A 57671-nucleotide genomic window follows, 5' to 3' on the forward strand; every position below is an offset into this window, starting at 1 on the left:
TTGCCAAAGGATATCTGAATCGGCCTGATTTAACCGACGAGAAGTTTGTCACACATCCGTTTAAAGAACAGGAGAGAATGTATAAAACTGGTGATTTGGTAAGGTGGCTTCCTGATGGAGCTATTGAATTTATGGGGCGAATTGATCGTCAGGTGAAAATCCGAGGTTTCCGTATTGAACCAGAAGAAGTAGCGGCCGAATTATTACTCGTCCCCAACATAAAAAAATCGTATGTTATGGAAAGAAAAAGCGAGCGAGATGAAACATATTTATGTGCTTATTATGTGTCTGATACCAAGAAAGAATCAAAGGAGATAAGGGACGCTTTGGCTAAACGGCTACCTGATTACATGCTGCCTTCCTTTTTCATTCCATTAAACGACCTTCCAATCACGCCGAACGGAAAAACTAATGAAAAAGAACTGCCAGCTCCTGAACTTATGTTAGATCAAGAGGAGGAATATATTGCACCTAGAACAACCGTAGAAAAAAAACTAGCAGAATTGTGGGAGCAGATTCTAGGGGTAACTCCTGTTAGTATTAGTACCCATTTCTTTGAAGTGGGAGGTCATTCACTCAAAGCGGTTTCTCTGATAGCGGCCATTGAGAGAGAGTTATCGGTTAAATTGTCGATTAAAAAGATTTTTGAACATCCTTATTTAGAGGAAATGGCAATAATGATTGAACAGGAAAAAAATAGAGAAGTGCTTGGTATTCTCCCAGCTCCACCTCAGGACCATTATCCAGCTTCTGCCAATCAACAACGGATATATGCAGTCAGTCACTTACCGGGCGGGGAGCAGAGCTATAATATGCCATTCCTTTTAAAGGCTCCTCATACTTTACACATTGAGCGTGTTCAGAACACACTTAATATGCTTGTTGAGCGCCACGAAAGTCTAAGAACTTCCTTTGATATGGTTGGGGATGAGCTGGTACAGCGAATCCACTCTTCTGCCAATGTAGAAGTGATGAGAGAAAAAGTATGTGAAGGCGGGCTAGACAAACTTATGTCTAAATTGGTAAAACCATTCGACCTTCATCAGGCTCCACTGTTAAGAGCGGGAGTTTTTGAGTATCAAGGAGATTATCTGCTGTTTATTGATATGCATCACATCATATCAGATGGTCAATCAATTGAGATTTTTATACGGGAATTTATTGAATTGTATAAACACAATCAGCCACTGCCTCCTCTTGCGCTCCAATATAAGGATTATGCTGTTTGGGAAAAGCAGCATGAGATGGATGCGGATGTTTCCTATTGGGAGCAGCAGTTTAAGGATGATATTCCAGTTTTGACATTGCCTTTTGATGAGAAGCAGGCGAGTGGAACACAGCCAGAGGGTGGCTTTTATATCAGAACGCTTAATCAGGAAATAACAAATCAATTGAAAAAGTATGCTCTGCAACAGAATCAAACTCTCTTTTCACTATTATTGGGAATGTATCAGCTTTTGCTCTCTAAATATACAGGGCAGAAAGATTTAGTAGTCGGTACTCCTTCTGCTGGGAGAAATCATGCGATTTTTGATAAAACTGTTGGAATGTTTGTCAAAACATTACCTATTAGGACTCATTTACAGTCTGCACAGCCAGTAAATGAATTTTTCTCGAAAGTACAGGAGCATTGTTTTGCAGCCTTCGAATGTGATATGGATCCTGTAGAATGGATTATGAATCGAACTAGTATGACACGGAAGACAAATGGTACTCCTCTTATTCAAACCATGTTTTCGTTTCATCATGAGCAGGAAGAAATTGCTGCACAATGGGAGATACAAAACGTTTTCAATCCCAATGTACAATTTGATCTATCATTGGATGTGTTTGAACACAGTTCCCATTTAGACATCTATTTTGAATATAGTACAAGTTTATTCAGAAAAGAGACTATTGAACAGATGGCCCAAAATTTTGAATATCTTATCCAGACGGTGTTGGCCGATCCACATCAATTGATTGGCGAAATCGGGTTGCTTTCCCAGGAGGAACAAGCGCTATTGGCCAGCATGAATGATACTTTTGTACCGATGCCTTCCTACCAATCTATCTCGGCTCAATTTGAAAAGCAGGCTGAGGTGCGTCCTGAGGAAACAGCGGCTGTTTTTAGAGGAAGATCCCTCTCCTACGGAGAATTGAACAGCCGTGCCAATCAGCTAGCACATGCCCTCATACAACAAGGTGTTGGAACGGATATGTTGGTAGGCATCATGGTTCGCCCATCATTTGATCTACTCATCGGGATGCTGGGAATTTTAAAGGCGGGGGGAGCTTATGTGCCAATTGACCCTCAATATCCAGATAGCCGTATTGAGTACATGCTGAAAGACAGCGCTGTCTCTCTTTTGCTTACACAGTCGGTGCTGAAAGAAAGAACAGATTCATACTCAGGCAAAGTGATTTATTTGGATGAGGGGATGGAAGGAGAGCGTACAACGAATCCACCTTCAGTGGCAGAAGGGCATCATCTAGCCTATATGATTTATACCTCTGGATCAACTGGGGAGCCAAAAGGCGTCTTAATTGAACAGCACAGTGTACTGAATTTATGGCAATGGTTTGAAAGGACGTATCATGTGGCCCCTGGAGATGCCATTCTCCATATGACCAATTCTGCCTTTGATGTTAGTGTGGAGGAAACGTTGATTCCGCTCATGTCGGGAGCTGTTATCGTTATTGCGGAAGAACAAGTAGTGTTCCAAAAGGAAACGCTAATCGATTTCTTGAATGAGCACAAAGTCCGCATTGCACAATTCGTTCCGGCAACCTTACGTGCACTTTTAGCTGGACAAACGAAAAAAGCTAAGAATTTAGAAGTGGTCATCTGTGGTGGAGAAAAGTTGGATCCTCAATTGGCTAACCAAATTACATCGCAAGGGTACCATTTATACAATCATTATGGTCCAACCGAAGCTACGGTAGATACACTTGTATGGTCCTGTCCACCGGACAGAGGGGTAATTAAATTGGGAGCGCCCATTGACAATACAAAAGTCTATGTTCTTGATGAAGATGGAAATCCCGTACCATCAGGCATTCCTGGTGAACTGTATATTGGTGGTGCAGGTATTGCAAGGGGCTATTTGAACCGGCCAGATCAGACGGATCGTGCTTTTGTACCCGATCCGTTCGAACAAAACGAGCGCCTCTATAAAACAGGTGACCTTGTCAAATGGCACTGCGATCAGACAATCGAATATCTTGGCAGACTGGACAAACAGGTCAAAATCCGGGGTATGAGGATTGAGCCGGGTGAAATTACAGCGAAGTTGGTGGAGTTGGATGAGATCGAGAATGGCTATGTGATGGCTCATCATGATGAGGAAGGACAAGTAAATCTATGTGCGTATATCGTGTGGAAGAAAGAGAGTGAACCGGAGAAAATAAGACGAAAGCTGGCCCAAACTCTACCAGAATATATGATTCCTATGCATTTCATGACAATAGATAAGTTGCCTTTAACGCCAAACGGAAAAGTAAATGAACAGCTGCTTCCAATACCTGAAAAAGAAACAGAGGAAGCATATGTACCGCCTTGCACAGAGACTGAAAAGACGCTCGTTTCCATTTGGCAGGAGGTACTGGATACAAGTCTAATTAGGAGAAATAGCCACTTCATTAAAGCTGGTGGACATTCCTTAAAAGCTATAGATTTGATGAACAAAATCAGAAAGCAACTATTTACAACAATTTCTTTACAGGATATTTTTGAATATCCCCTCTTAAAAGAGCTTGCTAATAAAATTGACAAAACGGGCCAAGCAAAAAGAGAAATCATATCAGTGGCTAAAGAGGCCGAAGAGTACCCGATGACCTCTGCACAAAAACGCATTTATGCAGTTAGTCATTTAATAGGTGCTGAAACAACCTATAATATGCCTATTGTTCTAACAGTGCCATTTAAGCTGGAAAAACAAAAGACAGAAAAAGTGATTAAAAGAATAATAGAACGTCATGAAAGTTTACGAACCTCTTTCCAGGTGAAAAATGGCGAAGCAGTACAGGTAGTTCATGCTAACTCTGATTTAGATATAGAAGAAGAAGTACTGAAAGCAGATGAGTTGCCTTCACGGATTTCTGCGTGGACTAAGCCTTTTAATTTGAAAAAAGCACCTCTCATGAGAGTAAAAATAGCGAAGGTAGACAATGGAGAGCATTTGCTGTTTTTAGATATGCATCACATAATTTGCGATGGTGTATCAATAGATATATTACTAAATGAATTCTCCTCACTGTATGCTGATGAAAAAGCTGAACTTCCTGTTGTACAGGTGCAGTATAAGGACTATGCAGTATGGAAGCAAAAACAAGATTACAGCCATTCGAATAATTATTGGGAATCTATTCTGGATGGTCAGCTACCTGTGTTGAATCTACCGACTGATTTTAGCAGGCCAAAGGTTCAACAGTTTGAAGGAGATTATATATCGATTTCAGTTGATCGAGAAGTGGGACGTGGTCTTCTAGAGAAGCTGCAAGAGCAGGAAATGACACCTTATGTTTTGTTCCTGGGATTGTATCAGATACTTCTTCATCGATATTCAGGTCAGAATGACATTCTAACAGGAACCCCGGTTTCAGGGAGAGGTCAAATGGGCCTAGAAAATACAATAGGTCTATTAATGAATACACTGCCCATTAGAACAGTTACAACACCACAGATGTCGATAGCTAGCTTTTTGGAGCAGGTGAAAAATCAGGTATATAGCATGATGAAATATGCTGATTATCCGCTCGATGAATTCATTGAACGTAAACAGATTAAAAGAAATCTAAATCGGAATTTATTATTTGACACAGTCTTTTCGTTTCATACAGAAGAGGAAGTTTCTTTATGGACACCACTTCAAACAGATCAAAAGACAGCGAAATTTGATTTGACATTTGAGGTCACTCAGTTAAACGACGAATTTCAAATCAGTATTGAATACAGTACAAACCTATTCCGTGTAGAGAATATTGATAGGATGGCTAGACACTACGTGGAGCTCGTTAAGCAATATCTGACGGGAACGGAGCAGTACTTATATGAAATTGATTTTCGTTTAGATGAAGAAAAACAATTAATTGAGCGTGTAAATGATACTGCTTATCCATTGTCGGTTGATCAGACGGTGTGCACCATGATGAAATTATGGACTGAACATCACCCTGATAGCGTAGCAGCGGTGCATCAAGATAAAATTTTAACCTATAAGGAATTAAACGAAAAGGCTAATGCAATTGCTGATTGGCTTGTGCAGCAAGGGATCAAAAAAGGTGAGATGATTGGAATTATGACAAATCCATCATTCAATATGCTTGCAGGAATTTTCGGTATTTTACAGGCTGGAGCAGTTTATGTACCTATAGACCCAGCATATCCTAAAAAACGGATTGACTATATCTTGAAAGACAGTGAAGTCACCTTCTTGCTGACTGAATCTGAGTATAAGAGGTTGCTAACAGGGTTTGAACAGGAAGTGGTCTTTTTGGATGTCCATCATTTTGAGAAAAATGGATTGTCCAATTCTATAACAGTACAAGGGCATGATGTAGCTTATATGATTTACACTTCCGGCTCTACAGGAAATCCAAAAGGTGTCATGATTGAGCATCGTTCATTAATGAATTTGGTTCAGTGGCATCAAAGGAGATTCCAATTAACAGAGGCCGATCGTTGTTTGAAATTTGCTGGTTTTGGATTTGATGCCTCTGTATGGGAGATATTCCCTAGTTTGTCTTATGGGGCATCTCTATACATCGTCGATGCTCATGTACGGCAGGACATATATCAGCTAAATGATTTTATTGAACGTCACCAAGTTACGATTGCATTTATGCCTACGGCCTATTACGAACAATTTTCTCATTTGACAAACAGCTCACTTCGCATCCTCTTAACTGGCGGTGAAGCGTTGAAAACCTGTAAATCCCATTCTTATAAACTTGTCAATAATTATGGACCAACAGAAAATACAGTCGTTTCCACAAGTAGTGTAATTGAAAGCGATTCTAACATAACTATTGGAATGCCAATTGATAATTGCCGGGTATACATTGTCAATGATCAATTTCAAGAGCAACCAATAGGAGTAACGGGAGAAATTTGCCTTGCAGGAGCTGGCCTAGCAAGAGGATACTGGAATCGTCTTGAAGAGACGAAAGAACGTTTTATACATCATCCGGTTTCAAAAGAACGTTTATATAGAACAGGAGATTATGGGCGATGGACATCAAATGGAACAATTGAATACATTGGAAGAGCGGATGAGCAAATCAACATACGCGGATATCGAGTCGAATTGCAGGAAATTATCCATGCTATAAAAATGTTGCCCGGCATAAAGGACGTCTATCTTTTACAAAATAATATGGGTACTACAGCTGCAAGATTAATTGCTTACATTATATGTGATCAGCCATTTTTCGTTGACGAAATAAAAAGCCAGCTTTCAGAAAGGCTTCCAGATTATATGGTTCCTTCACAATTTATAAAGCTTGATCACTTCCCTTTAACTGAAAACGGAAAGATAGATAAAATAGCACTGCCAAAACCGATACAAGCAAAAAATGATGTAGAGCAGCAAATAGAGCCTAGAACGAAACTTGAAACCGAAATGAGAGAGATCTGGGGGGAAGTCCTAAATATACCTTCTACTTCTATAGGGATTCATGATGATTTCTTTGAACTTGGCGGAAATTCTATCAATATTTTAAAGATTCTTGCCTTAACGATGGATAAGGACTGGGATATATCGATTCAAGACTTTTTTGACGGAAAAACGATAGCTGCTATCTGTGATCAAACGGAAAGAGAAGAAAACCAAATCGATGATAGTGTATATATCCGTCCAGCAGAGCTTTGTTTGATTGATGATAAAAGGTTGCATAGCAAAAGTGGCGTATTTTTGACCGGGGCAACAGGATTTTTAGGCATTCATTTGCTGGAAAGGTTACTACGTACAACACAGGGTCATATTTTCTGCTTAGTAAGGGGAAACAAGCAATATACAGCAGAAGAGTGGCTCAAACAAGTATTTTTACAATATTTTCCGAATGGTGTTGACTTAATAGAACAAGCATCAGACAGATTAAGTATTGTTGCCGGAGATTTAACAAAAGAACGATTCGGCTTAACCTATGATATATACGAAGATATTAAAAAACGGACAGAGCATATTTTTCATGCCGCGGCTAAAACGGACCACTTTGGACAGTTTAACGAATTCAAAGAGTTCAATATAAATGGCACAAAAAGAATATTGGAATTTGCAGGCGACAATAAAAAACTTCATTATATTTCGACTATGAGTGTAGCAGGTCATGTCGCAAAAGGTGAAGAGGAAAGAGTTTTTACTGAAGAAGACTTTTTCATTAAGCAGGAGATAGATGACAATGTTTATGTGAAAAGTAAATTTTTAGCTGAACATGAAGTCATACAGGCCGTTGCTCGTAAAGAGGTGAATGCAACTATTTATCGCATAGGGTTGATTACAGGGCGACATGTGGATGGATGCGTACAATTGAACTTGAGGAAGAATGCATTCGCAAATACACTTGAAACTATCTATCATCTAGGCGCTGTTTCAGAGGAAATTGTTGGTCAGTCATTAGATGTTTCACCAGTGGATTTATGTAGTGAAGCGATTTTAAAACTTGCCTCCTCCTATAGCAATAAACCTGTTTTTCACATTTATAATCCGTATAAAATTAATATACAGAAAATGTTTGATTTAGGAGGCATTGAAATAAATCAGGTGCCAGATCATGAGTATGAATTGCTAGTAGAATCCTATGCTAATGAAAAAAACTATCAAAAGATTTTAGGCTTTACTTATTATATTGTGAAGGAGAATGAGGCGTATCGTGCCGTAGTAAAAAGCAAATGTGATGTAACAGTTCACTATTTAAAACAATGCGGTTTTGAATGGCCAGAGCCTTCAGTTGGTTATATAAAGAAACTATTTTCAATGATGAGAGAAAAAGGATATTTTTTAGAAATGCATATAAAAAACATTTAATAGAATAGGTATTACCCTCACTTTTCTTATGAAAGGTGGGGGGATTGTTTTAAGGGGGAACGATAAAATGCTTATGTTAAAAGCAGAAGGGTGTAAAGCTACTAGAAATGAAAAAGTGATTTTTGAAAACGTTCATTTAGATATAGAAGAAAAGCAGAGAGTAGCCATTATTGGCAGTAATGGTGTTGGTAAAACGACATTGCTTAAAGCACTATTTGGTAAGGTGCAATTAGAAAAGGGAAAAATTATGAGAAGGTATCCTGCAGACGCTTGGGGATGGGTTGAACAGATGGAGGAACTAGCGGATGTGACTCTTTATGAATATGTTAGTTTGGTTCGTCCTGAGCTGGCAACTTATCAAAAGAAGATTGATGAGCTTCAAAAAAAGATGTCAATTGTAACAAAAGAAGAGCTGGAAGGCTTGATGGAGGAATATAATACATTTTATGAGCGTTTTATGGCAATGGATGGTTTTCAATTTCAAACGGAAATTGAAAAGCACCTTAGTCAATTACAGTTGCCTCCAGCAAGCTGGTACATGCCTTATAGTCAATTAAGTGGTGGAGAAAAAACTAGGGCGCAATTAGCTAGGACGATGCTCAAAAATCCAAAATTTTTAATTTTAGATGAACCAACCAATCATTTGGACAAAGATGCAATTGAATGGCTTACGAATTGGATTAAAGCCAGTGATACAACCGTATTGTTCGTTTCTCATGACAGACATTTTATTGATCAGGTGGCTGATGTAACGTATGAGTTGACAGCAGAAGGAACAAAAAAGTATAAAGGCGGTTATTCAGCATATAAAAAACAGAAGGATCACGAAATATTAACTCATCAGAAACTTTACGCCAAACAGGAACAAAAAAAGAAAGAGTTATTAGAGTCAATTAGCCGTTATAAGCAATGGTTCCAGCAAGCCCAAAAATCATCTGGAAAAGATGATTCTGCTGCGCAAAAAAACAATTTCTCATCGAGGGCAACGAAAAGCGCCTCACGATTTAAGGCGCTTGAAAAAGCATTAGATCGCCTTGAGAAAAATAAAATAGAAAAGTACAAAGAAGCAGATCGAGTGAAGCTTGATTTTCATGAAACAGCTTTTGGAGCCTCACGTCTTTTGCAAATACGTCAAATGACATTTGGATATGATGGTATTACTCTTTTTAAGGATTTTAACTTAGATGTGAAACGCTCCGAGAGATTGGCTGTAATTGGGCCAAATGGTTCCGGGAAAACTACTCTACTTCAGCTTATTTTAGGACGGAAGCAGCCGGAAGAAGGAATGGTACAGCTTCATCCTAGATGTAAGGTTGGTTATTTTTCACAAGAGCTTAGTGATCTGGACGGAAGTGATACAATATTGGATCATATTATGAAAATCCCTAATTTAACTCAGACAGAGGCAAGGACTATTCTCGGCTGTTTTCTTTTTAAAAGAGATAATGTGCTCAAAAAAATATCTCATTTAAGCATGGGTGAAAAATGTAGGGTCGCCTTTGTAAAATTATATTTCTCCGGCGCCGACTTACTCATTCTCGATGAACCGAATAATTATTTAGATATTGAGACGAGAGAGACGATTGAAGAGGCGCTTCAAGAATTTCCAGGTACGATAATTGCTGTTTCACATGACAAATATTTTTTGAGAAAAATTGCAGATAGAATACTAGATTTAGGAAGCACAAACAAAAGAGTATTTGAAGGCTCTTATTCTGATTATGAGCAGGAGAAAAAAAATAGAGAATTAAAATTAACAGTAGAAATGCAGAATGAACTTTTCTATTTGGAAATCAAGAGGCAGAATTACTTGGCAGATAGTCCTGTAAATGAAGAAGAGCAAGAGGAGCTTTTAGCAAAAATTTATGAAATTAACCAAAAAATCGATAAAATTAAAAAGCGGGCTTATAAGCAATTTTAAGTTATGTACATGCCTATTTCAGGTATAAAATTTTCAAATGAATTAATGTTGATAAATCTAATATATTTAAAGATAAATGATAATAGGAGAATGACATATGGTTTCAAAAATTAAGCTTTTTTGTTTTCATCATGCAGGTGGATCTTCGTCAGCTTACTACAATTGGAAGGATTATTTAAACAAGGGTATCGAGATTATCCCTATTGAATTAGCTGGAAGAGGGAAACGTTTAAAGGAGCCCGTATATACAAGTATGGAAGAAGTAGTATTAGATATTTACGATTTGATGAAACCTAATTTAGATGGTTCTCCATTTGCGATGTTTGGCCATAGTTTGGGAGCTTTATTAGTATATGAAATGATTCAGAAAATCCATGATGTCAAAGGAATAAGTCCAATACATGCATTTTTCTCAGGGCGACTACCTGTTCATACTATAGATCAGCAAAAGCGTTACACTTTACCAGATCAAGAACTAAAGAAATACATAGTAGACTTAGGGGGAATTCCATTAGAATTACAATCATATGATGAAATATTAGATATGTTTCTCCCAATCATTAGAGCAGACTTTAAACTAGTTGAAACTTATGAGCTTAAAGGAAAAATAAGTCCTTTTACATTTAATATTTCTATTCTATACGGTTACGATGATAAGCTAGTAGATAATCAAAGATTGATAGAGTGGGCTGATTATACTAGTAAACAATGCCACTTTTATGGATATCAGGGAGGGCACTTTTTTATTAATGATTTTACAGAAGAAGTTGTTAAAATAATAAATAAAACATTAAGTTCATCCGATTTTCAAAGTAAAATATTATAAATGAGACTTTAATATTTCTATGTTTTTTAACATTTTAGCCAAGAAGACTCCTTCCTCAAGGAGCGTGAAGGGTCAGTAGGTGGGAGAGAATTGGCTTCAAACAAGGGATGGCAGGAAGCCATCTTAATTGTTCGACATACAGAAAATGTTACTTCATTATATATCGAATGTACGTTTGGTGTATAATAGTTATATGCCGAAATGGAGGTGAATGAAATGATAATTAATAAAGCCTTTAAGTTTCGTATTTATCCAAATCAAACACAAGCAATTCTAATTAATAAAACGATAGGTTGTTCTCGCTTTGTATTCAATCATTTCCTATCCCTATGGGATCACGCATATAAAGAAACTGGAAAAGGTTTAACATATAGTACATGCTCTGCCAAACTTCCTGCCATGAAGAAAGAGTTTGTTTGGCTCAAAGAAGTGGATAGTATTGCGATTCAGTCGACCGTTCGCAACCTTGCGGATGCGTATACACGATTTTTCAAAAAACAAAATAGTGCCCCGCGTTTCAAATCCAAGAAGAATAACGTACAATCTTATATCACAAAACAAACAAATGAAAACATTGCCGTTGTAGGAAACAAAATAAAATTGTCAAAACTAGGTCTTGTTCGATTTGCCAAAAGTCGTGAAATAACGGGACGTATTATAAATGCTACAGTTAGACGGAACCCTTCTGGTAGATATTTTGTGTCACTATTAGTTGAAACAGAAGTACAAGAACTTCCGAAAACACATTCTTACATTGGGGTAGATGTAGGGCTAAAAGATTTCGCCATTTTGTCAGATGAAACATCCTATGAAAATCCGAATTTTTTCTAATCATTAGAAGATAAGTTGGCGAAAGCACAGCGTGTCCTTTCTAGAAGAATGAAAGGATCTTCTCGTTGGAATAAACAACGAGTCAAAGTAGCTAGAATTCATGAATACATATCAAATGCTAGAAAAGATTACTTGGACAAAATCTCAACTGAAATCATCAAAAACCACGATGTTATCGGTATAGAGGATTTGCAAGTATCGAATATGTTAAAAAATCGTAAGTTAGCAAAAGCAATTAGTGAAGTATCTTGGTCACAGTTTCGAACCATGTTGGAATATAAAGCAAGATGGTATGGCAAACAAGTCATTATCGTATCGAAAACATTTGCTTCCAGCCAATTATGTTCTTGTTGTGGATATCAAAACAAAGACGTTAAAAATCTAAACCTACGTAAATGGGACTGTCCTTCTTGTCGTACACACCATGATAGGGATATTAACGCAAGTATCAATATAAAGAATGAAGCAATAAAGCTTCTAACCGCAAGGACTGCGGGGTTAGCCTAATCAATTAGAGTTCGATAGAACTCTTTACTTAGGAATCCCCCACTTCTAAACGAAGTGAAAGTAGGGGGAGTTCAAAGGGGAATTATCAGAAAAACACCAAAAAGGGAATGACTTCTCTTGTTTCTTCTCCAATTTTTTTCGTAGTTTTACACGTTGGTACCCGCACATCTATTAAAGAAACTTAAAAGGTTTATAAAGGTGGTGGAATTTAAATGATAGAAGTATATATTGTAAGAATTCCTAATAAAATAGAAACTAGATTATTTAAACAATTACTAGGTTATGTTTCTAATGAAAAGCGAAAAAAGATTGAAAACTTTCACAGGAAAGAAGATAGTTATAGGGGGCTTATCGCGGACCTTCTTGTTAGAAGTTTGATTATACGAAAATATAGTATTTCAAATGAAGAAATTGAATTCAAAAATAATCTTTACGGAAAGCCGTATTTACATAATTTTTCTAATTTCGAATTTAATGTTTCTCATTCGGGTGATTGGGTTGTTTGTGCTGTAGATAAATTTTCAATTGGTATAGATGTTGAATTGATAAAGCCAATTGAATTCGATATAGCAAAAAGCTTCTTTGCAGAAGTAGAATATAATGATTTGCTTTCTATAGATCCACTAAGACAACTAGATTATTTTTATGATCTTTGGACTATAAAGGAAAGTTATGTAAAAGCTTTAGGAGAAGGATTAACAATTCCTCTGAATTCCTTTTTAGTTAAAAAACAGGATTTTAAACAAATTGAAATAATAAAATATAATAAAAAAACCCCATATTTTGTTAAACAATATGATATTGATGATCGGTATAAGTTATCAGTATGCGCTATGCATAATAGCTTTTCTGCTAATCCTCAACATGTTAATTTTTTTAGCATAGTGAAAGAAATACTGGGTAAAAAGGTATTATTTTAGTAGCAGGTGATCAATTGGATTATATGAATGTAAGTATCAAACCATCCTCACCTACAACTGTTTTATAATTATTAATTTTGTATATAAAATTAATAAGATTTATGATATGATGAAAGTATCAAAATACTTCTAAATCTATCTTGCAAAAGGACACACCTACGCATACATATGCCATCGGTGTGTCCTTTTTTGTTTTATATAAGTTTCTGAAAAAAGAGCGGGAACGGGAATTGTTTATAAGTAACATATCAACAATCAATGTATCTTTTGGGAATGTGGAGAAGCAGAATAAGGGATGTGAGATACCAACATGCGCCAAATGTAAAAAGCAATCATTTAGGGTTACGTTTAAAGAACATCTAAAAAAGTGGGTTCCATTTTGTCTATGGTGTGCTTATAAGGAAATGAATCCAGCAAATATCCCTATAAAGATAAGCTTTTAAAGGAGTAATTAATGAAAACATCAACAACTTATATTATTTATAATTTATTTAGCTGTATTTTTCGAAACAGGTTCGTAGTTCTTTATCCCTATATTTATCTATTGGCTTTATGGCGCATTTCATCATGGGGAAAATCACTTCACGCTAAAGTGCAATTATGTGTTTTTCTGGGTCTATCATTCTTACATTTTGTCTTATGGTTATTATGGTATTTAGGGTGATAGTGTGCTTTACAAGCTAGAATTAGTAGGATAATACATTAAGAAGTCTTGGAATAAGGTTATCTGGATTACACCTTACTTTTTGACATGACTGTATGCAGCAGTTCGACACAAATAAATGATTCAAAGTCGGACGGAATCCTACACAAAGGAATACAAAAGCACGCAGAAGGGAAAGGTATTGTTGACATTTCAGAAACTTAAAGGGTATGTGGATGAAGAGAAACATCATTATAACCGTAATGATACGGCCTAGCACCCTAATCTATTGCAATATAAATATTCGTACAAAATGGAGGTTTTTTGAATGAATGAAAACAAAAGAAACATGCTCTTATCCTTTATCATTTCAATTTTATTTATTTTCGCGAGTTTATTACCTTTTAGTAGTAATGAATGTGTGTATGTTATCTTCAAAATTGGTGCTGCAGCTGGTGTAATAAATATTGTAATGATGAGCGTCTTCTTTTATTTTCAAATCAAAAAAACGGGACATTTATTAAATTAGTAAAGTGAGATTTAATAGTTTCCATACCTTTTTCTTTTTAATAAGGGTATGGAAAACCGAAAAGGAGCGCAAAAGGTGAGTCAAGTACCTGGATTTTTGAAGTTTGTTTTAGCGAAAGAAAGACGGTATGTATATTTAGCGGTAGCAAAAAAGAAAAACAAAAGAGTACATACACATATTGTATATAGATTTGGTCCGTTAGAAAAAGCACTAGAAACCATGTATGTAATGCGTGATGATTTTGAGAATCTTTTCCCTTTAGAATTAAAAGAGAAGGGTTATGATTGGGAAGATATCAACGATTGGATAATTTCTATTGAAACAGGGTACTCCAAATACGGAAATAAACTAGTCATATATTAACAAACGTTTTACATTCTAAATAAGACAGGTGAGGGGAATATAGGATGTCAATCATTCGAAAGTATCAAATTGAAATTGCTTGGATGATAGCTACTAGTGCAACGGTCATAAGTTTGGTTTTTAGTGAATGGATGAAGCTGCCTCCATGTGATTTGTGCTGGTATCAAAGGATGGCCATGTATCCATTAGTATTAATATTAGGTATAGGTATCTATAGAAAAGATCCATACGTAAGTACATATGCATTTCCATTTGCATGTATTGGCCTATTAGTAGCCGTTTATCAAATCACGATTCAGGCTTTTCCTACAAGTGAATTGAAGATGTGTTCAGTAGGCGTTTCTTGTACGGAAGATTACTTGAATTTGTTTGGCTTCATCTCGATTCCTATGCTATCTTTTGTTGGATTTTTAGCCATAATAATCCTTCTATGTATTAAACCTGATAGAGAGACAAAAGAGCGAGCAACAAAGTAATTGTGAAATATATACTTAGACAAACTAAAAATATTCATAAATTGATTATAAAAACAAAAAAGAAATGAAAAAGGAGAAATAAAAAATGACAACAATACAAGTAAGTAATGAAATATGCAAAATTCCAGAAGCGGATGTAGAATTATTAAAGATTATGGCTCATCCAGTTAGATTACAAATCGTGAAAGAACTAGAACATGGCAAAGTTTGTAATGTAACACAGTTAACAGAGCTATTAGAGGTACCTCAATCTACTGTTTCACAGCATCTATCTAAAATGCGTGGGAAGATCCTGCGTTCAGAAAGAAGGGGATTAGAGATGTACTATCATATTGAGAATTTAAAGGCATGCCAGATTGTCAGTGTACTAGGTTTATAAAAATTTAAGCTAAATAGAAGATTATGTTAATAAAAATGAAAGAAGGGCAGATAAGCCAGGCTGCCCTTCTTTCATTTGTGATTTTGCATATATTTGTGCGCATTTAGTATAGCAAACATTTTTCTTTTCTATCAAATAAAAAGAGCCTGTATGCACAGGCTAAAATTACGTATGAAAAAGAGATCATGATACTCGATTTCTTTTTCATACAAGGGTTAGAGATTAGTTGCTATTCGACTCATACTCATTTTACGCTTAATACTTAGAATATTCAATCTAATTATTTGTTTCTCAATATGTTTTGTTTGTTTTTATATTATAATATACTTAATTCTTTTTAATTATGTAGCTCTCTATATTTTCCTGGGGTGAATCCTTTTAATAAGGATTCCTTTTTTATTGTTTCATACAATAATATAATTCAAATTTAATTTTAAAGTGGAGTATATTAATGATGAAACATCAAAACTTACGGTAGTTTATACGGCAACTGTTGAAATCGCTTGTTTATATAGGAATTGTTGTTTTCCATTGCTGGAGATCAGCACTGAAAATTTATCCACACCAATAATGATTCCAGGTATTCTAACTCCGTTGATTAGGATAATATTTACTATTCTTTGTTCCTCAATTAATTTCTTATAAAAATCGTCTTGTGTATACATTAATAGTTTCCTCCTCTCTTTAAATATTCTAATCTTTTTAAATTCTTCTTATCAATATAAAAGGAATGGAGTAATTATAACATTTCTAGGATAGGTTTTTATAAAAAATAAAAGCCCTTACAATGAAGTAATGAACTGTACCCCGAATCATGGACAATAAAAAAAGCCCTGTGATTTGGGGTTTTTGTGTATTTTTATCAAAAAACCTCGTTAAAGAAGAGAATTGTTAGAATAAAAGTAAACATATTCTTTATACTCAGCAACGTTCATTTAATTTAATTCAATTAAGTGGAAAACACCGACAACGTGTAGTAATTACTAGGGCGCTATCTTGCTATGTTGTTTTATTTATTGCTGATGGACCACAGCAAATAAAATTATTGAGTGTTCCAGGAACCCGCGCATAAAGAAGTTAATTGTGTAATTGTTGTTACGCATTCTCAAGAAGTTTTAAAAAATCAAACTGAGTAGTTTATTTAAGTGAATAGAAGTTAGAATAGTTAAGGAAAAGGATACTTTCGTTCTTAATTAACATAATTTTCAAAAATAAAATCTACGGATGTTAATATTTGTTATATATTATAGTTGTCAAAGTACTACCTCTGTAGTTTCTATGATGAATCGGTAAGATAGTTTGTTTGTCCCATATATTCACCTGATACAAAAAAACTTGTAGAGATTCCTGCAAGTTCTTTTTTTAAGGATTAAATGTGAATCTGGAATAAAGTAACGATTTTTTGAGGGGAGAAAAGTAAATGTTTATAAGAGCAGAAAGATTATTAATACGAAATTTTGAGTTTAAAGATTGGCAAGCTGTCCATGAGTATACATCAGATTGCAATGTTATGAAATACATACCTGAAGGGGTTTTTACTGAAGAAGATACAAGAAACTTTGTAAATAAAAATATGGGTGAAAATGCTAAGAACTTTCCTGTGATACTGATAGATGAAAATATTCTGATTGGTCATATTGTTTTTCATAAATATTTTGGTGAGCATACTTATGAGATTGGGTGGGTATTCAATCCTAAATATTTCAATAAAGGATATGCTTCTGAAGCAGCACAAGCTACATTGAAATATGGGTTTAAGGAAATGAAATTACATAGAATTATAGCGACATGTCAGCCACAAAATACCCCATCATATCGATTGATGGAGAGAATTGGAATGAGAAGAGAAGGCTATTTCAGGAAGTGTATCCCCCATGGAAATGAATGGTGGGATGAATATTATTACGCTATTTTAGAAGAAGAGTAGTGTTTCAGAGCGCATTATTTAAATCAAAATCACAATTTAAATTGTGATTTTGATTTTTGAGAATCGCTTGGTGTATAAAATCGTTAAAATGTGAGCGATGTGTCTGAAAAGTAAAGTTTATACAATGAGGAAAGTGAAATTGATAAAAAAACTCCCATATCTGTTTAATGATACGGGAGTTTTTATTTGAATAATCATTGGCTAGATACACAGTATTCCATATGCTGATTGCATTGATAATTAAATTTAATGCACTGGCACGCTGTAATTGGTCTTGTAGTGCTCATTCTCGAAAATCCCCGTATTTTCCAAAAAAATTACGTGTGCTAAGGCATTCGTAATTTCTCATAAATTCAATCTTTGTAGAATCTATCGGCATAAGGTTTTGAAAAAAATATAGTCTAGGTTAAACAGTGTTTTTCAATACGTCCCTTAGTGTTGGTATAAGACTGTTTTGCCGGGAGTAAGAGTCCATTTTGCTCATGACAATGGAATCTGATGCTGTTTCTTTGCTTTTTGTTTCTTATTTAATATTTTAAGATTTATATTGAAAATTCAAAGTCCTGGAAGTATCATATACATATTCAAACATTTGAAGATGTATATGATACTTTTGTGTTTTTAATCAAAAATAAGTAGGTGTTTTTATGGGAAATGAAATGCAACAATTTAAAGCTGATTTTTTTAAAGCCTTATCACATCCATTACGAATAGGTATTCTAGAACTATTGTCAGAGGGTGAAAGAAGTGTAAATGAAATTCAAACTATCCTTAACAAGGAAGGTTCAGCTGTTTCTCAACAATTAAGTGTGCTACGTTCAAAAAACATTGTTGTTGGTACTAAAGATGGAAAACGAGTTTTATATTCTCTACGAGACCCTATGATTGTGGATTTACTGGTAGTTGCACGTAAAATTTTTAACAACCATTTAATCGATACAATTTCAATGTTAGAAGAGCTAGATGAAACAGAAAGTGAAACCATGGTAACGGAGGGATAGGTTGAGCATTGACGTTAAAAAAGAAGATATCATTCAGCATGGGATTGAAGTATTTAGCTCAATAGGAGCTCATCATGTTTGTAATGTTTGTATTAAAAGTGGGCATTCTTGCTGTTTTTCATGCCAGCATCTACAGGATGGAGTTGGATGTCAAAAGAGAAATACAGCTTGTACAGCTTGGTTATGTGGGATTCAAAGCTTTTTATTTGATCAAATAGGGTTACTGAACGAATGGAATCGTTTCTGGAATGGAATTCCGGGGCAAATGTTTCGTAGAGATTGCACCCCAGATAATGTGAAAATTAAATCGTTCATTGAAATGAAAAATTTAGATAGTCGAGGTAGTTTACTTTTAGTAGAAAGGTTAAATTCCTATATACAAGAAGGAGGAGATATTGGTAAATTAGAACGTCATTTAAGTAAAACATATAACCAATATTAGGATGGTTTTCTTGTGTAAAGAGTTAAAAATTGTCTGTATAAGGGTATGAGAAACGCACTTGTAACTCAATTTTATCAAAAAAATATTCTTTCAAAAGAAGTAAGATTTATTAAAAATAGAAAAGAAGGGTTTGTAATGAGAGGATTATTTACGGGAAGGTTTGAAGGATACTCATTGGGACATTTTCAAAAGGATCTTCTTTCTGGAATGATTGTCGGAGTTGTAGCGATTCCACTTGCTATGTCCTTTGCTATAGCTTCTGGCGTTAAGCCGGAGTATGGGATTTATACAACATGTATTGCTGGGATACTCATTTCACTATTTGGTGGTTCGAAGTATCAAATTGGAGGGCCTACAGGTGCTTTTGTTCCGATTCTTTTAGGAATTGTAATTACCTATGGGTATGAAAATTTACTGCTTGCTGGTTTATTAGCCGGAATCATCTTATGCCTTATGGGAATTTTTAAACTAGGATCTTTGATTAAGTTTATTCCACGTCCTGTAACAATTGGCTTTACGTCAGGTATTGCTGTTATTATCTTTACGGGACAAATTGCTAGTTTCTTAGGTCTAACAGGTATAAAAAAGTATGAGGAATTTTCAGCGAATCTGAAGGAAATCTTTACGCATATCAATACTACCAATTTTTATTGTGTTATAACTGCTTTGATTTGCTTTTTTGTTATACTCATCACACCAAAGATTTTGCCAAAAGTACCAGGTTCATTAGTGGGTGTTGTTATTTCAACCGTAATTGCAACTGTATTTTTCTCAGGTCAGGTACCAACTATTGGTACAGCATATGGTACGATTCCAAATACACTTCCTCAGTTTGATATACCAGAAATCACATTAGAACGTATAAAACAGTTAATTGGTCCTGCATTTGTTATTGCGATGCTCGGTGGAATTGAATCTCTTTTATCCGCTGTCGTGGCAGATGGGATGACAAATAGTAAACATAACAGCAACAAAGAGCTTATCGGTCAGGGAGTTGCTAATATTGTAACCCCGTTATTTGGTGGAATTCCTGCAACTGGAGCAATTGCCCGTACAGCAACTAATATTAAGAGTGGAGCTGTATCTCCGCTGTCGGGTGTTATTCATGGGGGATTTGTGTTATTTACACTTTTACTGTTAGCTCCATATGCTTCACATATTCCTCTTGCTAGTATGGCTCCCATTTTAATGGTGGTAGCTTGGAATATGAGCGAACAAAAACATTTTTATCACATACTTAAAATGAAGACAGGAGACTCTCTTGTATTATTGATAACATTTTTACTTACTGTATTTACTAGTTTAACGACAGCTGTGGAAATTGGTCTTATTTTAGCTATTATTTTGTTTACAAAACGTATGAGTAATATGCTTGTCATAACAAAAGTGCTTCCTGATCATACAAAAAGGAATGAAAAATTGTTACCACATGTGGTAAATAAAGCTCATGACTGCCCACAAATTAGTATTTACACAATAGAAGGGCCATTATTCTTTGGGGCTGCTCAAACATTTGAACATAATATTTTAACGAACATTAATTATAAACCAAAGGTTCTAATTTTGCGTATGGGAAAAGTTCCTTTTATTGATACCACAGGAGAGTCTTACTTTAGGAATATCGTTCAGCATTTTAAAAAACAAGGTGGCATACTTCTTATTTCAGGAATTCAATCAGAACTAAAAGTAACATTAGATAAGAGTGGATTGTATGCTGAGATTGGGAAAGAAAACTTTTTTGATCATACTGGGGAAGCTATTAATTGTGCTTTAGGACATTTGAATACAAAAAAATGTATAGGATGTAAGCATTTCGCATTTCATGAGTGTACCGGGCTTTCTCAGCAATCGCAGGAAGTGAATACAATAAAGAATAAGACAAATGCATTAGATTTTTAAAAAATTCACTTCACATACAAAGTTTGTTTGATTCACTCTTTTAATCCTTTTATAAAAATAGAGAAGGAGAAAGTTTACTTTGGCAAATGCGGAGAATATTTTCCTTACGTTTAAACGCAAAATGAATTATATAAACGGTATCGATCATATATATTCCTTTTCCATAATAAACAAATACGAGATTTGTAATCACATATGTTCCGGGGAACAACTATCTGTTATGCCTTAATAACTATTATACAAAGACCAGGCATAATTTTGTAATGATGATGGGATAGGTTTTTAAAAAAATGTGTTAAAAAATAGAAGTCTATGAAGAAGTTTATTATAAATTATAGTTATAGAGGAGAAAAAATAATGTCTGAATTTAAAGATCAAGTGTTAAATGTGTTAGAAGAAGTATGTGAAAATGATATCGTAAAAGAGAACCCAGATGTGCAATTATTTGAAGAAGGAATTCTAGATTCTTTTGCTACAGTATCTTTATTAGTCGAATTTCAAGACCGTTTAAATATCGAAGTGTCTATTTCTGACTTTGACCGTGACGAATGGGCGACACCGAACATGATTATTAAGAAATTGAAAGCTATGGGATGAAAATAGGTGTTTGAGATACAGATAAGAACCACTTTTCAAAATTAAAGTTCATAATTGCTATTCTTATGAAGTTGTAAACAGAAATTTTAAAAAATACTTATTAGAATGATAAAGTGTGGAGGAAATAAAAATATGTCTAATTTACCAAATTGCCCAAAATGTAATTCAGAATACACTTATGAAGATGGAAATCTTTTTGTTTGCCCAGAATGTGCTCATGAGTGGACTTTAGAATCAGAAACTGAAAATAATGAAGATACAAAGGTTATTAAAGATGCTAATGGAAATGTCTTAAACGATGGTGATTCTGTAACAGTAATCAAAGACCTTAAAGTAAAAGGAACTTCATCGGTTGTGAAAATCGGTACAAAAGTAAAAAGTATACGTTTAGTAGATGGTGACCATGATATTGACTGTAAAATTGATGGTTTTGGAGCTATGAAATTAAAATCTAAATTTGTTAAAAAGATATAAATGCAATTTTAATGCAACAGAACTAGTTGAACTTAATTGTTTAAAATCAATTAATATACAACATTTTCAAGGTGGAAATTAAATATCTTTTATAAGAGAAAGATTTCATTCATGATAAGTATTCTTGAATGAAGTCTTTCTATTTTTTTGAACGCATCTCAACTGTATTTTTAAAAAATGATGCTTGAATATGCTAGAAACATAAGAAGGGAAATTCCTTAACGTGTGAAAATCAGCTTTTAAATCTGAAATGTTTCTTAGCGTATAATATCCACGTTTTGGTGGCGAGACTCTATGTAGCCACATATTGAGATGGCTCTTAGACTCTCCCTCAATAGCACAGAGCAAGTCTTTTTATTTACTTCTGGCTCGTATATTACATGATTATTAAGAAAAATCCTAGGGTCTTAATTCTGAGAAATAAAGAAAAACATTCTAATGTATGTTTCAGTTTAAAGAAAAGGAAGCATCTTTAATGTATACATATGGGGAAAACGTAGTTATATATTTATTTAAAAAAAGAGTAAGAAAATATTAAAAGAGAAGCTGGAAAAAATTAAAAACTTCGGTAATAGAATAACCTTCTTTACAGATTAAGTGACCTGTTTTATTAAAAGGGATTGAGTAATGATATATCTATAGAATATACAAATAATTTAGTGTTGGGTTAAATAAAGAATATCATCATTAAAATACATATTGATTGGTGCTGTTATTCATTCATTCTAATCTTAGTAATACCCTGATATAGACGTTAGTCCAAAAAGTTCACAATCTATTATTAGTAATTCAAGAAGATAATATAATGAAAAATATATTTTTTAATTTTAATATTTAAAACTTATGCATACATGTTACAATGAAGTCCTCCAATTTATTTTATTCTCCTATTTAGAATTTATGGTTTGGTATCCAATAATACAAAAATGGCTGTAGTAAATGAATGAAGTGAAGCGGCTAGAGTGGTTAAAAGGCTGTTAAGTATAATTATCCAAAGAATAAATTCACTTAGTTAAGTTTTAGTAAATTTATTATGGTAAGGATTTCATCCAATTTGAATCGTTCTAAATTAAACTTTTGATTCAATCAAAGTCAAAAATTATCTTTTAATTGAAGTCTATGTTTCATGCAGGTAATTTATAGTCTTAACATTGCTTAATATAGAAAAATAACATATTCGAAAGGTGGATAGATAAAACTCCGCTTGTAAAAATTAAATTGTTATATAAGAAGATATATGTAAAAGGATATAACGGTAATTTCATTTCGAATGATACCATAAATGAAAGTAGAAAAAATAAAGGAGCAAACGATTAAATAAACTATATAAGTTGAATGAAAGGAAGAAGTGGAAAGTGTTTAAAATAAAAGAAGGATTGGAACAAATGAAGCTTAAAACGAAGTTGTCCATGGCATTTATTGCAATATTAATTATACCTAGTCTTGTCGTAGGAGTATCATCTTATGATAAAGCAAAAACAGATCTTAATGAAACAATTCTACAAACTGCGAAAGATAATGTAAGTATTTTAAATAAGATAGTTGATGATGAATTAGAAAATAAACATGTAGATGTAACTCATTTTGCAAAGATACTTACACAAGGTGATTATAATGCTGACCAATTGCAAAATGTACAAAGTAAATTTGATCAATATATACAGTTACATCCAGAGATAGAAACAATTTATACTACATCCAGTAATAATCAATTTATTCATGCACCTGTTGGAAAAATACCAGAAGGATTTAATCCGTTAGAAAGTAGTTGGTATAAGGATGCAGTAAAAGCTAATGGAGAGATTATTGTTTCGTCTCCTTATAAATCAAAGGCTACAGGAAATATGGTAATAGCAATTGCAAAGCAAAATGCTGATAAAAGTGGTGTCATTGGTGTGGATTTGAATATTGATGATATCGTAAAAACTTCTAAAATGATAAAAATAGGAAAACAAGGCTTTGTATCTATAGTAAGTCAAGATAAGACTATAGTTGTTCATCCTACGCTTAAGCCAGGTGAGAAATTAGAAAAATCATTAGCAGATGAACTATACAAGAAAGAAGATGGAGTAATTACTTATAGCCTTAATGGTGAGGATCGAAACATAAGCTTTAAGACAAACAAAAAAACAGGTTGGAAAATAGCTGGCGTAATGCCTATTAAAGAAATTGAAGAGGCTACCAATCCTATTTTTTATAAAACGCTCACTATAATAGGGGCTTCATTGTTGTTAGGTGGATTTGTAATTTTCTTCATTCTTAAATCTATTATTAATCCATTAAGACAATTAGTTATTTCAGCTCAAAAAATTAGTCAGGGAGATTTAACTGAGAAAATAGATATTCGTTCAAAGGATGAACTTGGTCAATTAGGTGGTAGTTTCAATACAATGGCAGAGTCGTTACGTAATATAATTTCTCGAATTAATACATCTGCAGGACATGTGGCTGCTTCGTCTGAGGAACTAACTGCTAGCGTAGAGCAAGCCAGTATTGCGACAGAACAAATTACAAAAGAAATGGAAGAAATATCGAATAGTGCAGAAGTTCAAAATAATGAAGTGGCGTCTGGAGCGAATTTAATTGGTGATGTAACGCGTAACATTCAGTACGTAGCTGATAATGCTTCAGAAGTATCGGCCTCATCCTTATACACAAAAGAAAAAGCCAATGAGGGTGAACAATTAGTAGAACAAACTGTAACGCAAATGCAGTCTATACATCATTCTGTTTCTCAATCCGATAATGTAATTAAATTATTAGATAAGAAATCGCAGCAAATCGGAAGTATATTAGAAGCAATTCAAAGTATTGCAGCACAAACAAATTTATTAGCATTGAATGCAGCGATTGAAGCGGCTAGAGCAGGAGAGCAGGGGCGTGGATTTGCAATTGTTGCCGATGAAGTCAGGAAGTTAGCGGAGCAATCATCCGAATCTTCAATGGAAATTGGAAGTTTAATTAATGAAATACAAGCAGATGTACATGAGACTGTAAAAGCTATGAATGAAGTAGGAGTTGAAGTGCAGTCAGGGATTCAGGTTGCGAATGATACAAAACAAAGTTTTTATGAAATCTCAAAATCTGCAAATGATATCGTGTCAAAAGTACATGGTATGGTGGAATTATCAAATAAAATGACAAGTGATGTAATGGAAGTCGATACATCAATTAATCAAATATCTATGGCTGTGAAAGAGAATTCTTCAAGTATGCAAACGATAGCCGGTTCATCTGAGGAGCAACATGCTTCTATGGAAGAGATAAATTCTTCAGCAATACAATTAGCACAGATGGCCGAAGAACTTCAAGAATTAATTGGTGGATTTAAGATATAAGTTCAGATTCTAGGTTAGAATCCTAGATAGTATGTTTAAGGGTAGAAGTTAAAAACCTTATAATGTAGTAAGTAAATATAATATGTATTTTTTATAGAGATTGCACATGCAGATCAACTACTTTAAATGGTAGTTGATCTTTTTTATTAGATAGTCATTTTTGAATATCTCTTTCATTAAAGTGTAGTGTTGATACAGTAGTACATATTGAGCGAATTATCACATCCAAAAATCTTCAAAGTCTACGCCGAATCCTTTTCTTTTTAAGGCCCTAATTATCTTTTGACCATTCCCTAATGAAGGCTTGTATTGATTCGAACGAGAGATACGGCTAATTGTATTTTGGTTTACCCCACTCCATTCCTTTAATTCCGTTTGAGTAATATCATTCTTTCTTAAAAATTTACCAAACTTAGATAATGGTTTTCCTAAGCCAAACACTGCGAACACTCCTATTCGTAGATACTCTATTAATCACATTTTTACCAAAGCATGATTTTTTTAAACAAAAGTGTTAATAATGTACAAGCTGTTCGCAATATGATGTATCAAGGTCGCTATCAAAGTTGCTAGCAAACGTATTATCAAGATAGATATCAAATCAATTCGCCTTTGTATTGGCAAAGTACATACCAAATTAACTATCAAAGTAATGTTAACAAGGTAATAAGTGAATCAACCCTATGTTTTATAAGGTTTCTTATTCTGTTTATAAAGAGAACGGAGGCATTTAAATGCGAGTAAGGAAAGAAAGGATTTTTTTCCGCAAGTTTATAGATCGGTCATACAAAGATAAAGAAAATACAATTCGTAAATACAATTCATTAAGTCCTTTTGCATTCTTTCATATGTCCGATCAAGTGTTAAATACCTATATTGCATTAGGAGTAATGGGGACGGTTTTAATTGGGGCAGTCTTGTTAGAAAAGTATTTGGTACAAAATGACCATATATTTGCTGCAAAGTTTGTGAGTGGAAGTATTTATTATGGTATGCGAATTGGTGGAGTTTGCTTGATTGGATACGCATTTTTTCGCATCGTAATCATGTTTTAGGGAGGAATGGAGTAATGAGGATTATAAAGGAGTGGCTTCATACACAAAAGTTAAGGAATCGCCTTATAGAGGTGTTTGTAAAAGCAGGTTTATATACGGAACATCAAACACGTGGAGGGAAATTGCCTATTTATCCAAAGGTACATAAGGTTTCTTCTTCAACAGAAAGCGTGAGATATGTATTTACCATACCAAACGGATTAGATCCACAAAAGATTGAAAAGAAGTGGTTTTGTTTCCAGCAAATATTAGGACGGAATATTACGATTGAAGGGGATGTGAAAAAGTTTGTACTACATGTATTCGATTCAGATACTGGATTAAAACCTTATAAGTACTGTTATAAAGAGTGGCAGTCATTATTAAAGGAATACCGTCTTCCTGTTGTGGTTGGCCGGGATCAATTTGGAAAAATGATTACATACGATATGATTGATTCAAATTCACCACACTTATTAATTGCAGGGGAAACGGGAAGCGGAAAAAGTAGTATGGTGCGTGTTGTACTTTCCACATTCATTCAATATATGTCACCTGATAAGTTGCATTTGTATCTTGGAGATCTAAAAAATTCTGAATTTCATTTCTTGCGAAGAGTGAAGCATGTAAAAGAAGTTTGTATGGAAGAAATCGAAATGAAAATAATGCTTCAAAAGCTATGGAAGGAAATCAGAGAACGAAGAAAACTCATGGAACAATTTGAGGTTGACCATATTGATGCGTACAACAAATTGAACTCTGATCATCAAAAACCATATATTTTATTGGCTATCGATGAAGTGGCGATGCTTAAAGATGAAAAAGAGTGTATGACTACAATTGAAAAGATTTCAGCAGTCGGCCGATCACTTGGAGTCTTTCTTATGCTTAGTATGCAGAGGCCAGATGCAAAGGTTTTAGATGGTAAGTTAAAACTCAATATGACCGTAAGAATTGGTTTTAAATGTGATAGTGCAATTAATAGTAATATCATGGGTACTCCTGGTTCAGAGCATTTAGAGCAATCTGGCCAAATGATTTTAAAACGAAATGGATTAAAGAAAGTTCAAGCACCTTATTTGGAATTAAGTAAGGCAAAACAAATTGTTGAGCCCTATCGCATGTCTAAAGAAGAGAAAATGCTCCAAATGCCTCTAAAAGAAGAAATTCCTTTATTTGGGGTGTTAGATGATGAGGAGTAGAGATAAAGGAATTTTAAATGATTTGAAGCGATTTAGATGCATGTCCCGTGATGATATTATTGACTTGCATTTTCAAGGCTTAAAGAATGCAGTAACTTGTTGTAATACGGTTATGAAACGATTAAGGAGAGATGGTTATGTTGATGCGAACGTATTGCAGCACCCATACATTTATTTTCCACAACCAAGTTCTATCAAAAAGACGAGTCAAAAAATTCCTCATTTCCTTGGTATTGTTGACGTATACAAACAACTTGTCTACTACGAAAATCCTAAATTATTCAAAGTGGAACCTAAGTATGGGAAAGAGTATATGGAGCCAGATGCCTTTACGATATGGCGTAGATCTCCATTTTTTATTGAAGTTCAAAAGTCAGTATACAGTAAAAAAATAATGCAAGATAAGATAAATAGATATGAGTTATACTTCCATAGTCAAGAATGGCACAATGAATCTTGGCAACCGAAAGCTTCTAAATTTTTCCCTTCAATCCTAATCATTACTGACAAACATTACGATGTTCAATCTTCTTATTTCCGTATATTCCAAGCGAATTCTATAGGGGATTTTATGAATAATTTAATAATTAAATCATAAAGAAAGCCTGCGAAGTGCAGAGCTTTTTTCTTTTCAATAATCTATTAAGAAATGTATGATGCTGAGGTTAGATATCTTTATAATTTATGCCAATCAATCTATTGGTAAACAGCCAGAAAAGACAAACTATGAATTTCATATAAACCTCATATATAAAGAAAAAAGTAGTAGGTAAAAAGGGCGATCAAAAACGAAGAAAGTTCTTTTGCTATTATACAGACTGTAGTTAATAAAGAATATGGATTTTTCGAGGACTATAAACCAGAGGATATAGTTGTACCAAGTGTACCATTCTCATTCAGTGGAACGTTAGAATAGAGTCACCTTCGTAAAGAAGCAGTAGAAGCACTAGAAAAGTTATTTGATTTGCAAAGCAAGAAGGAATCCAGTTAAATGTTATTTCAGGGTTTCGCTCCTATAATTATCAAAAAAACTGTATGCAAACAATGTAAAAAGAAAAGGTCAAGAGCATACATAACGATAAAAGGAGCAAATTAATTTGCTCCTTTTTCACTTGAATTCTACATGAAATTTAGTATCAATGATTCCAAATGCAACTTTACATGGGAACGGATTTCTCCCTGTTGAAGCAGCACACATACATGAAAGTACCCAATATTCTAATTCTAAAGGTAAGCGGAATGCTTGGATACTCCCATCATTGTTTTTTACTGTTACAATCGGTGTATTTACCCTAGTTGTAGCGAAACCATCTGTCGTTATCATCGCTACTGCATCATTATTATGAAAACCAGCGCTTAAAACCTCGTATGTTAGTCCATCTTTCTCATTGATAATCATAGGTATATTTAAATAGGGATAGTTATTTATATCATTATGAGTAATTGTTCTCGCTGTATTCTTTCTTATATGATTCCCTTGCATTCTATATACTCCTTTATAATACTCCAAAGATAATCACCTAAATCTATTCTATTTTACGTCTATTATATTCGTAAATTGTATTGTCAACTTATTATTGAAAGCATCAGTACATATGATAGAGCTATGTAATGGAACTATATCGATAACGGTCATATAATTGGTGAGTAAATAACCATCTTCATAATATGTAATTAATATCTCTTCTTCAGATAGCAATGAACATAGTAACATGTTCTCAATCAGTTCTTTCTCTTCAGAAGTTAAAATGGGGCGTGCAACTTTATTTTTCTCTTTGATCATTTCACGTATTCCGACGAATTGTTCTGGCATTGCTGCAAATGGCGTCCATTTTATCATTCCCCTGCCTTTTGGCATATTAGCGTTGTTCATGCTTTGTGGCCCCCTAACAGTGTGTTTCTGTATCTTGCTGTTGCATTATTTGTATAGGAAATTCCTCTTAATATGCTATTTTTTCCAAACTTTGTGCGTATTTCATCCATTACTTTCGTTAGCTTTATTTCTTTTTCTCGTTGTATGATGTTATCAAAAAGGGAAATTTGTTCTTCTCCTTCACCAATTAGTTTTGTTAGAGAAATAGTAATACTTCTAATTGGTTCTCCAGCATATTGTTGATGTAGAAAATATAGACAAACTTGATGAATGTCCATGGTTAAGTTGGTGGGACGGCTTAAGGTATGTGTTTTGCTAAAGCCACCGGAATAACTTTTACTATATCCAATTGAAAATTGAACGGTTTGAGCAAGTTTGTTTTGTTGTCTTAATCGATAGCAAACTTCTTCGGTATGTTCCAGTAGGATAATCGGAAATTCTTCTATTGTATAATCACGCATTAAAATTTGGCTTTTTCCTATAGAAGTTGTAACCGGAACATATTTCTCTGAAATTCGACTAAAATCAATCCCATTACTATGTAAGTGTAATTCTTCGCCAATCACGCCGAAGCTTTGTTTTAAATATTTAAGAGGATAATTAGCTAAATCTCCAATTGAATGTATTCCTTTTTGATTTAATTTTGTTTCTGTTTTATGCGAAATCCCCCAAAACTTACTAAGCGGTCGTATGCTCCATAATTTTGTAGGTACATCTGCGTATTTCCAATAAGCGATTCCGTCCTTATTTTTCTTTGCTTCAATATCTAAGGCCACCTTACTCATCAATAAGTTAGGGGCAATCCCGATTGTGCATTCAATTCGTGTATGTTCATATATTTCACGTTTAAACTGTAATGCAAATTCAATTGGATCTCGGGCAAATAGATGGATGCTATCGGTAATATCCATAAAAAATTCATCGATGCTGTATTGATGAAAGTCTTCAATAGGAACATATTGTAGAGCTAACTTCGTTATGTAATTGGAGCACTTAATATAGGTTCCCATAATTGGATTCACAATAAGAATATCTTTTTGCCGAGGAATCTCGTATAGCCTTGCCAACTTCTTTACTCCCATTGCTTTTAAAGGTGGAGTTGCGGCTAAAACAATGGACCCATTCCTATTCACATCACCGACTACAGCTAATTTTGTATGAAGTGGGTCTAATCCCATTTTGATGCAACTAACAGAAGCATAAAAGCTACGAAGATCAACACATAAAATGATTCTATTCGGTAAAATTGAATAGTCATACACTATAACTCCTCCTAATAATAATGAGAACATTTGTTCTTATTATTATTCTTATTATACACGAACTTACGTTCTTTTATGAAGTAGTTTTTGAAAAAATATTTAATTATATATAGTAGAAATAAGTAGAACGAAAGAGAGAAGTAATGGCCAAATATTATTTAAATTTCTAGGATATAAGCTGTATCATTTATCAAGTTACTTCAACGGGATTAAACAAAATAGATTAACATGAAAAATATTCGAATTTTTAGTTAGATGCTTAATAGTCGTTCATTATGAACGGCTATTTGGCTTTTATTTAATATAAAGTGAAATTAATATAAAAATATGTTTGAGGACTGAGTGATGTTTAGGTGCTATAGATTTGAGAAAAAAGAAACAGAATAATAAGGTATTTGTTGATAAAGACTCCTTTACATTACAATATTTTACATATTTGGTATGATGTATATGAGTGCTATATATTAAGGGAGGAATGGGAATGAAGAGGTTCATAACTCATGCAAATGGTAATAAGATCTTTAAAAAGTTAGTTTTAATGGTGTTACCAATGGTTCTAATGATAATGATGATAACCCCATCGAATGATGCATTGGCAGCCAACCAATCAAATGCAAGTTCACTAAAAGGTGTGAATCTATTTAATGGAAGCTGGACCGTTGCTATACAAGCTGCAAATTTACAATATGTGTCTGCTGAGCCATCAGGAAATGTAGTAGCAAATCGTAGTGCAGTTAATGAATGGGAGAAATTCGAATTAATTCCGACTGGGGAATTATATACGTTTGCTTTAAAAGCGAAAAGTAATGGAAAGTACGTTTCGTTTGAGCCAAATGGTAGAGTAGTAGCAGATCGTACATCAATTGGGGCATGGGAAAAATTTATCTTATATAATGGTGGAGACAATAGGATATATGTATTACAAGCGCTAAGTAATGGTAGATTTATATCAGCGAATGGTGGTAGAGAATTAACTGCTAATAGTTATGCAGCTGGAAGCTGGGAAAGATTTGTTATTGTGTACTTCTAAATTTGGAAGTGTTATGTATCTAGATGATAATGACATGTGTAGTTCATATGCATGCCAAATAAAATAAAGAGTTAAGTACTTAATATAAGTGTATATTTAGGTACAAAAAGGACTGCAAGTAATTGTCAGTCCTTTTTGTATGTTAATTAAGTATCTGCTGTGGATGTAATAAGAAGAAAAAGAACCCTATAGGGTTCTTTTTCAAGGCATATTAACCGTAAGGAGAATCATGAAATGCTACTTCAAATCTTTATTAGGGGAAAGATTTTGAAAAAGCTTAACATACATCTATTTTTACATAAATGTAAGATATAGTAAATTGATATTCTTTATACTTACTATTACTAATATTCAATTAAGATGGTTAACACTATGTGTATAGTGTTAACTGATATTTAGTGTAGTATACATTTAGAAATCTAGTATTAGATTACAAGTGTTAAAAAGTTAATAGGTTTATCATTTCAAATTCTAACTAACATTTAAACGATTATAATTGAAATGGGGTGTGTATTAACTCTTATAAGCTAATGAAAGTAATTGAACTACCCCCACTTTCACTTCGTTTAGAAGTGAGGGATTCCTAAGTAAAGGGTTCTATCGAACTCTAATTGATTAGGCTAACCCCGCAGTCCCTGCGGTTAGAAGTCTTATTGCTTCATTCTTTATATTGATACTTGCGTTAATATCCCTATCATGGTGTGTACGACAAGAAGGACAGTCCCATTTACGTAGGTTTAGATTTTTAACGTCTTTGTTTTGATATCCACAACAAGAACATAATTGGCTGGAAGCAAATGTTTTCGATACGACAATGACTTATTTGCCATACCATTTTGCTTTATATTCCAACATGGTTCGAAACTGTGACCAAGATACTTCACTAATTGCTTTTGCTAACTTACGATTTTTTAACATATTTGATACTTGCAAATCCTCTATACCGATAACATCGTGGTTTTTGATGATTTCAGTTGAGATTTTGTCTAAGTAATCTTTTCTAGCATTTGATATGTATTCATGAATTCTAGCTATTTTTACTCGTTGTTTATTCCAACGAGATGATCCTTTCATTCTTCTAGAAAGAACACGCTGTGCTTTCGCCAACTTATCTTCTAATAATCGGAAAAACTTCGGATTTTCATAGGGTTTTCCATCTGACAAAATAGCGAAATCTTTTAGTCCTACATCTATCCCAATGTAAGAATGAGTTTTCGGAAGTTCTTGTACTTTTGTTTCAACTAATAGTGACACAAAATATCTATCAGAAGGGTTTCGTCTAACTGTAGCATTTACAATACGTCCCGTTATTTCACGACTTTTGGCAAATCGAACAAGACCTAGTTTTGGCAATTTTATTTTGTTTCCTACAATGGCAATGTTTTCATTTGTTTGTTTTGTGATATAAGATTGTACGTTATTCTTCTTGGATTTGAAACGCGGGGCACTATTTTGTTTTTTGAAAAAGCGTGTATACGCATCCGCAAGGTTGCGAACAGACGACTGAATCGCAATACTATCCACTTCTTTGAGCCAAACAAACTCTTTCTTCATGGCAGGAAGTTTGGCAGAGCATGTACCATATGTTAAACCTTTTCCAGTTTCTTTATATGCGTGATCCCATAGGGATAGGAAATGATTGAATACAAAGCGAGAACAACCTATCGTTTTATTAATTAGAATTGCTTGTGCATGATTTGGATAGATACGAAACTTAAAGGCTTTATTAATTATCATTTGATTCACCTCCATTTCGGTATATGAATATTATACACCAAACGTACATTCGATGGATAGTGAAGTAACACTTTATGTATGTCGAACAATTAAGATGGCTTCCTGCCATCTCTTGTTCGAAGCCAATTCATCTCCCACCTACTCACTTCGCGTTCCTTGAGGAAGGAGTCTTCTTGGCTAAAATGATAAAATAAATAAAGACCCTGTAAAAAAATACAGGGTCGGATACAGGGTTAAGGGAACGCATAGTTTCTTAAAAACATAATAGCATATATATTTTGTGTAGCTATATGAAGATTTTGACAAAATTAAGAACAAGACAGAAAATCTTTGAGAAATCAAATATAGTGGTGGAAATATGATTAGGAAGTGAACTATTTACATGTTAATATAGATGAAATCTTTTGAGCACCGTGACCAAAAGGTCTTTGAATTAGAGGTTTAGGTTAGTGAGATAATTAATCTTCCTGAAAAAGAAAAATATTTTTTTAGATTAAAAGAAGAAAAGACACCTTTTGGGTGTCTTTTCTTTTGGTATACAGCTCACATATTGTTGAATTAGATATGAAACCATAATTCGACTATGAAATAAACAACATAAGAAATTTTAACATAATCTAGACTGAACAGAATATGTAATAGTGCATTTTTAGTCTTCAATTACTATATTGGATATAGAAAATCAGTATAAATAAAAAGGGCATGCAGTCGTATCTGCCGCCCTTTTTAGGAGGAATTTAAGACACCAATAGGACACGTATTGGTAAAAAGGCTTAAAAATAGTATATGTAAAAAGAAAAAGTCCTATACCAAAAGTGGATTGAGCTTTATCTTTTTTACTTATTCAAAAATCAAATCCCGCTCTTTTTAAAATTGGTACAGCAAACATATAGTTTGGAATGGAATCAGAAAAAGTATACATGAAAATGGCAGACAACAATTTTGTCGCCTGCCGGTGCCAAGGGACTGAATGAGTTAGTCAATTCCTATAAATTCCTACCCCATTACCAGAAGAGTGAAGCCGCTAGTTCAAACGGCTTAAATCTAGTTTGCCTGATAAAGAAAAAATTATGAGTGAAAATTTTGTTTGCTCTATATGAAAAGATAAATAGATATTCATCAGACAAGGATAATACAGCATACCTTGAATAGGGGGGGAGGAACGAATTAAGGAAGGGACTGAATCAGGAGTGGGAATTTCGGACAGGATTTGGGGAGCCGTGATTGCCTTGGGCATTGCGACTAATATCGTTGCTTGTATAATGGCAGTATACATTCAAAAATACGAGCTAATGATAAACTACCTTACAAATATTTTATTTTTAATAATTATAGCGATAACGTATATTAAGATGAAAATTAACAAGTGGGTGGCGTTAGGATTTACGTTAGTTGTAATGGAAAAAGGTATTAAGGCAGGTTATGATTTCTACACACATGATTACTATGGTGTCAGTTGGAGTTTAGCTATCATTGTCTATTGCATATACGAGATGAAAAATTATTATGTTGAAACAAATAAATAGCCGCAAAAAATAAGGGTTAGTAGGCGGAATTCTTGTTAAAGTATACAATTTTTTTACCAATGATATTACGGTCCTGTTTTTTACTTCAATAGCATAAAAAAAGACGCCATAAGGCGCCCCAAAATTGGGTATATGAGTTTAATAAAAGTAAGATGGGAGTAAATCAAAATAATATAAAAAAGACACTACAGGAGTGTCTTTTTTGAGAAAATACTCTATAATTAACTTTGGGGAAGGTAATGTTAGAGTATATATTTAGCATTATCTTTATATTTGATAAACCATGAAATCAAAAGATTTTGTGGTTTATTTTTTGAACAATAGATATTCCATTATTGGCAGTGAGCTATTGATCATTATAAGCATTTAAAGAGGTAGGATTAAAAATCTAACATCGAATAACGGTTCCAGAATATAGCGTTACGAAATGATTTCCCATATCCAAAACGGTACTTGCCTGTATATAGCCCTTAAAACCTTCTGAAGAATAATAAATTTCTTTTGGTATACTTTCTTTAGATTGGAAATGTGTTTTAGAGTATTTTACATAATGGTTTTTAATAACTTTTGATTCTGGAACAATAGTGTTTTTTTGTTCCAATGTTTGCCTAGCACTAGAAGGTGGTATGAATTTTTGAGTGTCTTGGTAATTATGATCTAAGGTGTCAGCCTGTACACTGTGTGACGACACAAAGACGCTTAAACTACTTCCCACAATTAATGTTGCAAATGCTAACTTTGAGACTTTCGTTAATCTAATCATTTTATAATCTCCTTTTCATTATTTTGTAAGGTACCTCCTTACACCTCACAGTCTATATCCACTACATAAGGGTGTACATACATATTGATAGACAAAATTCTACAAAATACCTCGTGTTTTTTGGTTTGTGTATAATAATTCAATATTTGATAATTTATCAGAAGTAAAAATGTAGACCTTATATAAATGAAAATGAATAATTTATGCAGAGCTTGTATATAAAATTATTGTTCAAATATTCTAAAATGAGTTGATAAAGATGGTGTGGTATTATTAGATAATAATTGATTCGATAGGTTGGATTTGAAAAGTGAATTCTCTTTTTGAGCTTATATTACTTAAAATAACTAGAGAATAAGTACAAGCACATAATTAAAATAAAAAAAGTGAGAAAAATGATAAACATTCTTCTCACTTTCATCAATTAGGGTGGCATATACAAAAATATGCGTTTAAGAGGATTTTTGGATGAAAAATCCACATACATAGTATAACAAAATATTTAAGGCACTTCGCATGTAATATTGCATATAAAGAGTTGATAGATATAATAGTTAGTCTATTTCTATTATTTAACGAATTTTCCGAAAGAGTTCTCCTGCCCTAAGAGAGTGTAGGGTGATAGGTGAGAGAAGAATTTTGATTTGGCGTAGCCAAAAAGAACAATACATATTTTGATATGTAAAGACCTTTCAAATGAAGGGTCCTTACATACACTTATATTAAGTTTGTTGTGGTGCACCACCATGATCGCCAACACTATATGTAGGAGCAGGGTAATGTCCATGAGTAGCAAACTGATCCGCTTTAAAAAATGGAGAAATTCCCACCGTTAGAATCCCAATAAAAGCAATACCCGATAATAATAGGCTGATTTTTTTCATTATTTTAACACTCCTTTTTCGATTGATTTTCGTCTTGCTTGGTAACAAATTTGGAAATAATCACTTACCTTTTGATGGTTCTCTAATTGTCTACATTTTGTGGCAAATAATTCAGCGTATTCGACAACATATTCCCATAATTCTTCTTCCTCAAAGTATAAGATTCCTTCTTGGATGATTTTTTCTAATTCTTCCAATGGAATATTTTCGTTTAATCTTTTTAAAATAGAGAAGTGGTGTGTGTATTCTTCGTTTTGAATTCCTCTGCAAATCTGTAATCCCTTATCAATGAGTTTGCTAGCTGCTGATTGTTGTCCTAATTTATAATGCTCCTTAGCTTGTAGGAAGATAGCCTTGAAGTGTGTAGGGATTTTCTCTGTTACTTCTGAAAGATGACGAATAGCTAACGTAGACATACTTTGATCAGAATACAGCCATCCTAAAGTACTTTTTACGAATAACAAGGAATCTTCTTCCTCATTCTTTTGTAGTAATTCAATTGCATAATGCAGATATTCTTCTGCTTGTTCGTACTGCTTTAAATAGATACAGCAACCTCCTAGCAAACTATTACAAAAGGCTGTTTTTACTTCATAACCTTCATACTTCGAAAAGATTTCTCTCGATTTATTTGCGTATTCGATAGAAGCTAGCATGTTATAGGTATGGTGATAAAAAGTAGCAATTCTATAGTAGAATTCAGCGTGTTCAATTTCATCTGGAATTTTTACTAATATCTTTTCTGCCAGTTTATAATGTTCCTCTGCTTCAGAAAAACTTGATATAAAAGTGGAATGAATGGATTTAAAAAAGTGATAATAGAAGCGCAGAAAATGGTCTGTAGGCATATCATAATCACTAATAGCGTCAAAACTATCATGTTGAATACCGAGGCTATCTGTTAAGACCGTGTAACGAAATTCAAGTAGTGAGTAATACAGTAACAAATTTTGATCCTGATGTTTTTGATTCGACTCAATGCTTAACTTATTAATTTTTTCATCAATTTTCTTTTTCAGATTAGTAGCTTTTATAACTTGTTGAGATAGCATAGATCGATACCAGTCGTTCAATAGAGAGGTTAATTCTTCATTTCTCTTTAATGAAACACTCATTATATACTCCCCCATCCTATAGAAATATCCTAATCCAATTTAATTGTAACTATCATAGCAAAATAGAAGGGAAAATGAAGTGATTTTACATTTTTTTCAATAATATTCAGAAAACAATCAATTGTTGTCGAATGTGCTTATAATTTAAGTTATTTGTTTGGTAAATGTGATCAATTTAATATGATTAACATTCAGAATAATAAATCTTTTGTTTATACACAGTATTCGATTAATTATTTTTTACTTTATTGTTAGAATAGATACCAAATGATAGGGGTTTATTAACGTAATTTACAATTAAACCTTTTCAAGGATTTTATTTACAAATAAGGGGGAAAAAAGATTTCAAACTAATATATTTTTCTTTGATTAGATTAGTTGACAAAATAATAAAACATATATTTTTTATTTTGTATATAAAGAATATATGTTTTATATTGTGAAGTATAGAAGGGAGATGCTTATAAATGAAAATACCTTGTTTTATCATGCGTGGAGGAACGTCAAAAGGCTTCTTTTTTAGATAAAGATTTGCCTTCCAATCAATCTATTAGAGATGAGATTATTTTAAAAGCATTAGGGGCAGGGAATGCAAGAGGTGTTGATGGAATGGGTACATTAGATCCTTTATCAAATAAAATTGCGATTATTCGGGCGTCTACTACACCAGGGATAGATATCGATTATACTTAGGAATCCCTCACTTCTAAACGAAGTGAAAGTGGGGGTAGTTCAAAATAATGAGAAAGAATCAAAGTTATGATGTATTGAAAGAAAAGAGAAAAGAGAGTATTAATTTTCCGAACCAGGGTTAAATGTCAAAGGTTCGAAATAATCTTCTAAACCTTGAAATAACAGGTGAAAATAATAAGCACTCACGTAGAAGTGCTTATTCAAATTCGATTTCTGTTTTACCATCTGATGTGAAGTATCTTATGGTTGTTTTGTCGTATTCTTGCAAGCCACTTTGCGCAACGGCGTCTTTTAACTTTGTTCTCGTTCTGTAGCCGAAATTTTTTCGTAAGCCTTCGTCAGCATTTGACAATGCTGTTTTGTCAACGAAAACATATAAGACATACAAGTTATTTTCTTTATTTAATTCAACCGCTGTTACAGTACCACCGAAATATTCTATAATCTCTTTGGTTCTATGTTCAATACTTTTCGTCATTCTTGTCTGCTCATCTTTTGGTTGTTCTGTTTTCACCGTTGTTTGTTGTGTTTTTGGCTGCTCCTTTTGAACCATTTCTTTTTCGCCGCAAGCTGCTAACATTACAACTGATAAACCAACTACTAATACTGATTTCTTCATCATCTAAATCCTCCTAATGCTAATATATAAACATTATCATATAATGAAATTTCTTGCTGAATATGGAGTGACATGTAATGCTTGTCGTGGGTATGAATTATGTGATGTCACCTATTGTAACAGTTAAAATGTTAGTGCTTATCTTTCTTAATAACATTATATATATGGCTTCGTGAAAAGCATTTTAATGGATTGTTTTAGCTTAATATAAAAAGAGGACGCATTATTATTTACGTCCTCTTTTTATATATTAGATAAATTTAAGCAAAAACTTTTATTTTAATTATGTAGATTCACGAATAATTAAGTTAGTAGGATATTCAATAATTTTACGTTTAATAGATTCATCTGTATTTATATATAGTAGTATCTCGTTAACGGTTCGTTTACTCAGTTTAACAATTGGAATATCAATAGTACTAATTGTTGGGGATGTAACTGTACAAATTAATTGATTGTCATAACCACAAACAGCTAAGTCAGTTGGAATAGAATACCCTTTAATAGTAGCTCCTTTAATGACTCCAGCAGCAACTTGATCATTTCCTGTAAATAGTGCAGTAGGTTTATCTTTTAATTTATCTAGCTTCTCAAAAATTCTAAACCCATCATTAATAGTAATTGCATCTCCAAATAGCCATTTTTTATTGAATGGTAATTGTTTCTCTTTTAAGGCATGCAGATAACCTTGTTGGCGTTTTAATTGTGCTTGACTATTAAGAGAATCAAAACAAAAGCCAATTTTTTTATGACCTTTGCTTATTAAATGTTTAACAGCTTTGTATCCAGCTTCAAATTCATCGTAACAAATTATCGGAATAGGTGCATTTTCCTCATACTCATTACAAAGTATTATGGGCCCATATGCTAAATAATGTTCTATATTTTCCCAACTATTTTCTAGGGATGCGAGAATTACACCATCTACAGCCTTATTCTTTAGTAAGGAAAGTAATTCAAGTTCAATTTTTTTCTCATAAAAAGTCTGATAAATTAGCAATTTGTAATTATGCTTTAATAATTCTTTAGAAATTTCTCTAGCTAATTTTCCGAAAAAGGGATGATCTATATTGGGAATTGATAGTGCAATGGTTTGTGTCTTATTTATCCTAAGATTCCTTGCAATAGAACTAGGAGTATAGTTGAATTCTTGCATTACTTTTATTATTTTCTCACGTTTTTCTGAATTTACATAAGGATGATTATTTAGAACTCTTGAAACCGTAGCATTTGATACATTACATAATTTAGCTATTTCATTAATTGTTACCATAGAGAAACCCTCCGTAAAAAATATGTTGACATGTAATCGATAACATAAAATATAGTCTACTCATGATTTTCAAAATAATTTCTTAGAGGTGATTTAACGTGAAAACTCTTACTACAATTTCTGGACATAGTAAAGACAATTTAGCTTTATTAAAGTGCCTACAGGGGGAAACAAAAGAAAAAGAATTTGAAATTAGTAATATATTACCGAATCACAAGATGAAAGAGAAATTATTTAGGGAAAACAAATTGAAAATAGATATTGATATAGAAAAAGATATTTTCAATTATAGCAGAAAAAATATACAGAAAATAGAATTTATGCCAGTTAATCGGTTGATTTCTCAAGATGAGGTTGAAAAAATTATAGGGGTTTTAAAAGATGTTTTACCGACAGGTCAATTCACAAGTGGACCATTTTCAAAAAAACTAGAAGAAGTAATCGGAAGTTATTTAAATAAAAAGTTTGTAATTGCAACAAGTAGTGGTACAGATGCTCTTATGGTGTCATTGTTATCTATTGGTATCCAGCCGGGGGATGAAGTAATTATGCCAGCTAATAGTTTTGCTGCTACAGAAAATGCTGTGTTAGCAGTCGGAGCAAAACCTATATTTGTAGATATAGATCAGAAGAGTTATTGTATTGATCCGTCTAAAATCGAAGAAGCTATAACCCAAAAAACTAAATGCATTTTGCCTGTACATTTGTATGGTAAACAATGTGAAATGAAAAAAATTCGTGAAATCGCGGATATATATCAATTAAGAGTTATTGAAGATGCATGTCAAGCTATTGGTTCTTCAAATCTTGGAGAATATGGAGATATTATTGTTCTTAGTTTTAATCCATATAAAAATTTTGGTGTATGTGGTAAGGCAGGTGCAATAGTTACCGATAATGAAACTCTTGCAATACGTTGCAATCAATATAGTTATCATGGATTTGAAATTGATAAAAAAAATAAAAAGGTATTAGACTTTGGATTCAATTCTAAAATTGATAATTTGCAAGCAGCTATTGGTTTGGAAAGAATTAAGTACTTATCATACAACAATTTAAAAAGAGCGTATTTAGCTCAACGATATATACGTGATTTAAAGGAATTAGAGGATAGAGAATTAATTAAGTTACCTAAGATGACAGAAGATAATGTCTGGCACCTTTTTCCGATTAGAGTTGAAAATGGAAGAAGAGACGAGTTGAAAAATAAATTGTACCAATTGTACAACATTGAAACAGATATTTATTATCCGGTATTATCTCATAAACAAAATACTAAGTGGGTAAAGGAAAATGATTTACAAAAAAATATATTAAATACAGAGCAAGTTCATAAAGAAATATTACATTTACCTTTACACCCAAACATGATGTTAGAAGAGCAAAATTTCGTTTTGGAGGGATTATTCAATGTCAATAAATAATGAAGTTTTAAAGTCTTTAAATTTTGGAAGACTACCACAGGTTAAAAAGCCTAAATATGTAGTTTTCTGTGATTTTGATGAAACTTATTATCCTCATAATATGGATGATTCTAAAAGAAGTAATATGAAATTGTTAGAAAAGTATTTGTATGAACACGGAAGTAAAGGGGATATAGTAATTGGTTGGGTAACGGGAAGTAGTTTAGAATCAATTGCTGAAAAAATGAAAAAAGGTGGTATTCAGTATTTCCCTCATTTTGTGGCGAGTGGATTAGGTACAGAAATAACGTACTTTGATAGTAATGGGACTACTATAGATGATCAAATTTGGGAAGAGAGAATTATAGAGGGTGGTTTTGATTCTTCAAAGATTGAAAGAATTCTTAAATTGCTAGAAATAAAATATGAAATTTTTTTAAGACCTCAGACACAATTAGGAAGTTCTAAGTACAAATTTAATTTTTATTATGAAGAGCAAAATGAATTTATTGATGCAAAGAATTTAGAAAAGATAGAAGAAATCGGAGAAATATTCCAAGTTGGAGTTAATATTAACAAATGTAATCCATTAGCTGGTGATCCAGAAAATTGCTATGATGTAGATTTTATTCCACTTGGAACAGGTAAAGATGAGATAGTGAAATTTATTTTAGACAAGTACGAACTAGATAAAACAAATGCAATAGCTTTTGGAGATAGTGGGAATGATTTAAGAATGCTACAAGCTGTAAGGCATGGTTATTTAGTAGAAAATGCAACAGAAGAGGCTAAAAAAATACACTCAATGTTAGCTCAAGGTGAATACTCGATTGGAATTTTAAATACTCTAAAGCACATTATTAATTAAAAGGGGATGTTCATATAATGAATATTGGAATTATAGGTGCAGGAAGTATTGCAAGAGCTCATTCTAGAGCATTATCAACTGTTGATAATTGTAAATTAGTTGGAGTGTATGATGTTAATTATGAGAATGCCGATAAATTGATAGGGGATTTTGGTGGGAAGGTTTTTAATAGCTATGAAGAGTTACTAGAAGTAGTTGATGGGGTAATAATATCTTCCCCGAATTTTTGTCATAAATCTCAAGCTGTTCAAGCGTTATTAAAAAACAAACATGTGTTATGTGAAAAGCCAATGGCAATCTCTTGTGAAGAAGCAAAATATATGATGACAATAGCAAAAAATACTAATTTAGTCGCTTCAATGGGGTTTAACTATCGCTACTTATCCTATGTTAAGGCTTTAAAACAATTAATTCAAAATGAAGAATTAGGGGAAATAGTAGTGATAAGATTGCATTTTAAAAAGAATAGCGCTTTTAGGAGAACTTCGTTTACTTGGCGAGATGATTTTCAAAGTAATAAAACTAGTGGGGCCTTGGGAGATTTGGGGATCCATCTAATAGACTTACTATGGTTTTTGTTCGAGAGTGATTTTAGAGAGGATACCGTTCGTACTAAAATTAAAACAAATGTTAAGGAAAAAGAAAGCAAACCAGTATTTGTTGATGACTATGCTGAGGTGTATGGCCAATTGAACAATAAGGTTTTTGTTAATATTACAACATCTAAAAGTTCGTTTCTTGACGATTGTGGTTTTAGTATAGAGGTAATAGGTACGAAGAAAGAATATAAGTATTCTTCTAAAGAGCCAAATAAGTATGTACTCTTTGATGGATTGGAAAAACATGAAATCCCATTATCATTACCTTTACTAGTCGATCCAGAAAATGAGATTTTTGAATGGTCTGATTCTTTTAGAAGTGAAATTATAGAATGGGCAAAGGCTGCGGAAGGTGGCCCTAAAAAGTCTGTAGCAACATTTGAAGATGGATTTCGTTCACAAGTTATATTGGATATGTTTTTTGATAAAAGCAGTAGTAATAAAGAACAATCTGTAGCAACTATTTAGTTTTATGGTAAAAACAGGGGTTTAGAACATTTACTTAAATCCCTGTTTTTATTTTGGATTGGAGTTGAGAAAAGATGCGGTTAATGTTTTATTATGGTTGCTTGCTTTATTTTATTGTAGGAATAATACATGTTTGCATAGGTAGTTTAATTCCTTCATTAATACAATATTATGGAAGAACCCCTGATCAATTAGGTGTTTTAATATTTTTTCAATTCACAGGTTTTTTATTCGGTGTTCTAAGTTCACCCATACTAGTAAGAAAGTATCATTATTTCAAAACAATAACATTAGGTGTTTTAGTAATGTCTATCGTTCTAGGAGGTTTTATATATATTAAAGAATGGGCATATTTAGCCGTTATTTGCTTTGTATTAGGCTATGGAGCAGGTTTGTTAGAAACTACGGTGGGTTCCTTTATTATTTCAGCAGAAAGGAATAGTGCTGCTAAATTTAGCATTCTCGAAGTATGGTTTGGGGTTGGGGCGCTAGGGTTTCCGTTACTAGTTAATTATATTATAAAATTTTATGAATGGTATTTTATTCTTTATGGGATATTACTATTCTTTATTTTTACACTATTTGTTTGGTACATGTTTGGACGTACAAAATTTCTAAATTTTTCTCCTCAAAATAATGAAAAGGGAGGAGCATCCCTTTCCTCATTTACTCTAAAATTTAAAAGTGAAAAGATTACAGTTATATTATTTATTTCACTTTTTGCATTCTTATATGCAGGCATAGAAACTAATCTTGCAAATTTTTTATCTACAATAATGATTCTTACCAATAATGAATTAATCAGTTCAGTAAGTATATCTTGTTTTTGGCTAGCAATAGTTATAGGAAGATTACTTGTAGGTAAGCTAGCCCATAAATTTAATTATTGGACATACATTACATATAGTTGCTTTACATTAGTGATTCTTTTATCTCTATTTCCCTTTGTTCGAGGTACAGGTATGTATTTGTTTATCATCTTTATTATTGGTTTAGTCATAGCGGGTGTTTTTCCAATAACATTAATCCTAGCTTCCCGTATTATGGAAAATAATATTGATCAAGTGACTAGTCTATTTATTGCATCGGCTAGTTTAGGGGGGGCATTAGTATCTTTCCTAATTAGCTGGAGTCTATCATTAAATACTATCACTGTTACTTTTGGGATATTTTCTCTTTTTGCATTTAGTCTAGGTTGTATTATTTTAAAAATGAGGAAAATTTCAACTTACAGTAATGAAAGTACCAAAAAAATAGAAAGTATGAAAAATTTATAGAAAAAATTTTTCATAATGTGAAAAAGGTAATATTATGTGGAATCTCTAAAAAAATTGATAAAGTTAAAAATTCCGTATTTGGGCTTTGTTTTATATATTGTAATGTGTAATATAGAAATCAGAGTTACTTCAAAAATAAAAATGATATGCAACAGTGAACAGTTTTCAGGTGATTGAATGTCATGATATGAAAAGAATGCCTTGTTGTATATACAATAAGGTGGTAAAGAACATATTTTCATAAGTAATAAAAAGTTATTTTAATTAGCTTTTAAGATTAATCTAAGAGGGGTTTGTTATCGAATGGAGATAAAGATTAGTAAATAGGATAAGATTGATATCTCTAAAAAATTAAAGCCTTTTTTAGCTGAACAGTATTCACTGGAATTGGGTGAATACATAAGCTATGAGTTACTTGAATTCATAATAAAGGAATTAAATCCACATTTTAATCAAGTTACTAAGGATAGGTTGGAAATGTTGTTAAAGAATATAGAGAAAGATATATACAGTTAATGGACTTTAAATGACGATTGAAAAACTAAGATATCATTTTAGATATCTTCATACGCAGTAAGAATAAAATAAATAATGCGTTACAAAACACCCATCAAATTTTATTAATTATAAAGGATGGGTGTTTATTTTATCATTTTAGCCAAGGTGAGGGCGTCCTTTGAAAGGAGCTTTTTTTTATTTTATTATTAATAATTTCATGTACCGTAATTATTAATAATAAAATAAAAATATTCAACAAGGGGATTCAGTCCAAGCTAGGTCACAGTAATACATTAGTTACCAAAAAATATGATGCATAAAAAAATTATGTTCATCTTTTTTCTTAGAAAGGAAAAATAATCTTATTTTATATATTTGTTTACACTACAGTTCAATTATTAAAATTACCGAATGCTCACATTATTGAGGGACTAGAAAACAACAAAGACGTTCTCAGATGTATATATGAACTTTTAATAACAAAGATAAAAAAAGAATAGGTAATCGGAAATGTCGAAAGGATTAAATTGATATTAAAAATTGAAGGTGATACCATAAATTTAAACAACGTTTAAAACGTTGTTTAATTGATAAATATTAGAGGAGGAGATAAGTTGAAGGGAAATGAAAACATATCTACGAAAGAAAAGATTTTAAATACAACATTGGAGTTAATTAAAGAAAAAGGCTTCGAAAGTGTAACAATAAGAAAAATTGCGGCATTGTCAGATACTAATATTGCGCTTGTAAATTACCATTTTGGCTCAAAGGAGAAGTTGATTAGCGAAACAATTAAAGTCCTATTAATTAGCTTTCAAGGCACTTTTTCTATTTTAGATGATATTAAAGTGCCAGTGAAAGAAAGATTAAAAATATTTTTACTTGATTATGTACTAGTAATTCGGCAATACCCTGAGTTAGTTAGGAAAATTATTGCAATGGGAACTACGGTATTTACATCTCAATACGAATATGGAGATTTTTTGAAGAGTCTTGGTTTTAGTAAAGTGAAGAATACTTTGAGTGAAATAACAAATGAAACGGATCAGGAAATTTTAATGATTATGACAGTGCAAATATTCGGATCCGTTTTTCTTCCAGCATTAATGATGCCAATTCTTGAATCAGGGGCAGATATAAAAATACTGCCTGTAGAAAAACAAATTGATTTCCTATTTGAACGCTATTTTTATAAAAATTGAGATAGTGGGTGGTAGAGATGATTAGTTTTTTTAGAAAACACTGGTGTGATGTAGGGTTAGTAATGGCTATTGCTGTCGTAGGTTGTTTAGTCGCAAATTTTGGAGAAATGAGTGAAATAAAAGTACTGTTAGCGTTAAGTTTTGTAGCCATTTTAGTGCATCAATTTGAAGAGTATCGTTGGCCAGGTTATTTCGCTGGTCTGTTTAATGTAGTTATATTTAAAAGTGATATACCAGATCGTTATCCATTAAATACGCAATCTGCTATGGTAATAAATATTTTGATTGCGTATGTTTTTTATTTACTTCCGGTTTTCTTGCCAAATATTATATGGCTTGGATTGGCACCTATTTTAATGGGATTTTTTCAATTCATATGGCATGGTATTTTTGCGAATATAAAAGCAAAAACAATATACAACCCAGGATTAGGTGCGGTTGTATTACTACATGTTCCGATTGGTTATGCATATATGAGATATGTTCTTTTACACAATTTAGCTACAAATTTGGATTGGATATTAGGTTTAATCTATTTTCTAGTAGCTACCTATTTTTTAATTATAAAAGGAAATATGTTACTGAAAAGTAAGGAGACAATTCATTACTTTTCAAAAAAGCAATTAGGTCCGTACAATGATGCATTTAAGTGATTCAGAAGGGATTTTGGGTGCTGAAGAGAGTACAAGTGATTAAAAAAAGAAAGGTACGTAGGCGCCTTTCTTTTTTTTTGAAGGAGATTTTTGTATTTTGGCTAGCGCAACATTGCTATCAAGCTAACTAGACAAAATACCCCCTAAAATAAAAAAGATGTTATTTTTTCTGAGAAATCATAGGAAAGGATAACGTCTTTCTCTTAATATGATGGTATTCTATATGAAAAATTAACATTGTTCAAAATGTATATATTGTGCATAGTGTGTATAATGTGTTCATAAGCATATAAGACGCAAGGAGTTGAATCATGAGAATCTTACTATCTAATAAGTCTAAGTCTCCTATTTATCAACAAATCATTGACCAAATTATATTACAAGTATCAAATGGGACATTGAAAGAAGATGATGCATTACCTTCCATGCGTTCATTAGCTAGAGACTTGAAGGTAAGTGTTATTACTTCAAAAAGAGCATACGAAGAACTTGAAAAAGCAGGTTACATCTACTCTATAGTGGGGAAAGGCTCCTTTGTCGCCAAAAAAACAAAAAAGCAACAAGTAGATGAACCAAGTGATCCAATACGTGAAAAGTTCAGTACAATCGTTCGAGAGAGTAAGGCTAATCATTTATAAACGCACTGATTTTTAGGGGTCTTGTTTAGCAGAAATATAGAATACCTAATGAGCAACTGTTATACAGATGTGCTCTTAAACGCTGTGGTGCTATTCAATCGCTATCAAACTAATAAAACAAAGTTCTCCCTAAAAATGAAAAAATGCGCTCAAACAAATAAAACACCTTAGCATTACATTCTGAATAGGGGACAGCCACATGCCCATCAACTTAAGAAATCCATTGTTCCTCAAAAAGAAAAAAATGACCTGAATTCTCATAAATAATGGTTGTAGATATATATAATTTTTGTTTTAGGGATACCTCAAAGTATTAGCTTAATAAGAATAATCCTTAGCCTCCTTTAGATAAAAAAGGGGCTTTTTTACATATAAAATCACATGGGTTTTTAAGGATAGCTTTGAGCGTAGAGAAAAACTGTAATAAAAACCAGATGGGGTAAAGACTAGTATTGAAAAATATAAAAGATGGAAGTAGCATAGGGGATTTACGCATAAAGTAATATTGATGGTAAAATTAACGAAATTTTCATTTTAATCAAATAAATACATAGTGTTTTTAACTTATAATAATGTTACTACGATGAAAATATGGCTACTAATTAGTTATTTTAAAATCAATTTTAGATAGGAAGAGGATAATGAAGACCAGAGAAAGTTATAAAATTGTTGTAATTGGTGCTGGGACTGCTGGAATATCTTCTACAGCACATTTGTTACGAAATGTACCCCTATTGAAAGACAGTATTGCAATTATTGATCCATCAAAAAAACATTATTTCCAACCCCTATGGAGTTTAGTGGGGGGAGGAATTGTTTCAAAGGAAAGTACGATGCGTGATCAAGAATTGCTTATTCCAAAAGGAGCAACGTGGATCCCTAAAAGTGTTGTTAAGTTGTTTCCGGATGAAAATAAGCTACTTTTAGATGATGGACAGCTGCTTGAGTATGAAATTCTTATTGTAGCAGCTGGTATACAAATAAATTGGGACGGTATTAAAGGCTTAAAGGAGTCTATTGGCACTAATGGGGTTTGTAGCAATTACTCTTATAAATATGTTGATTCTACTTGGAAAGAAATTGAAAAATTTAAAGGAGGAAACGCGGTGTTTACCCACCCTAATACTCCTATTAAATGCGGTGGTGCTCCACAAAAGATTATGTATTTAGCAGAAGAGTATTTTTCTAATAGCGGTGTAAGAAACAAAAGTGAAGTAATGTTTTATACCGCGAACGCTAACATATTTCAGGTTCCGCGATATGCTAATACATTAGAACAAGTACTTGAAAGAAAGCAAATTATAACAAATTATCATAAAAACTTAGTAGAAATTATTGCTGAAAAGAAAGAAGCAATTTTTGAAGATACGCAAACACTGAAAAGAGAAACAGTACCGTATAGTATGATCCATGTTGTTCCACCAATGGGGCCACCTAGTTTTATTAAAGAGAGTGAGATAAGTGATTCTCAGGGATGGGTAGATATAAGCCCTTATACTTTGCAGCATGTAAAGTATAAGAATATTTTCGGACTTGGAGATTGTACCAATTTACCAACCTCTAAAACTGGAGCGGCAATTCGAAAACAAATACCTGTCTTAAAACAAAATATTATGGACGTACTTAACGGAAGAGACTTGCACGCTAAATATGATGGATATACATCCTGTCCGATTGTTACAGGTTATAAAAGTCTTATACTCGCTGAATTTAACTATGATCATGAACCTCAAGAAACGTTTCCGTTTAATCAAGCGAAAGAACGGTATAGTATGTTTTTACTTAAAAGATATATGCTGCCGTATATGTATTGGAATTTTATGTTGAAAGGGCTGCTATAAGGGAAGATAGAAAGCGGTTATAAAAATTGAAAAGTAATTTGAAATAACTATTTGGAGGGAATAGCTATGCTTTTAAAATATTTTTATGATGAAAAATTAGCACATGCTTCTTATTTAGTTGGTTGTCAGAAGGAAGGCGTAGCAATTGTAATCGATCCGAGTCGCTATATAGAACAATATATAGAATTTGCTAAGAAAGAGGGGATGGAAGTAATAGCTGCGGCTGAAACACACATTCATGCAGATTTTCTTTCTGGGTCTAGAGAACTTTCTACTCTTTATCATGCCAATTTATATGTATCTGATGAAGGTGATTGTGATTGGAAATATCAATATCTTAACGAAGGTCGATATAATTTAGTTAGAGAGGGGACAGAGTTTAAAGTAGGTCATATAAAATTTAATGTAATTCACACACCAGGGCATACACCTGAAAGTATTTCTTTTTTAGTAACTGATACAAGTCAAAATAAATATACGAATGATAAGCCAATAGGCATATTCACAGGTGATTTTATATTTGTTGGAGATATAGGGAGACCCGATTTATTAGAAACCGCTGTAGGTATGAAAGATACCGCAAAAATAGGAGCGAAACAATTATTTGATTCTATACAAAAAATAAAAACACTCCCTGATTATTTGCAAATATGGCCATCACATGGTGCAGGAAGCGCATGTGGAAAAGCATTAGGAGCAATTCCGACTTCTACCTTAGGTTATGAAAAGATGTTCAATTGGGCATTTCAGTGTAATGAAGAAAGTGATTTTGTATCGACTTTATTGACGGGGCAGCCAGAGCCTCCAAGTTATTTTTCTTTAATGAAGAATTTAAATAAGTATGGTCCTCCAATTCGTAAGAAAAGAGAAGCTTTTGCTATTAAAACAGTAGAAGAACTTCAAGAAGTTATGAGGAGCGTTCAGCAAATAGTTGATATAAGAGATGTAGAGAGTTTTGCTTCTGGTCACATCGAGAAATCAATTAACATACCGTATAACAATTCCTTCACAACCTGGTGTGGATGGTTACTAGATTATAAAACAGAAACTTTAATCATTCTAGATGAGGAAAAGGTTAGAGTGGAGGAGGTTATTAGAGACTTTGAATCTATTGGGCTAGATAATATTATTGCTTTTGCACCCTTACAAGTAATACAAAGACTTGATAGATTTGAAAGTTACAAAGAAAAAACATCGATTGAATTATATCCGCATATAAAGGATGGTAGCGTTAAGATTATCGATGTACGTAGTAAAAAAGAGTGGGAGGACGGTCATCTTCAAGATGCAATACATATCCCCCTAGGAAATTTATTTAAGCAGCTAGATTGCATACCAAAAGATTGCCCATTAGTTTTACAATGTCGAACCGGATTGCGTTCCGCTATAGCGGCTAGTATTTTACAAAGAGCTGGTATAAAGGAAGTAGTGAATTTAAAGGGAGGATTTCTTGCATGGAAAAAAGAGAAGCTCCCTTATACAACATGTAATCTCAATGTGTAGAGAAAAAGTATATGATGGGTAAGAATAATTAAAAGTAGTTATAGATGAAGTGTTAAACAAGGAAATCATAATTGTTGCAGCTTCAGGAAATACATTAGGATAATTAGTACATTATCAAGTTTAATATAAAAATGTAATAAATGTTTCAATATTATAGAGTCTAACAATAAATCTATTTTTAATGTTATAGCAGGGCTAGAAGTTCTTAGGTATTATCAATAAGAGTCCAATAAAAAATTCTCTTGGATGCAAGAGAATTTTTTATTGGGAATAGTCAAGGGCAGGGGGCATTACATACGGGAAAAGGTAGAAATAACGACAGATAAACAATGTAGTTACAAATGGATATGATGCGAGCGTAAGAACATTTAGGAGGAGAAAAAAGATGAATGACAAGATTCTTTCAATCATTTCTACATATGAGAAAGATGGAGATTTTATGGGTGGTGTAAACGAAGATACGATTCGAGAAGCAGCGCGAATGCTAAGCATTACATTCCCAATCACTTATCATTGTTTTTTAAAACAGTATGGTAGCGGCGGACTTGATGGAATGGATATACATGGTTGTGAGACAACAGCTGCGGATTCCTCCGTTGTTTACCACACAAAATTATATAGAGAAACATATAACCTACCTGGACAATATATTGTTTTAAATGATATCGATGGTACTGTGACATGTTTAGATACAAATCAAATGAAAGATGGCGAGTGCCCTGTTGTCTTTTGGAGTCGTTTTTCAAAAGAATTGTATACCATTACTTATGAAAACTTCAGCGACTATCTATTAGATTCTTTACACGAATCTATAGATAATTTGTATGATGAGGATTAATTGATTATAGAATACTAAAAATCATGTTTTAAGTAATAATATATATTTATAAGGTTCAAGAAGTATCATATTATTTTACTGCTTTGTAAATTTGTGTTTTTTATAGCACCAAAGTTCATTTTTATCGTTTTAGGGGTAACCTGTTCAGTTAAGTTAATGGATGTGTGACGCTACCCCAATTAGTTTTTTAAAATCATTCATTTATTTACTTTTGTTCAATATTTTTATCTAATTTTTCTTTTATTATCATCATGGAATTACGAATTTCATTAATCTCACTATCACTTAGTCCGTCAAACAATTGATTTAATTGCTCATCTGACTGAATATGAATTATATCTAGTAGTTCCTCTCCTTTTTTTGTCAAAAAGAGCAAGTTTTTTCTGCTGTCTTTTATTGAGATTCTTTTCTCTATTAATTCTTCCTTCTCAAACCTACGTATAATTCTGCTCATATAGCTTCTATCAATATTAAGTTCTTGCACAAGATTATTCGCAATACAATCTGTTCTTTCGCTTATTTCAAATAGTATTCGTGCTTCAGTTAATGAATAATCTGTATCTAGAATCTGGTTATTAAATAAACCAAGTACCTTTGTATAAAATCGGTTGAATTGTCTGATGTCATAAATAATTTTTTTATCCATAAATCCTCCTTTAGTTGACTAAGTCCACATTTAATATTAATATAAATGTACCCTTAAAATGTGGACTAAGTCAACATTTTAAGGGTACCATTTTCAAAAATCTGTCGCAATCTTTATTAAAAACTAATTGAAGGAGATCGTATATGGTAGTTCGAGAAATGAAAAAAGAAGACAATGCAAAAGTAAAAGAAATTATACAAGATTCATTAAAATCACTTGGATTAGCGCTTCCTGGAACAGCTTATTTTGACCCTCAACTTAACGACCTACACCAATATTATAATAGTCTAAAACATGCGAACTATTGGGTAGTAGAAATGGAAGGAGAAGTTGTTGGCGGAATTGGTATAGCACCGTTTAACGAACATGATAAAGTTTGCGAATTACAAAAGCTATACTTAAGTCCAAAGGCACAAGGTTTAGGGCTTTCCAAGAAACTAATGGAAACTGCTTTGTCATTTGCCTCTAAACATTATGAAAAGTGCTATTTAGAAACAATGCATGAATTAATAACTGCATGTCTATTATATGAAAAATTTGGATTTATACATTTAAATGAACCCCTACCAGGTTCTGAACACTCTACTATGAATGCATGGTATATAAAATCTTTTTAAAATTAGGTGTATTAAACGTATCTATTAAAAGGAAAGTATTGAAGGAGCTTTATTTTGGGTAGCGCCACATCGCTATCAAGCTAATATTTTTAATTACCCCCATAACTATCAACTTAAAATCATGTATCTCATGATGAAAATAATTCTATCTCTCTATTCGTTTATTCGAAGATTCTGAAAAAACTTGCGATAAAACATGAATGTATTTATAATTATAGTTAGCTTAACTAACTAATTATTGTTAGTTTTTCAACACAGAAATAGTTGTATGAAAAAAAAGAATCAGAAGCAAATTTGTCAATCTATAAAGCTATTCCTCAAAGAATAGAGCTGGACGCAGAATGAATTAGAAAAACGGCAGCAAAGGAAACTGATTCACTGGCAGCTAAGCTTGACTTACTTATGTTATGAGTATCTGATAATGCACTAGACAAAGAAATGGTATTTCGCTTATTACTTACTTTCTGTGCTTCTTGTGCATCATTAATTGAGGTGCTTAATTAAGAAGAATGTAAAGTATTAGAAAAATTATTAAATAAAATACATGTAAGTATAAAAGTTAAAGCTGGAGAAGGTAGATAAATAAGTTGGATTATTAAATTCAACTTATTTTTACAGAATAAAAGTTAGCCTGACTTATTATAAGCGTACCTAATTTAAATGAAAGGAGGTGAAACTTGTTTACAATTTGTCTTAGTAATAATACAAATTACTTAAATATGCTGATTTCTATGGAACTCAAGAAATTTGGAACAAATAACGAGGAGGGTTTTAATAATGAATATTTCTAAAGAAAATAATCCTATTCTGGCGGTCGTTAGCTCCAGCGGTAATCAAATCCATTACTTCAATGCAAAAAATTTTGAAAGAATAGGGCTTATAGATTCTCCAGTTACAGAACCTCATGAATTATGTTTCGATTCTAAGCGCCAATTGCTATATGTAAGTATTACTTATCGCTCAGGTTTTTATAGAAATAATCCGGAAAAAAGCCATGAAATTTTAGTTATCGATATTGATCAATTTAAAGTAATTGATATCATTGATATCTCACCAGAATTTGCACCACATGGTTTAGTTTATAATGAAAAAAAAGACTTATTGTATGTAAGTGTCGAATCTGGTGAAGGAGGAATTTTAATTATTAATCCTAACACGAGAAAAGTGCTAGATAGAATCACTACAGCGGCAACAGGTCCACATTGGTTTGTTACGAATCCAGATGGTACAAAAGGATATTCCTCTAATAAGGAGGCGCCCTTTATTTCGGTTTTAGATACAGATACTAAGGAGTTAATTGGAAAAGTATCTATGCCCTATGGTAGTGAGGAACTAGCTATTTCTCCTAAAGGTAATCGAGTTTACATTCCTTCCCCATGTTTACTTGGAGACTACAAAGAGGAGCAACCTACACTTAGCATCATTAATACAGAAACCGATGAAATTATAAAAACAAAATCATTTTCAGATTTAATTACCCCGGTTCATGTAACGAATGATGGGAAAGTATTGGTAGGACATACGCGTTTTCAAAATAAGAATGGAGAGAGAACAAGAAGTATGTTTTCTCCAGCACCAGGGTATGTATCTGTTCTTGATGGAGAATCGTTAAACGTGTTAGGTACCATAGAAGTTGAATTACTCCCAATTACAATACGTTCTTCTACTGACGGAACGGTTGGATATGTTTCTAACCTTAGATCAGGGACAATAAGTGTATTAGATTTAGTTAATTACAAGAATGTTCATACCATTGAAGTTGATCCAGGAGATCGAAATGCAGATCCTTCTGTAAATCAAGGAGCTCACGGTATAGCATATATAGAAAGATAAAATAAATAATGCTATTCTTTTTGTAGAAATATACAGAAAGGATGGCATTTTTTATTTATCTATTAATTTCTGATGATGTCCAATTAGGTCTAATTTCTTGTGATTGGGAACACATGTTCTTATTTTATATAGAGGGCACCATACATACCCATCAACTTAAGAATTTTATAAAACTACACAACAAAAAATGTATATCTTTACATAAAGATATACATTTTCTCGTCAGGAAGTTTGGCATCGTTAGCATCAAAAGCTACAGTCGTATGCACAGAAATTGTAGTACAGGAAATACAAGAAATGTATACGTTGAATCATCGGAAGTCTAATTCTAAAGATGAAAATAGGTTATAATATATTGAGATCACAAATGATAATGATAATCATCATCGATATGTTCGAAAGAAAGGAAGCAAAAATGAATATTCCACAAAGAGTATTTGGCTTTGAATGTTGTAATGAATATAGTTTGAAGTCAAATAAAAAAAAGCAGCATGAGATAAAGTATGGAGTCTTAATTATTGTTCAATCAGGGACTGGCAAATTAAAGTGTAACAATCAAATCACTCATCTGGGAAGCGGTTCAGTTTATATGGTGAAACCAAATGGATTATTGGTGATGGAAAGTACAGGCGAAGAACGCTTTTTATATGATATTTATGAATTTGGTTGCTACAGATTAAGAGAAGAACGAGAGAATATACTACTCTACGAATTATCATTCGAGTCGCTACCATCCACAGCTATTTCTTATACCAAAGCATCGAAAAAAGTAAAAATTGTATCAGCTGAATTAAAAGAATCTGCAAAAGAAAAAAATGCAAAATTATGTACTCAATTACTACGTAAACTTCTCTTTACTATTGAAGAAGAATATGAAGCTCGAAAAAGACGTTCTTTTACTTCTTCATTCCACGATGTATTGGAATACATTAATTTGCACTCACATCAATCGTTAACACGTGATGAGGTTGCAAAGTATTTTGGTTATCACCCAAACTATTTTTCAGAACGAATTAAAAAGGACACAGGATGGAGTTTTTCTGATTATTTAACACATATGCGAATGGATAAAGCCAAACTTTTACTGCTAGATCCAAATTACACAGTAAATGAAGTGGCAAGAAAAGTAGGCTATCAAGATGGCCTTTATTTGAGTAGGAAATTCAAACAACAAATGGGAATAACTCCAACTCAATTTAGAAATGGACGAAATTATAAACGCATTTTTACATATCAATTTACAGGTGCTTTGATGGCAACAGGTATAAAGCCTAAAGGCGTTTTCTCTTGGGCTGCTAATGTACCTGAGTATCTGCATTCCGATTTAAGCGGTACGGTATTTGTACAAGATGGTGAAGATTTGTCACCTGAACTATGGATAAATCTTAAACCAGACTTAATTATTGCACCAACATATCTGTATCAAGAACCTCAATTAATTGAACAGATGGAAAAGTTTGCTCCAGTTCTGATGATGGATTGGGATAAGAATGATCGTATTGAAGATGTAAGGACAATTGCTCGTATAGTCGGTCGAGAGGAAGAGACTGAGACTTGGATTCAATGTTATAAAAAGAAGGCGAAGAAGGCAAAGGAACAAATATTATCTGTACTCGGTAAAGAAGAAACGGTAGGGTTATACGAATTACGTAATGATAATCGAGTAGGAATATGGAGGCCAAGTGCACGAGGGGCTTACAATTTGTATAAAATGATGGAATTGAATGTACCTCAAGCAATAAGAAAAGAGGTTATTTATCCGAATAAACATTTAACTGTTCCAGAAAGTCGCATTGAACAATATGCAGCTGATCATATGCTGGTTGTTGTTCATTCAAATGAGCAAACTACAAGACTTTTTGAAAGTGAAGCTTGGTTAAACCTTCGTCAACAAAAGAAAAAAGTTTATATTCTTCAATTACAAGATTTTTGGGCGAGTGAAGGCGTTTGTCTAGAAAAGCAACTTGATATTCAGGTGAAACAACTTGTTGAACAACAGTATATCTGATAAAAATCCATAGCGAATTGATTACAATAATCTATATCAATTGAGAATTAACACTGTTAAAATTGAAAATGGTTATCAACTCCGAAATGAGTTTGATAAGGAAACCCTAGAATTATAGCAATTTGAAGTTTCATTTTCATAGAAAGTGAAGATTCTAGGTAGCGCTACATATAGATAAAAGCTTCTCGTAAATTGAAGAAGGGTAAGTCTTTATTTTTTTAAATGATAATGATAATCATTTTTGTTTGTAAGAGGAATCTAATATAAAGGTGAGCAAACTATGAGTATGTCTGCAAGAAAAATAAATGAAGAAACAGAACTACAACCACAACCACAACTTCGCTCACGTCCACTCGCGGCTACCTTTATTATGGTGGGGGGAGTGATTACACTTATTTTGAGTATCTTCCTTGCAATTTCGTACGGGGCGGCAGATGTGAAAATGTCGGTCATTTGGGATGTGATTTTTCACTTTAATCCTGATTTTAACGACCACCAAGTCATTCGCGATTTGCGTTTACCTCGTATTCTTGGTGCTGTGCTTGTAGGGGCAAGTTTTGCAACAGCGGGTGCTATTATGCAAGGGATGACAAGAAATCCACTTGCTGATTCGGGTTTACTTGGGTTGAACTCGGGGGCGGTTTTAGCAATGGCTATTAATTTTGCCTTCTTTCCAAACTTACCTTATT

The 57671-nt window shown here is 33.0% G+C and carries 47 protein-coding genes and 4 pseudogenes (2 of these 51 running past the window's edge); 39 read left to right on the forward strand and 12 right to left on the reverse strand.

The genetic code is table 11. The features are described from left to right. The 9 genes and pseudogenes from QCI44_RS29365 to QCI44_RS29405 all read left to right on the forward strand — a co-directional run. Positions 1–8006 carry the 3' portion of an amino acid adenylation domain-containing protein gene (locus QCI44_RS29365; RefSeq protein WP_353811621.1) on the forward strand. Its footprint begins 2449 nt before the window's first position, so 8006 of the gene's 10455 nt are visible here — the last part of the coding sequence; its start codon lies off the left edge, out of view; the stop codon is at positions 8004–8006. 67 nt (positions 8007–8073) lie between these two features. Then, positions 8074–9927: a ribosomal protection-like ABC-F family protein gene (gene abc-f / locus QCI44_RS29370; protein ID WP_176553826.1), complete on the forward strand. Its 1854-nt coding sequence runs from the start codon at positions 8074–8076 to the stop codon at positions 9925–9927. A gap of 97 nt (positions 9928–10024) precedes the next feature. After that, positions 10025–10753 carry a thioesterase II family protein gene (locus QCI44_RS29375; protein ID WP_088083726.1) on the forward strand — a complete coding sequence of 243 codons (729 nt, stop codon included), beginning with the start codon at positions 10025–10027 and terminating at the stop codon, positions 10751–10753. Between the two features lie 216 nt (positions 10754–10969). Next, a pseudogene (gene tnpB, locus QCI44_RS29380) lies at positions 10970–12091 on the forward strand (IS200/IS605 family element RNA-guided endonuclease TnpB). Between the two features lie 212 nt (positions 12092–12303). Further along, positions 12304–13011, forward strand: a complete 708-nt coding sequence (locus tag QCI44_RS29385; RefSeq protein WP_098986847.1) for a 4'-phosphopantetheinyl transferase family protein — start codon at positions 12304–12306, stop codon at positions 13009–13011. 971 nt (positions 13012–13982) lie between these two features. Next, a complete protein-coding gene (locus QCI44_RS29390; RefSeq protein ID WP_088083729.1) occupies positions 13983–14183 on the forward strand; it encodes a hypothetical protein in 201 nt (66 codons plus the stop codon). Between the two features lie 75 nt (positions 14184–14258). Next, positions 14259–14546: a hypothetical protein gene (locus QCI44_RS29395; protein ID WP_088083730.1), complete on the forward strand. Its 288-nt coding sequence runs from the start codon at positions 14259–14261 to the stop codon at positions 14544–14546. Positions 14547–14590: 44 nt separating this feature from the next. Beyond that, positions 14591–15022, forward strand: a complete 432-nt coding sequence (locus QCI44_RS29400; protein WP_088083731.1) for a disulfide bond formation protein B — start codon at positions 14591–14593, stop codon at positions 15020–15022. Positions 15023–15107: 85 nt separating this feature from the next. Then, positions 15108–15401 carry an ArsR/SmtB family transcription factor gene (locus QCI44_RS29405; RefSeq protein ID WP_353811622.1) on the forward strand — a complete coding sequence of 98 codons (294 nt, stop codon included), beginning with the start codon at positions 15108–15110 and terminating at the stop codon, positions 15399–15401. Positions 15402–15880: 479 nt separating this feature from the next. Here QCI44_RS29405 and hfq read toward each other — a convergent pair whose 3' ends face one another. Then, complete coding sequence (gene hfq, locus QCI44_RS29410; RefSeq protein WP_016135898.1) at positions 15881–16066, reverse strand: RNA chaperone Hfq; 186 nt, start codon at positions 16064–16066, stop codon at positions 15881–15883. Between the two features lie 272 nt (positions 16067–16338). On the opposite strand from hfq, the pseudogene QCI44_RS29415 reads away from it, so the two are divergent. The 8 genes and pseudogenes from QCI44_RS29415 to QCI44_RS29455 all read left to right on the forward strand — a co-directional run. Further along, positions 16339–16537: pseudogene (locus QCI44_RS29415) on the forward strand (ABC transporter ATP-binding protein); the annotation flags it as partial. A 284-nt stretch (positions 16538–16821) separates the two neighbouring features. After that, complete coding sequence (locus QCI44_RS29420) at positions 16822–17328, forward strand: GNAT family N-acetyltransferase (RefSeq protein ID WP_353811623.1); 507 nt, start codon at positions 16822–16824, stop codon at positions 17326–17328. Positions 17329–17975: 647 nt separating this feature from the next. After that, positions 17976–18329: an ArsR/SmtB family transcription factor gene (locus QCI44_RS29430; protein WP_016090018.1), complete on the forward strand. Its 354-nt coding sequence runs from the start codon at positions 17976–17978 to the stop codon at positions 18327–18329. 1 nt (position 18330) lies between these two features. After that, a complete protein-coding gene (locus QCI44_RS29435) occupies positions 18331–18771 on the forward strand; it encodes a hypothetical protein (protein WP_016090019.1) in 441 nt (146 codons plus the stop codon). A 135-nt stretch (positions 18772–18906) separates the two neighbouring features. Further along, complete coding sequence (locus QCI44_RS29440; protein ID WP_353811624.1) at positions 18907–20670, forward strand: SulP family inorganic anion transporter; 1764 nt, start codon at positions 18907–18909, stop codon at positions 20668–20670. 357 nt (positions 20671–21027) lie between these two features. After that, the gene (gene dltC, locus QCI44_RS29445; protein ID WP_046955295.1) at positions 21028–21267 is read left to right on the forward strand and encodes a D-alanine--poly(phosphoribitol) ligase subunit DltC; all 240 of its coding nucleotides are present in this window, start codon (positions 21028–21030) and stop codon (positions 21265–21267) included. Between the two features lie 132 nt (positions 21268–21399). Next, a complete protein-coding gene (locus QCI44_RS29450) occupies positions 21400–21741 on the forward strand; it encodes a zinc ribbon domain-containing protein YjdM (RefSeq protein ID WP_016090022.1) in 342 nt (113 codons plus the stop codon). 1355 nt (positions 21742–23096) lie between these two features. Continuing rightward, entirely contained in the window at positions 23097–25079 is a 1983-nt protein-coding gene (locus tag QCI44_RS29455; protein ID WP_033659938.1) for a methyl-accepting chemotaxis protein, read from the forward strand. Positions 25080–25298: 219 nt separating this feature from the next. Here QCI44_RS29455 and QCI44_RS29460 read toward each other — a convergent pair whose 3' ends face one another. Further along, positions 25299–25520: a helix-turn-helix transcriptional regulator gene (locus QCI44_RS29460; RefSeq protein WP_016090024.1), complete on the reverse strand. Its 222-nt coding sequence runs from the start codon at positions 25518–25520 to the stop codon at positions 25299–25301. Between the two features lie 293 nt (positions 25521–25813). On the opposite strand from QCI44_RS29460, the gene QCI44_RS29465 reads away from it, so the two are divergent. The 4 genes and pseudogenes from QCI44_RS29465 to QCI44_RS29480 form a co-directional block, all read left to right on the forward strand. Then, positions 25814–26134, forward strand: coding sequence for a hypothetical protein (locus QCI44_RS29465; RefSeq protein WP_016090025.1), 321 nt, complete (start codon positions 25814–25816; stop codon positions 26132–26134). Positions 26135–26148: 14 nt separating this feature from the next. Then, positions 26149–27315, forward strand: a complete 1167-nt coding sequence (locus tag QCI44_RS29470) for an FtsK/SpoIIIE domain-containing protein (protein ID WP_016090026.1) — start codon at positions 26149–26151, stop codon at positions 27313–27315. Positions 27316–27337: 22 nt separating this feature from the next. Next, positions 27338–27913, forward strand: a complete 576-nt coding sequence (locus QCI44_RS29475; RefSeq protein WP_016090027.1) for a replication-relaxation family protein — start codon at positions 27338–27340, stop codon at positions 27911–27913. Positions 27914–27968: 55 nt separating this feature from the next. Beyond that, a pseudogene (locus QCI44_RS29480) lies at positions 27969–28388 on the forward strand (D-alanyl-D-alanine carboxypeptidase family protein); the annotation flags it as partial. Positions 28389–28423: 35 nt separating this feature from the next. Here QCI44_RS29480 and QCI44_RS29485 read toward each other — a convergent pair. From QCI44_RS29485 to QCI44_RS29495, 3 genes are read right to left on the reverse strand one after another with little or no spacing between them, the layout of a single operon-like run. After that, the gene (locus tag QCI44_RS29485) at positions 28424–28798 is read right to left on the reverse strand and encodes a hypothetical protein (protein WP_016135908.1); all 375 of its coding nucleotides are present in this window, start codon (positions 28796–28798) and stop codon (positions 28424–28426) included. Positions 28799–28846: 48 nt separating this feature from the next. Further along, complete coding sequence (locus QCI44_RS29490) at positions 28847–29188, reverse strand: YolD-like family protein (RefSeq protein ID WP_016135909.1); 342 nt, start codon at positions 29186–29188, stop codon at positions 28847–28849. Further along, positions 29185–30450: a Y-family DNA polymerase gene (locus QCI44_RS29495; RefSeq protein WP_016135910.1), complete on the reverse strand. Its 1266-nt coding sequence runs from the start codon at positions 30448–30450 to the stop codon at positions 29185–29187. The genes QCI44_RS29490 and QCI44_RS29495 overlap by 4 nt, the downstream gene beginning before the upstream one ends. A gap of 481 nt (positions 30451–30931) precedes the next feature. Between QCI44_RS29495 and QCI44_RS29500 the strand changes: the two genes are divergently transcribed. After that, positions 30932–31480, forward strand: a complete 549-nt coding sequence (locus tag QCI44_RS29500; protein WP_016135911.1) for a fascin domain-containing protein — start codon at positions 30932–30934, stop codon at positions 31478–31480. A 615-nt stretch (positions 31481–32095) separates the two neighbouring features. On the opposite strand, the pseudogene tnpB (QCI44_RS29505) reads toward QCI44_RS29500, so the two are convergent. Beyond that, a pseudogene (gene tnpB, locus QCI44_RS29505) lies at positions 32096–33217 on the reverse strand (IS200/IS605 family element RNA-guided endonuclease TnpB). A gap of 1190 nt (positions 33218–34407) precedes the next feature. On the opposite strand from tnpB (QCI44_RS29505), the gene QCI44_RS29510 reads away from it, so the two are divergent. Continuing rightward, positions 34408–34743 (forward strand): hypothetical protein, encoded by a 336-nt coding sequence (locus QCI44_RS29510; RefSeq protein ID WP_033660013.1) that lies wholly within the window; start codon positions 34408–34410, stop codon positions 34741–34743. Between the two features lie 388 nt (positions 34744–35131). Here QCI44_RS29510 and QCI44_RS29515 read toward each other — a convergent pair whose 3' ends face one another. From QCI44_RS29515 to QCI44_RS29525, 3 genes are all read right to left on the reverse strand, one after another. Then, a complete protein-coding gene (locus tag QCI44_RS29515; protein ID WP_016090047.1) occupies positions 35132–35506 on the reverse strand; it encodes a hypothetical protein in 375 nt (124 codons plus the stop codon). 722 nt (positions 35507–36228) lie between these two features. Next, complete coding sequence (locus tag QCI44_RS29520; protein ID WP_016090048.1) at positions 36229–36390, reverse strand: transcriptional regulator; 162 nt, start codon at positions 36388–36390, stop codon at positions 36229–36231. Then, positions 36390–37505 carry a response regulator aspartate phosphatase gene (locus QCI44_RS29525; protein ID WP_088083746.1) on the reverse strand — a complete coding sequence of 372 codons (1116 nt, stop codon included), beginning with the start codon at positions 37503–37505 and terminating at the stop codon, positions 36390–36392. The genes QCI44_RS29520 and QCI44_RS29525 overlap by 1 nt, the downstream gene beginning before the upstream one ends. Before the next feature lie 492 nt (positions 37506–37997). Between QCI44_RS29525 and QCI44_RS29530 the strand changes: the two genes are divergently transcribed. Further along, complete coding sequence (locus QCI44_RS29530; RefSeq protein WP_016090050.1) at positions 37998–38198, forward strand: PrpF domain-containing protein; 201 nt, start codon at positions 37998–38000, stop codon at positions 38196–38198. A 196-nt stretch (positions 38199–38394) separates the two neighbouring features. On the opposite strand, the gene QCI44_RS29535 is transcribed toward QCI44_RS29530, so the two are convergent. Continuing rightward, positions 38395–38820, reverse strand: coding sequence for a hypothetical protein (locus QCI44_RS29535; RefSeq protein WP_353811625.1), 426 nt, complete (start codon positions 38818–38820; stop codon positions 38395–38397). A 280-nt stretch (positions 38821–39100) separates the two neighbouring features. After that, entirely contained in the window at positions 39101–40090 is a 990-nt protein-coding gene (locus tag QCI44_RS29540; protein ID WP_016090053.1) for a LacI family DNA-binding transcriptional regulator, read from the reverse strand. Positions 40091–40188: 98 nt separating this feature from the next. Between QCI44_RS29540 and QCI44_RS29545 the strand changes: the two genes are divergently transcribed. From QCI44_RS29545 to QCI44_RS29595, 11 genes are all read left to right on the forward strand, one after another. Further along, positions 40189–41514, forward strand: a complete 1326-nt coding sequence (locus QCI44_RS29545) for a DegT/DnrJ/EryC1/StrS aminotransferase family protein (protein ID WP_016135571.1) — start codon at positions 40189–40191, stop codon at positions 41512–41514. Then, entirely contained in the window at positions 41501–42361 is an 861-nt protein-coding gene (locus QCI44_RS29550) for an HAD-IIB family hydrolase (RefSeq protein ID WP_016135572.1), read from the forward strand. Before QCI44_RS29545 ends, QCI44_RS29550 begins: the two co-directional genes overlap by 14 nt. A 17-nt stretch (positions 42362–42378) precedes the next feature. Further along, positions 42379–43428 (forward strand): Gfo/Idh/MocA family protein, encoded by a 1050-nt coding sequence (locus QCI44_RS29555; protein ID WP_016090056.1) that lies wholly within the window; start codon positions 42379–42381, stop codon positions 43426–43428. Positions 43429–43502: 74 nt separating this feature from the next. Next, entirely contained in the window at positions 43503–44705 is a 1203-nt protein-coding gene (locus QCI44_RS29560) for an MFS transporter (protein WP_016135573.1), read from the forward strand. 333 nt (positions 44706–45038) lie between these two features. Next, on the forward strand, positions 45039–45221 hold the full coding sequence (locus tag QCI44_RS29565) for a DUF2164 family protein (protein WP_229188547.1): 183 nt from the start codon (positions 45039–45041) through the stop codon (positions 45219–45221). Between the two features lie 596 nt (positions 45222–45817). Beyond that, positions 45818–46405, forward strand: coding sequence for a TetR/AcrR family transcriptional regulator (locus QCI44_RS29570; RefSeq protein WP_016090059.1), 588 nt, complete (start codon positions 45818–45820; stop codon positions 46403–46405). A 17-nt stretch (positions 46406–46422) separates the two neighbouring features. Next, a complete protein-coding gene (locus tag QCI44_RS29575) occupies positions 46423–47058 on the forward strand; it encodes an HXXEE domain-containing protein (protein WP_016135574.1) in 636 nt (211 codons plus the stop codon). 311 nt (positions 47059–47369) lie between these two features. Then, positions 47370–47696: a GntR family transcriptional regulator gene (locus QCI44_RS29580; RefSeq protein WP_016135575.1), complete on the forward strand. Its 327-nt coding sequence runs from the start codon at positions 47370–47372 to the stop codon at positions 47694–47696. A gap of 641 nt (positions 47697–48337) precedes the next feature. Further along, complete coding sequence (locus tag QCI44_RS29585) at positions 48338–49537, forward strand: FAD/NAD(P)-binding oxidoreductase (RefSeq protein ID WP_016135576.1); 1200 nt, start codon at positions 48338–48340, stop codon at positions 49535–49537. 66 nt (positions 49538–49603) lie between these two features. After that, complete coding sequence (locus tag QCI44_RS29590) at positions 49604–51040, forward strand: MBL fold metallo-hydrolase (protein WP_016135577.1); 1437 nt, start codon at positions 49604–49606, stop codon at positions 51038–51040. A 385-nt stretch (positions 51041–51425) separates the two neighbouring features. Continuing rightward, positions 51426–51878, forward strand: coding sequence for an SMI1/KNR4 family protein (locus QCI44_RS29595; RefSeq protein WP_353811626.1), 453 nt, complete (start codon positions 51426–51428; stop codon positions 51876–51878). A gap of 205 nt (positions 51879–52083) precedes the next feature. On the opposite strand, the gene QCI44_RS29600 is transcribed toward QCI44_RS29595, so the two are convergent. Further along, the gene (locus tag QCI44_RS29600; protein WP_016135579.1) at positions 52084–52524 is read right to left on the reverse strand and encodes a MarR family winged helix-turn-helix transcriptional regulator; all 441 of its coding nucleotides are present in this window, start codon (positions 52522–52524) and stop codon (positions 52084–52086) included. A 143-nt stretch (positions 52525–52667) separates the two neighbouring features. Here QCI44_RS29600 and QCI44_RS29605 point away from each other — a divergent pair, with 143 nt between their 5' ends. The 4 genes from QCI44_RS29605 to QCI44_RS29625 all read left to right on the forward strand — a co-directional run. Next, positions 52668–53141 carry a GNAT family N-acetyltransferase gene (locus tag QCI44_RS29605; protein WP_016135580.1) on the forward strand — a complete coding sequence of 158 codons (474 nt, stop codon included), beginning with the start codon at positions 52668–52670 and terminating at the stop codon, positions 53139–53141. Positions 53142–53918: 777 nt separating this feature from the next. Continuing rightward, positions 53919–54974 (forward strand): YncE family protein, encoded by a 1056-nt coding sequence (locus QCI44_RS29615; protein ID WP_353811627.1) that lies wholly within the window; start codon positions 53919–53921, stop codon positions 54972–54974. A 415-nt stretch (positions 54975–55389) separates the two neighbouring features. Beyond that, on the forward strand, positions 55390–56982 hold the full coding sequence (locus QCI44_RS29620; protein WP_033659924.1) for a helix-turn-helix domain-containing protein: 1593 nt from the start codon (positions 55390–55392) through the stop codon (positions 56980–56982). Positions 56983–57262: 280 nt separating this feature from the next. Then, on the forward strand, positions 57263–57671 hold the 5' end (the start) of the coding sequence (locus tag QCI44_RS29625) for a FecCD family ABC transporter permease (protein WP_016135583.1). The gene runs 650 nt beyond the window's last position; only the first 409 of its 1059 coding nucleotides appear in the window; its start codon is at positions 57263–57265; the stop codon falls past the right edge of the window.

This window comes from Bacillus cereus group sp. RP37 (genome assembly GCF_040459695.1).
Classification (GTDB): domain Bacteria; phylum Bacillota; class Bacilli; order Bacillales; family Bacillaceae_G; genus Bacillus_A.

Coding starts and splice junctions, on each gene's coding strand:
- QCI44_RS29520 (WP_016090048.1), bottom strand. CDS start 36,390: ATGAAAAAAATCAGCCTATTATTATCGGGTATTGCTTTTATTGGGATT.
- QCI44_RS29595 (WP_353811626.1), top strand. CDS start 51,426: ATGAATGACAAGATTCTTTCAATCATTTCTACATATGAGAAAGATGGA.
- QCI44_RS29485 (WP_016135908.1), bottom strand. CDS start 28,798: ATGCAAGGGAATCATATAAGAAAGAATACAGCGAGAACAATTACTCAT.
- QCI44_RS29440 (WP_353811624.1), top strand. CDS start 18,907: ATGAGAGGATTATTTACGGGAAGGTTTGAAGGATACTCATTGGGACAT.
- QCI44_RS29490 (WP_016135909.1), bottom strand. CDS start 29,188: ATGAACAACGCTAATATGCCAAAAGGCAGGGGAATGATAAAATGGACG.
- QCI44_RS29605 (WP_016135580.1), top strand. CDS start 52,668: ATGGTAGTTCGAGAAATGAAAAAAGAAGACAATGCAAAAGTAAAAGAA.
- QCI44_RS29540 (WP_016090053.1), bottom strand. CDS start 40,090: ATGGTAACAATTAATGAAATAGCTAAATTATGTAATGTATCAAATGCT.
- QCI44_RS29620 (WP_033659924.1), top strand. CDS start 55,390: ATGAATATTCCACAAAGAGTATTTGGCTTTGAATGTTGTAATGAATAT.
- QCI44_RS29390 (WP_088083729.1), top strand. CDS start 13,983: ATGAATGAAAACAAAAGAAACATGCTCTTATCCTTTATCATTTCAATT.
- QCI44_RS29420 (WP_353811623.1), top strand. CDS start 16,822: ATGTTTATAAGAGCAGAAAGATTATTAATACGAAATTTTGAGTTTAAA.
- QCI44_RS29590 (WP_016135577.1), top strand. CDS start 49,604: ATGCTTTTAAAATATTTTTATGATGAAAAATTAGCACATGCTTCTTAT.
- QCI44_RS29560 (WP_016135573.1), top strand. CDS start 43,503: ATGCGGTTAATGTTTTATTATGGTTGCTTGCTTTATTTTATTGTAGGA.
- QCI44_RS29550 (WP_016135572.1), top strand. CDS start 41,501: ATGTCAATAAATAATGAAGTTTTAAAGTCTTTAAATTTTGGAAGACTA.
- QCI44_RS29465 (WP_016090025.1), top strand. CDS start 25,814: ATGCGAGTAAGGAAAGAAAGGATTTTTTTCCGCAAGTTTATAGATCGG.
- QCI44_RS29585 (WP_016135576.1), top strand. CDS start 48,338: ATGAAGACCAGAGAAAGTTATAAAATTGTTGTAATTGGTGCTGGGACT.
- hfq (WP_016135898.1), bottom strand. CDS start 16,066: ATGTATACACAAGACGATTTTTATAAGAAATTAATTGAGGAACAAAGA.
- QCI44_RS29615 (WP_353811627.1), top strand. CDS start 53,919: ATGAATATTTCTAAAGAAAATAATCCTATTCTGGCGGTCGTTAGCTCC.
- QCI44_RS29405 (WP_353811622.1), top strand. CDS start 15,108: ATGACAACAATACAAGTAAGTAATGAAATATGCAAAATTCCAGAAGCG.
- QCI44_RS29555 (WP_016090056.1), top strand. CDS start 42,379: ATGAATATTGGAATTATAGGTGCAGGAAGTATTGCAAGAGCTCATTCT.
- dltC (WP_046955295.1), top strand. CDS start 21,028: ATGTCTGAATTTAAAGATCAAGTGTTAAATGTGTTAGAAGAAGTATGT.
- QCI44_RS29375 (WP_088083726.1), top strand. CDS start 10,025: ATGGTTTCAAAAATTAAGCTTTTTTGTTTTCATCATGCAGGTGGATCT.
- QCI44_RS29600 (WP_016135579.1), bottom strand. CDS start 52,524: ATGGATAAAAAAATTATTTATGACATCAGACAATTCAACCGATTTTAT.
- QCI44_RS29580 (WP_016135575.1), top strand. CDS start 47,370: ATGAGAATCTTACTATCTAATAAGTCTAAGTCTCCTATTTATCAACAA.
- QCI44_RS29470 (WP_016090026.1), top strand. CDS start 26,149: ATGAGGATTATAAAGGAGTGGCTTCATACACAAAAGTTAAGGAATCGC.
- QCI44_RS29500 (WP_016135911.1), top strand. CDS start 30,932: ATGAAGAGGTTCATAACTCATGCAAATGGTAATAAGATCTTTAAAAAG.
- QCI44_RS29575 (WP_016135574.1), top strand. CDS start 46,423: ATGATTAGTTTTTTTAGAAAACACTGGTGTGATGTAGGGTTAGTAATG.
- QCI44_RS29400 (WP_088083731.1), top strand. CDS start 14,591: ATGTCAATCATTCGAAAGTATCAAATTGAAATTGCTTGGATGATAGCT.
- QCI44_RS29525 (WP_088083746.1), bottom strand. CDS start 37,505: ATGAGTGTTTCATTAAAGAGAAATGAAGAATTAACCTCTCTATTGAAC.
- QCI44_RS29535 (WP_353811625.1), bottom strand. CDS start 38,820: ATGATGAAGAAATCAGTATTAGTAGTTGGTTTATCAGTTGTAATGTTA.
- QCI44_RS29385 (WP_098986847.1), top strand. CDS start 12,304: ATGATAGAAGTATATATTGTAAGAATTCCTAATAAAATAGAAACTAGA.
- QCI44_RS29430 (WP_016090018.1), top strand. CDS start 17,976: ATGGGAAATGAAATGCAACAATTTAAAGCTGATTTTTTTAAAGCCTTA.
- QCI44_RS29515 (WP_016090047.1), bottom strand. CDS start 35,506: ATGATTAGATTAACGAAAGTCTCAAAGTTAGCATTTGCAACATTAATT.
- QCI44_RS29450 (WP_016090022.1), top strand. CDS start 21,400: ATGTCTAATTTACCAAATTGCCCAAAATGTAATTCAGAATACACTTAT.
- abc-f (WP_176553826.1), top strand. CDS start 8,074: ATGCTTATGTTAAAAGCAGAAGGGTGTAAAGCTACTAGAAATGAAAAA.